The organism is Micromonospora sp. C81 (assembly GCF_018070425.1).
In the GTDB taxonomy this organism is placed as follows: domain Bacteria; phylum Actinomycetota; class Actinomycetes; order Mycobacteriales; family Micromonosporaceae; genus Micromonospora; species Micromonospora zamorensis.
Map to the genome: position 1 here is coordinate 1 of NZ_JAGPXS010000030.1, position 57,671 is coordinate 57,671.

Annotated in this window: 36 protein-coding genes, 1 tRNA gene, 1 rRNA gene and 1 pseudogene (1 of these 39 running past the window's edge); 32 read left to right on the forward strand and 7 right to left on the reverse strand. The window is 69.4% G+C overall.

All coding sequences use genetic code 11. The annotated features are described in order from the left end of the window. The first annotated feature begins 4 nt into the window (after positions 1 to 4). A 5S ribosomal RNA gene (rrf, locus tag KBX46_RS30840) occupies positions 5 to 121 on the forward strand. A 90-nt stretch (positions 122 to 211) separates the two neighbouring features. Here the strand turns inward: rrf and KBX46_RS30845 are convergent. Next, positions 212 to 2,218, reverse strand: coding sequence for a hypothetical protein (locus tag KBX46_RS30845; protein ID WP_210795543.1), 2,007 nt, complete (start codon positions 2,216 to 2,218; stop codon positions 212 to 214). Between KBX46_RS30845 and KBX46_RS30850 the strand changes: the two genes are divergently transcribed. Both KBX46_RS30850 and KBX46_RS30855 read left to right on the forward strand, forming a co-directional pair. Next, complete coding sequence (locus tag KBX46_RS30850; protein WP_308159748.1) at positions 2,153 to 3,151, forward strand: hypothetical protein; 999 nt, start codon at positions 2,153 to 2,155, stop codon at positions 3,149 to 3,151. The genes KBX46_RS30845 and KBX46_RS30850 overlap by 66 nt on opposite strands. Further along, positions 3,148 to 4,179 (forward strand): HAD-IIA family hydrolase, encoded by a 1,032-nt coding sequence (locus KBX46_RS30855; RefSeq protein ID WP_210795493.1) that lies wholly within the window; start codon positions 3,148 to 3,150, stop codon positions 4,177 to 4,179. The genes KBX46_RS30850 and KBX46_RS30855 overlap by 4 nt, the downstream gene beginning before the upstream one ends. Positions 4,180 to 4,202: 23 nt before the next feature. Here KBX46_RS30855 and KBX46_RS30860 read toward each other — a convergent pair whose 3' ends face one another. After that, positions 4,203 to 4,541, reverse strand: a complete 339-nt coding sequence (locus KBX46_RS30860) for an SCP2 sterol-binding domain-containing protein (protein WP_088947517.1) — start codon at positions 4,539 to 4,541, stop codon at positions 4,203 to 4,205. 111 nt (positions 4,542 to 4,652) lie between these two features. Here KBX46_RS30860 and KBX46_RS30865 point away from each other — a divergent pair, with 111 nt between their 5' ends. The 5 genes from KBX46_RS30865 to KBX46_RS30885 all read left to right on the forward strand — a co-directional run bounded on the left by KBX46_RS30865 (position 4,653) and on the right by KBX46_RS30885 (position 11,307). Then, entirely contained in the window at positions 4,653 to 5,267 is a 615-nt protein-coding gene (locus KBX46_RS30865; protein WP_210795495.1) for a phasin family protein, read from the forward strand. Then, complete coding sequence (locus tag KBX46_RS30870; RefSeq protein ID WP_210795545.1) at positions 5,264 to 5,563, forward strand: hypothetical protein; 300 nt, start codon at positions 5,264 to 5,266, stop codon at positions 5,561 to 5,563. Before KBX46_RS30865 ends, KBX46_RS30870 begins: the two co-directional genes overlap by 4 nt. 38 nt (positions 5,564 to 5,601) lie before the next feature. Beyond that, a complete protein-coding gene (locus KBX46_RS30875) occupies positions 5,602 to 6,468 on the forward strand; it encodes a TlyA family RNA methyltransferase (RefSeq protein WP_099852318.1) in 867 nt (288 codons plus the stop codon). A 76-nt stretch (positions 6,469 to 6,544) separates the two neighbouring features. Continuing rightward, entirely contained in the window at positions 6,545 to 7,429 is an 885-nt protein-coding gene (locus KBX46_RS30880; protein ID WP_088947520.1) for an NAD kinase, read from the forward strand. 158 nt (positions 7,430 to 7,587) lie between these two features. Next, complete coding sequence (locus tag KBX46_RS30885; protein ID WP_210795497.1) at positions 7,588 to 11,307, forward strand: S8 family serine peptidase; 3,720 nt, start codon at positions 7,588 to 7,590, stop codon at positions 11,305 to 11,307. 80 nt (positions 11,308 to 11,387) lie between these two features. Here the strand turns inward: KBX46_RS30885 and KBX46_RS30890 are convergent, their stop codons facing one another. Beyond that, the gene (locus tag KBX46_RS30890; RefSeq protein ID WP_210795499.1) at positions 11,388 to 12,407 is read right to left on the reverse strand and encodes a helix-turn-helix domain-containing protein; all 1,020 of its coding nucleotides are present in this window, start codon (positions 12,405 to 12,407) and stop codon (positions 11,388 to 11,390) included. An 89-nt stretch (positions 12,408 to 12,496) separates the two neighbouring features. On the opposite strand from KBX46_RS30890, the gene recN reads away from it, so the two are divergent. The 19 genes and pseudogenes from recN to KBX46_RS30985 form a co-directional block, all read left to right on the forward strand. Then, entirely contained in the window at positions 12,497 to 14,254 is a 1,758-nt protein-coding gene (gene recN / locus KBX46_RS30895) for a DNA repair protein RecN (protein WP_141912566.1), read from the forward strand. Positions 14,255 to 14,373: 119 nt separating this feature from the next. Continuing rightward, complete coding sequence (steA, locus tag KBX46_RS30900) at positions 14,374 to 15,552, forward strand: putative cytokinetic ring protein SteA (RefSeq protein ID WP_088951640.1); 1,179 nt, start codon at positions 14,374 to 14,376, stop codon at positions 15,550 to 15,552. Positions 15,553 to 15,579: 27 nt separating this feature from the next. Beyond that, entirely contained in the window at positions 15,580 to 16,521 is a 942-nt protein-coding gene (locus tag KBX46_RS30905; RefSeq protein WP_088947524.1) for a copper transporter, read from the forward strand. 61 nt (positions 16,522 to 16,582) lie between these two features. After that, complete coding sequence (locus KBX46_RS30910) at positions 16,583 to 17,449, forward strand: hypothetical protein (protein WP_210795501.1); 867 nt, start codon at positions 16,583 to 16,585, stop codon at positions 17,447 to 17,449. Position 17,450: 1 nt separating this feature from the next. Continuing rightward, positions 17,451 to 19,142 carry a murein biosynthesis integral membrane protein MurJ gene (gene murJ / locus KBX46_RS30915; RefSeq protein ID WP_210795503.1) on the forward strand — a complete coding sequence of 564 codons (1,692 nt, stop codon included), beginning with the start codon at positions 17,451 to 17,453 and terminating at the stop codon, positions 19,140 to 19,142. Continuing rightward, positions 19,139 to 20,308: a glycosyltransferase family 4 protein gene (locus KBX46_RS30920; RefSeq protein WP_088947527.1), complete on the forward strand. Its 1,170-nt coding sequence runs from the start codon at positions 19,139 to 19,141 to the stop codon at positions 20,306 to 20,308. Before murJ ends, KBX46_RS30920 begins: the two co-directional genes overlap by 4 nt. Further along, positions 20,308 to 22,809: a hypothetical protein gene (locus KBX46_RS30925; RefSeq protein ID WP_247668477.1), complete on the forward strand. Its 2,502-nt coding sequence runs from the start codon at positions 20,308 to 20,310 to the stop codon at positions 22,807 to 22,809. Before KBX46_RS30920 ends, KBX46_RS30925 begins: the two co-directional genes overlap by 1 nt. Before the next feature lie 164 nt (positions 22,810 to 22,973). After that, positions 22,974 to 24,725, forward strand: a complete 1,752-nt coding sequence (locus tag KBX46_RS30930) for a CTP synthase (RefSeq protein WP_088947528.1) — start codon at positions 22,974 to 22,976, stop codon at positions 24,723 to 24,725. Further along, entirely contained in the window at positions 24,722 to 25,327 is a 606-nt protein-coding gene (locus KBX46_RS30935) for an NUDIX hydrolase (RefSeq protein ID WP_210795505.1), read from the forward strand. Before KBX46_RS30930 ends, KBX46_RS30935 begins: the two co-directional genes overlap by 4 nt. Positions 25,328 to 25,666: 339 nt before the next feature. Continuing rightward, positions 25,667 to 26,782, forward strand: coding sequence for an alanine dehydrogenase (ald, locus tag KBX46_RS30940; RefSeq protein ID WP_088947530.1), 1,116 nt, complete (start codon positions 25,667 to 25,669; stop codon positions 26,780 to 26,782). A gap of 67 nt (positions 26,783 to 26,849) precedes the next feature. After that, the gene (locus KBX46_RS30945) at positions 26,850 to 27,815 is read left to right on the forward strand and encodes a site-specific tyrosine recombinase XerD (RefSeq protein ID WP_210795507.1); all 966 of its coding nucleotides are present in this window, start codon (positions 26,850 to 26,852) and stop codon (positions 27,813 to 27,815) included. 180 nt (positions 27,816 to 27,995) lie between these two features. Beyond that, on the forward strand, positions 27,996 to 28,919 hold the full coding sequence (locus tag KBX46_RS30950) for a ParA family protein (RefSeq protein WP_030487987.1): 924 nt from the start codon (positions 27,996 to 27,998) through the stop codon (positions 28,917 to 28,919). A 41-nt stretch (positions 28,920 to 28,960) separates the two neighbouring features. After that, complete coding sequence (locus tag KBX46_RS30955) at positions 28,961 to 29,953, forward strand: ScpA family protein (RefSeq protein WP_374225042.1); 993 nt, start codon at positions 28,961 to 28,963, stop codon at positions 29,951 to 29,953. Then, a complete protein-coding gene (gene scpB, locus KBX46_RS30960; RefSeq protein ID WP_210795511.1) occupies positions 29,946 to 30,881 on the forward strand; it encodes an SMC-Scp complex subunit ScpB in 936 nt (311 codons plus the stop codon). Before KBX46_RS30955 ends, scpB begins: the two co-directional genes overlap by 8 nt. After that, positions 30,868 to 31,638: a pseudouridine synthase gene (locus KBX46_RS30965; protein ID WP_179778442.1), complete on the forward strand. Its 771-nt coding sequence runs from the start codon at positions 30,868 to 30,870 to the stop codon at positions 31,636 to 31,638. The genes scpB and KBX46_RS30965 overlap by 14 nt, the downstream gene beginning before the upstream one ends. A gap of 196 nt (positions 31,639 to 31,834) precedes the next feature. Then, entirely contained in the window at positions 31,835 to 32,515 is a 681-nt protein-coding gene (gene cmk / locus KBX46_RS30970) for a (d)CMP kinase (RefSeq protein WP_210795513.1), read from the forward strand. Then, positions 32,512 to 33,918, forward strand: coding sequence for a ribosome biogenesis GTPase Der (gene der, locus KBX46_RS30975; RefSeq protein ID WP_247668478.1), 1,407 nt, complete (start codon positions 32,512 to 32,514; stop codon positions 33,916 to 33,918). The genes cmk and der overlap by 4 nt, the downstream gene beginning before the upstream one ends. Positions 33,919 to 34,113: 195 nt before the next feature. Beyond that, positions 34,114 to 34,187, forward strand: a tRNA-Pro gene (locus KBX46_RS30980). A gap of 87 nt (positions 34,188 to 34,274) precedes the next feature. After that, positions 34,275 to 34,903: pseudogene (locus tag KBX46_RS30985) on the forward strand (IS5 family transposase); the annotation flags it as partial. A gap of 285 nt (positions 34,904 to 35,188) precedes the next feature. Here the strand turns inward: KBX46_RS30985 and KBX46_RS30990 are convergent. Together KBX46_RS30990 and KBX46_RS30995 are read right to left on the reverse strand one after the other, a co-directional pair. After that, the gene (locus tag KBX46_RS30990) at positions 35,189 to 38,056 is read right to left on the reverse strand and encodes a hypothetical protein (RefSeq protein ID WP_210795515.1); all 2,868 of its coding nucleotides are present in this window, start codon (positions 38,054 to 38,056) and stop codon (positions 35,189 to 35,191) included. Next, entirely contained in the window at positions 38,053 to 38,244 is a 192-nt protein-coding gene (locus KBX46_RS30995) for a hypothetical protein (RefSeq protein ID WP_210795517.1), read from the reverse strand. The genes KBX46_RS30990 and KBX46_RS30995 overlap by 4 nt, the downstream gene beginning before the upstream one ends. 530 nt (positions 38,245 to 38,774) lie before the next feature. On the opposite strand from KBX46_RS30995, the gene KBX46_RS31000 reads away from it, so the two are divergent. The 5 genes from KBX46_RS31000 to KBX46_RS31020 all read left to right on the forward strand — a co-directional run bounded on the left by KBX46_RS31000 (position 38,775) and on the right by KBX46_RS31020 (position 55,058). Beyond that, positions 38,775 to 39,668 carry a hypothetical protein gene (locus KBX46_RS31000; protein ID WP_210795519.1) on the forward strand — a complete coding sequence of 298 codons (894 nt, stop codon included), beginning with the start codon at positions 38,775 to 38,777 and terminating at the stop codon, positions 39,666 to 39,668. Positions 39,669 to 41,142: 1,474 nt separating this feature from the next. Further along, entirely contained in the window at positions 41,143 to 44,298 is a 3,156-nt protein-coding gene (locus tag KBX46_RS31005; RefSeq protein ID WP_210795521.1) for an integrin alpha, read from the forward strand. Next, positions 44,298 to 47,960: a LamG domain-containing protein gene (locus KBX46_RS31010; RefSeq protein WP_210795522.1), complete on the forward strand. Its 3,663-nt coding sequence runs from the start codon at positions 44,298 to 44,300 to the stop codon at positions 47,958 to 47,960. The genes KBX46_RS31005 and KBX46_RS31010 overlap by 1 nt, the downstream gene beginning before the upstream one ends. Before the next feature lie 239 nt (positions 47,961 to 48,199). Then, on the forward strand, positions 48,200 to 54,451 hold the full coding sequence (locus KBX46_RS31015; protein ID WP_210795524.1) for an RHS repeat-associated core domain-containing protein: 6,252 nt from the start codon (positions 48,200 to 48,202) through the stop codon (positions 54,449 to 54,451). Between the two features lie 67 nt (positions 54,452 to 54,518). Then, on the forward strand, positions 54,519 to 55,058 hold the full coding sequence (locus KBX46_RS31020) for a DUF1877 family protein (protein WP_308159750.1): 540 nt from the start codon (positions 54,519 to 54,521) through the stop codon (positions 55,056 to 55,058). A 745-nt stretch (positions 55,059 to 55,803) separates the two neighbouring features. Here KBX46_RS31020 and KBX46_RS31025 read toward each other — a convergent pair. Together KBX46_RS31025 and KBX46_RS31030 are read right to left on the reverse strand one after the other, a co-directional pair. Further along, positions 55,804 to 56,874: an ISAs1 family transposase gene (locus KBX46_RS31025; RefSeq protein WP_308159749.1), complete on the reverse strand. Its 1,071-nt coding sequence runs from the start codon at positions 56,872 to 56,874 to the stop codon at positions 55,804 to 55,806. A 613-nt stretch (positions 56,875 to 57,487) separates the two neighbouring features. After that, positions 57,488 to 57,671: the 3' portion of a hypothetical protein gene (locus KBX46_RS31030; RefSeq protein WP_210795529.1), read on the reverse strand. It continues 416 nt past the right edge of the window; 184 of the gene's 600 nt are visible here — the last part of the coding sequence; its start codon lies beyond the right edge, outside the window; the stop codon is at positions 57,488 to 57,490.

Consider the following 57,671-nt stretch of genomic DNA (forward strand, 5'->3'; position numbering starts at 1 on the left):
GAGTTACGGCGGTCATGGCGGAGGGGAAACGCCCGGTTACATTCCGAACCCGGAAGCTAAGCCCTCCAGCGCCGATGGTACTGCACTCGTGAGGGTGTGGGAGAGTAGGACGCCGCCGGACAATCTTCCAGTCGAGGGCCGCCCCATCCGGGTCGGCCCTCGACTGCGTAGCGCCATTGGTGGCGCAATCAGGAAGGATGTACCTGTGAGTTCAGGACCGCAGGGCGGAGACCGTCCCCGTCGCTACGAAGACCGTACTGACGGCGCGGGCGGACGCGACCGCGGCCCGCGCCGCGATGACCGAGACCGTCCCCCGTACCGGGGAGACCGTGACAACGCTGGTGGCGCCCGCGGCGGCTACGCCGGCGGCCGCGACTCTGGTTCCCGTGGCGGCGACCGGGACAGCTCGCGCTCCAGCGCCCCCCGTGAGGGTGGTTACCGTGGCGGCGACCGCGACGGTTCGCGTTCCAGCGCCCCCCGTGAGGGTGGTTACCGTGGCGGCGACCGCGACGGTTCGCGTTCCAGCGCCCCCCGTGAGGGTGGCTTCCGTGGCGGTGACCGCGACGCTTCGCGCTCGGGCGCTCCCCGTGAGGGTGGTTACCGTGGCGGCGACCGCGACGCTTCGCGTTCCAGCGCCCCCCGTGAGGGTGGCTACCGTGGCGGCGACCGCGACGCTTCGCGTTCCAGCGCCCCCCGTGAGGGTGGCTACCGTGGCGGCGACCGCGACGGTTCGCGTTCCAGCGCCCCCCGTGAGGGTGGTTACCGTGGCGGTGACCGCGACGGTTCGCGCTCGGGCGCTCCCCGTGAGGGTGGCTTCCGTGGCGGCGATCGTCGCGAGGGTGGTTTCCGCGGTGGTGACCGTGATGCTTCGCGTTCCGGCGGCCCGCGTGAGGGCGGTTTCCGCGGTGGTGATCGGGATGGTTCGCGTTCCGGTGCTCCGCGTGAGGGCGGCTTCCGTGGTGGCGACCGCGATGGTTCGCGCTCCGGTGCCCCCCGTGAGGGTGGCTTCCGTGGCGGCGACCGTCGCGAGGGTGGTTTCCGCGGTGGTGACCGTGATGCTTCGCGTTCCAGCGGCCCGCGCGACGGCGGTTTCCGCGGTGGTGACCGTGAGGGTGGCTTCCGTGGCGGCGACCGCCGCGAGGGCGGCTATCAGGGTGGCGACCGCACCCGCTCCGGCCCGTCCCGCGAGGGCGGCTTCCGTGGCGGTGACCGCGAGGGTGGTTTCCGCGGTGGCGATCGCCGTGAGGGTGGTTTCCGTGGCGGTGACCGGCCGAGTGGACCGCGTGACGGCGGCGCGCCCCGTGAGGGTGGCTTCCGTGGCGGTGACCGCGAGGGTGGTTTCCGCGGTGGCGACCGCCGTGAGGGTGGTTTCCGTGGCGGTGACCGGCCGAGTGGACCGCGTGACGGCGGCGCGCCTCGTGAGGGTGGCTTCCGTGGCGGCGACCGCGACGGTGGCTTCCGTGGTGGCGATCGCCGTGAAGGTGGTTTCCGTGGTGGCGACCGGGACGGCTCGCGTTCCAGCGCTCCGCGTGAGGGTGGCTTCCGTGGCGGCGACCGCGACGGTGGTTTCCGCGGTGGCGACCGCCGTGAGGGCGGTTTCCGTGGCGGTGACCGGCCGAGTGGACCGCGCGATGGCGGCGCGCCCCGTGAGGGTGGTTTCCGCGGTGGCGACCGGGACGGCTCGCGTTCCAGCGCGCCTCGTGAGGGTGGCTTCCGTGGCGGCGACCGCGACGGTGGCTTCCGTGGCGGCGATCGCCGTGAGGGCGGTTTCCGTGGCGGCGACCGGCCGAGTGGACCGCGTGACGGCGGCGCGCCCCGTGAGGGTGGTTTCCGTGGCGCTCCCCGTGAGGGCGGTTTCCGTGGTGGCGACCGTGACAGCTCTCGGCCGAGTGGTCCGCGTGAGGGCGGTGGCTACCGTGGCGGCGACCGCGAGGGTGGCTACCGTGGTGGCGACCGGACGGGTGCTCCCCGGGCCGACGACCGGCCGCGTCGTGAGGGCGAGTTCCGCCGCGACGACCGCGCTGGCGGCTCCGAGTCGTACGAGGGTGGGCGTAGCTCTGGCCCGGCACTGCCGGACGACATCGTCGCGACCGACCTCGACAAGGACGTTCGCGCTGAGCTGCTCTCGCTGAACAAGCCGGTCGCCGAGACGGTGGCCCGGCACCTGGTCGCGACCGGTCAGCTGATCGACGAGGACCCGGCCGAGGCGTTGGCGCACGCGCTGGCTGCCCGGCGGCTCGCGTCGCGCATCTCCGCGGTCCGTGAGGCGGTCGGCCTTGCCGCGTACCACGCGGGGGAGTGGCAGTCGGCAATCGCCGAGCTGCGTACGTACCACCGGATGAGTGGTCTGCAGAGCCACCTGGCCGTGCTCGCGGACTGTGAGCGGGCTCTTGGCCGCCCGGAGCGGGCCATCGACCTGTTCCGTGGCGCTGACCGGGAGAAGTTGGACCAGGCCGTCGCGATCGAGCTGCTCATCGTCGCCGCTGGCGCCCGGGGTGACCTCGGGCAGAAGGACGCCGCGGTCGCGATGCTCCAGGTCCCGGACCTCACCAGTGAGGCCACGGTGCCGTGGACGGCTCGGCTGCGGTACGCGTATGCCGATGCGCTGCTCGCCGTGGGCCGGCGCGAGGAAGCCCGCGAATGGTTCTCCCGTGCCGCCGACGTGGACACCGAGGGCGAGACCGACGCCGCCGAGCGGCTGCTGGAACTCGACGGCGTGCTCATCGAGGGCGACGACGAGGACGAGGCCGCCGAGGAGATCGCCGCAGGCCCGGGCACTCCGGGCGCGGTTCCGGCCCAGCCGGACGCCGACCTGACCGGCGACGACCGCGACGACGACGAAGACGACGAAGACGACGACGAAGACGACGAAGACGACGACGAGGACGACGACCGCGAGGACGACGCCGACCGCGACGACGAAGACGACGAAGACGACGACGACGAGGACTTCGACGACGACGAGCAGGACGGTGCTGTCGGCCGCCCTGACGACGACGAGGACTCCGTCGACGAGGACGAGGACCGTCACCCGGACGAGGCTGGCAAGGCCGACACCGCTGCCGACGGCAGCGTGACGTCCGGCGACGCGGTGAACACCGACGACACCGCCCCCACCCGGGGTGACGAGTCGGAGCCGACGCAGCGGTGAGCGCGGGCGTGGGGGAGCGGCTGGTCGACGGGTACACCCTGGTCGTCTTCGACCTGGACGGCGTGATTTACCTGATCGACCGGCCGATCCCCGGCGCCGTCGAGGCGGTGGCCCGGCTGCACGACGAGGGGCGGGCGGTGGCGTACGCCACCAACAACGCCTCCCGGCGCTCCAGCGAGGTCGCCGACCTGCTCACCGGGATGGGCGTGCCGGCTCGACCGGAGGAGGTGCTCACCTCCGCCGCGGCCTCGGCCGAACTGTTGCGGGACCGGCTGGCCGCCGGCGCGCCGGTGCTGGTGGTCGGCGCGGAGGCCCTGCGCGCCGAACTGCGTGCGGTCGGCCTGACCCCGGTCACCAAGGCCGACGAGAACCCTGCCGCGGTGGTGCAGGGGTACGGGCCGCAGGTCGGCTGGGCCGAACTGGCCGAGGCCTCGGTCGCGGTGCGGGCCGGGGCGCTCTGGATCGCCACGAACACCGACCGGACCCTGCCCAGTGGACGGGGACCGCTGCCCGGTAACGGGTCGCTGGTGGCCGTGCTGCGTACGGCGTTGGAGCGGGACCCCGACGTGGTGGTCGGCAAGCCGGAGTCGGCGCTGTTCGAGACCGCCGCCCGGCGCGCGAGCGGTGGCCGGAGCCTGGTGGTGGGTGACCGACTGGACACCGACATCGAGGGCGCCCGCCGTGCCGGCCTGGACAGCCTGCTCGTGCTCACCGGCGTCAGCGGCGTACCGGATCTGCTGGCTGCCGAACCGCAGCGGCGTCCCACGTACGTCGCGAGGGACCTGGCGGGGCTCTTCGACCCGGCTGCCGCCGTGCGGGTCCCGGGCCCGGCGGACGCCGGCGGCTGGTCCGTGACCGACCGCGACGGGGTGCTGGAACTGGCCGGGTCGGGTCGTCCGCTGGATGCGCTGGCCGCCCTCTGCGCGGTGGCCTGGTCGGCGCCGGAGCCGGCGCTGCCGAAGATCCGCCCGATCGGCCCGGACGCGGCCCACGCGCTGGAGAGCTTCGGTCTGACCGCCGCTGCCTGACCGAGGTCGGGCCAACGGGTCCGTCAGAGCAGTTTGCGCAGCTTCAGCAGGTCGAACGGGTTGGCCTTGATCGACACCCGGCGGGAGGTCACCGCGCTGGTGACGTCGAGATCGCCGCGGACCAGGGCGAGCAGGTCGTCGCTGGACGTGCTCAGCGCGATCTTGGCTTTGGGGTCGTCGCCGTCGGTCAGCTCGACCAGCCGACCGCCGGTGATCCGGCCGTGGAACGCGGTGTCCAGGTCGGTGATCCGGCAGGCCAACGTCCGGTCCAGATCGATCCGTTCGCGCACCGTCTCCGCGTTGCGGTCCAGCCGGGCGGCCAGCTCCTGCAATGCCTGCCGGCACTCGTCCACGCTGGCCACATCTCCCCCTCGCTGATCGCCACGCCGTCCTCGGCACCGTACCGCACGGCACGGCACGGGGTGCCCGGTAGCGTGACACCTGCACACCCCGCCCCGTGGAAGGACTCAGGCATGCAGGACGCGTGGCGCGCCTACTTTGAACTGGCCATGGGCCTCGCGGAGGCGCCCCGGAAGAAGGCCCAGGACGTGGCACGTCGCCTCGTCGGTTCCGGCGGTGCGACCGCCGCCCAACTCCAGGCGCTCGGCGAGGAACTGGTCACCACCGGCGCCGCCAACCGGGAGGCGCTGACCAAGCTGGTCCGCTTCGAGGTCGACAGGGCTCTCGGCGCGGTCGGGCTGGCCACCGCCGACGAGGTGGCAGAGCTGACCCGGCGGGTGCACGACCTGGAGCGGCAACTCCGCGAGGCGCGTGCCGCCGAGCCGACGCACGCGCCGACCGCTGGCCCCCGGGAGCAACCCGATCCGACCCTCGCCGCGCCGCCCGGCGACCGTCTCGTGCCGTCCGACGGCCCGGCCGGTGCCCCGGTCTCCGCGCCGACGGCCGAGAAGGCCGTGGCGAAGAAGGCTGTGGCAAAGAAGGCCGTGGCGAAGAAGGCGATCGCCAAGAAGGCCGTGGCGAAGAAGCCGCCGGCGACGATCAGCCGGACCGACGACGACACCCCGACCCCGGCGGTCATGCCGGCCAAGAAGGCGGCCCGTCCGCAGCCGCCGGACGCCGCCGAATGAGCCAGCCCCATCCGCCGACGGGCGGGTCGTTCCCGGCCCGCCCCGGCCCGCCCACTGGCGGGTCGTTCGCCGCCCGCCCCGGCCCTCCCGCAGGCGCCCGCCCCGGCCCTCCCACGGGGGTCCGCCCCGGGCCGCTGCTGGACGTCGGGGACGACGAGGCGCGGCACCCGGCGGTGGACGCCGCCGTGCAGGCCATGACCAACGCGGCGACGCTCGCCCCGGCCGACCAGATCGCGCAGTACGAAGCGGCCTACGAGACGCTGCGGGAAACCCTCGCCACCATCGACCAGACCTGAGCCGGACGACCAGGGCTGAGGAGACCGGAGAACCACCCATGGCACGTCGTAACCGGCTGGACGCCGAACTCGTCCGCCGCGGTCTGGCCCGCTCCCGCGAGCAGGCCGCCGCGTTGGTGGAGGCCGGCCGGGTCCAGCTGCGCGGGGTGGTCGCGCGCAAGGCCGCCGCGATGGTCGACCCCGCCGATCCCCTCCTGGTCACCGGCGCGGACCCGGCCGAGGAGTACGTCTCCCGGGGCGGGCACAAGCTGGCCGGCGCGCTGGCCGCGTTCGGCGCCGGTGGGCTGCGCGTCGCCGGGCGGCGCTGCCTGGACGCCGGCGCCTCCACCGGTGGCTTCACCGACGTGCTGCTGCGCGCCGACGCCGCCGAGGTGGTGGCCGTGGACGTCGGCTACGGGCAGCTCGCCTGGCCGCTGCGCACGAACGAGCGGGTCCGCGTCCTGGAACGCACCAACGTTCGTACCCTCGACGCCGAGACGATCGGCGGGCCTGTCGACCTCACGGTGGCCGACCTGTCGTTCATCTCGCTGCGGCTGGTGCTGCCGGCGCTGGCCGGCTGCACCCGCGACGACGGTGACCTGGCGTTGATGGTGAAGCCGCAGTTCGAGGTCGGCAAGGACCGGGTCGGCGCCGGTGGCGTGGTGCGCGATCCGGAGCTGCGTGCCGAAGCGGTGCTGGACGTGGCCGCGGCGGCCGAGCGGCTCGGTCTCGGGTTGGCGGACGTGGCGGCCAGCCCGCTGCCCGGGCCGAGCGGCAACGTGGAGTTCTTCGTATGGTTGCGCCGGGGCGCACCGCCGGCCGACCCGCAACGGGTGCGGGCCGTGGTGGCGGCTGGGCCGGACGGCCCGACGACGGCCGGCGACGTGCCGGACGTGGCGGCGGCGGCGGAGGAGGTCGCAGGGTGAATGCGCGCAGCGAGGGCACTGGCACGACACACTGTTGCGCTGGTGCGACGGTGGCGCACCTCGGGCGGGTGGCCCGATGAGCCGGACCGCACTGCTGGTGACGCACACCGGCCGTCGGCGTAGCACCGAGCACGCCCGGTCGGTCGCGGCCGATCTGATCGCCGCGGGTTTCGAGGTACGGGTGGTCGCCGACGAGGCCGACGACCTGGACCTGCCCGGCGTGGTGCCGGTCGCCGGGCAGCAGGCCGCCGAGGGCGCCGAGATCGTCTTCGCGCTCGGGGGTGACGGCACCTTCCTGCGTGCTGCCGAGCTGGCCCGCCCGGCGAAGGTGCCGCTGCTCGGCATCAACCTCGGCAAGGTCGGTTTCCTGGCCGAGGCGGAGATCGACGACTTGGACGTCGCGGTGCGGGACGTGGTCAGTCGCAACTACACGGTCGACGAGCGGCTCACCCTGGACGTCACCGCCGAGTTCGACGGCGGGCCGACCATCGAGTCCTGGGCGCTCAACGAGATCAGCATCGAGAAGGGCGAGCGGGCGCAGATGCTCGAACTGCTCGTCGACGTGGACGGGCGCCCGCTGTCCCGCTACGGCTGCGACGGTGTTGTCTGCGCCACGCCCACCGGCTCCACCGCGTACGCGTTCTCCGGTGGTGGCCCGGTGGTCTGGCCGGAGGTGGAGGCGTTGCTGCTGGTGCCGATCAGCGCGCACGCGTTGTTCAGCCGCCCGCTGGTCACGGCGCCGACGTCCACCTTCGTGATCACCGTCGACCCGTTCACCACCCTCGCGGTGCTCTCCTGCGACGGGCGTCGGGTCTACGACCTGCCGCCCGGTGCCCGGGTGACGGTGCGTCGGGGCGCCCTGCCGGTGCGCATCGTGCGGTTGCGGCCCCGCCCGTTCACCGACCGGCTGGTCGCCAAGTTCGCCCTTCCCGTGCATGGTTGGCGCGGCAGCCGCCGGTGACCGTGGCGCACACGGTCGGTGGACGTCGGTTGTCCACCTGACGACATGTCGCCGCTGCGGCGGCCGATGACTAGTGACCTGGTGACAGGCTCCGACGCACACTCCGATCGGCCCTCATCTACGGATGGCGGGCCTGGAGGAGTAGAGGAGCACATCGCATGCACTGGTCCCCACGCTGGCTCGCCGTCGGCGCGGTCGGCGCGTTGGTGGTCGGCCTCGCCGCACCGGCGTCCGCCGACCCGCCCGCCCGGCCCACCGGCCCGACGGCGGGCACACCCGTCCCGGGTGCCGCGCCCGTACGTCTCACGCTGATCACCGGCGACCAGGTCGACCTGGTGCAGGCCGCACCGGGTCGGGTCGCCGCCACCGTCCGCCCGGGCCCCGGGCGCGAGCGGATCGTGTTCCAGACGATGGAGGTCGACGGCGCGCTGCGGGTGCTTCCCAGCGACGCCCTGCCCTACGTCTCCAGCGGGGTTCTCGACGCCAACCTGTTCGACGTGCAGAAGTTGGCCGCTGACGGCTACGGCGACGCCGCGCAGGGCAACCTGCCGCTGATCGTGCGCTATCAGGAGTCGGCCGCCGGCCGGGTCCGGCCGCTCACCGTCGCCGCGGACGCCCGCCCCCTGGAGAGCATCAACGGCGCGGCTCTGCGGGTCGGCAAGGGTGACCTCGGTGGCCTGTGGAGCACGCTCGCCGGCACGCCGACCACCCGGACCACGGCCGCCGCGCCCCGGTTGGGCGGTGGCATCGCCCGGATCTGGCTGGACGGGAAGGTCCGCCCGACGCTGGAGCACAGCGTGCCGCAGATCGGCGCCCCGCAGGCCTGGGCGGCCGGCCGGGACGGCAGTGGCGTGACGGTGGCCGTCCTGGACACCGGCGTCGATGCCACCCACCCCGACCTGGCCGGACGGATCGCCGAGGCGCGGGACTTCTCCGACAGCGGCAGCGCCCGTGACGGTCATGGCCACGGCACGCACGTCGCGGCGACCATCGCCGGCACCGGCAACGCGTCTGCCGGGCTGCGCAAGGGTGTCGCGCCCGGCGCGCGGTTGCTGGTCGGCAAGGTGCTCGACGACGGTGGCTCCGGCTATGACTCGTCCATCATCGCCGGCATGGAGTGGGCCGCCCACTCCGGCGCGAAGGTTGTCAGCATGAGCCTCGGCGGCGACCCGACCGACGGCACCGACCCGATGAGCCAGGCCGTCAACGACCTGACCGCCGAGACCGGCGCGCTCTTCGTGGTCGCCGCCGGCAACGCGGGCGAGGCGCGTACCGTCGGTTCGCCGGGCGCGGCCGCCGCGGCGCTCACCGTCGGCGCGGTCGACCGCGACGACAACCTGGCGGAGTTCTCCAGCCGTGGTCCGCGACTCGGCGACAACGGCCTGAAGCCGGAGATCACCGCCCCGGGCGTCGGCATCGTCGCCGCGCGGGCCGCCGGCACCACCATGGGTACGCCGGTGGGCGACGCCTACACGACCGCGTCCGGGACCTCGATGGCCACACCGCACGTGGCCGGCGCTGCGGCGATCCTCGCCCAGGAACACCCGGACTGGGCCGCCGGGACGCTCAAGGACGCGCTGGTGAGCACCACGAAGGCCAACCCGGCGCTGACCGTCTTCGAGCAGGGCGGCGGCCGGGTCGACGTGGCTCGGGCGCTCAAGCAGCAGGTGTACGCCTCGGCCACCGCTGACTTCGGACGGATCCAGACCGGCGCCGCACCGGTCGAGCGGACCGTGACGTACACCAACGGCACGAAGGTCGCGCAGACCCTGCGGCCGGCCCTGGAGCTGCGCAACCTGGACAGCGGCGCGGCCGAGACCGACGGGGTCTCAGTGGCCTCCGACGCGGTGACAGTGCCGGCGGGCGGAAGTGTCGCCGTGCCGCTGCGTGCCGACCCGGCGAAGCTGGCCCGGGGCCCGCACGGTGGCTGGCTGGTGGCGACCGGTACGGACGGCGTCGCCGTGCGCACGCCGGTCGGGCTCACCGTCAACGGTCCGTTGCACCAGGTCACCATCAAGGTGTTGGACCGGCAGGGCCAGCTGACCCTCTCGCCGGGGTTCACCCTCTTCGGTGAGCAGCCCGAGTCCGACTACTGGGGCGAGTGGCCGGGCGAGGGCACCCTCCAGGTCGAGGAGGGCACGTACATGCTGACCGCGATGGTCCAGCACGGCGTTCCACTGGACGAGCAGTTGACCCAGACCGTCGAACCGGAGCTGGTCGTCGACCGGGACCTGACAGTGGTCCTCGACGCGCGCAAGGGCACACCGGTGCGGATCGAGACGCCGAAGCCCAGCGAGCAGCGGGCCACGCTCAGCTACTACGTGCACCGGGTGTTGGCCAACGGCCGGCAGATCGACCACGGCGTGATGGCCTACAGCACCGTCCAGCAGGTCAACGTCACGCCGACCCGCCAGGTGCGCCAGGGTGAGTTCGAGTTCGCCTCGCGCTGGCAGCTCGTCGCACCGATGGTGGACGCGAAGATCAGCGGGGTGTCCGGTCCACTGGACATCAACCTGCTGGGTACGTCACCGGCACCGATCGGCCGGCGCAAGCTGCCGCTGGTCTGGGCCGGCACCGGGACGCCCGCCGACCTGACCCGGGTGCGGGGCGCCGCGGCGCTGCTCGCCACCGACCCGGACCGATCCGAGGAGGAGCAGGTTGCCGCCGCCGCGACCGCTGGCGCCGCCATGGTGCTGATCGTTCGGCCGGCGGACTTCTCGGCGTGGACGGTGTGGCGCCCGATCGGGGATCGACTGCCGATCCCGTCGATGGTGGTCGCGTACGACGACGGGCAGCGGTTGATCGCAGCGGTGCGCAAGGGCCGGGCGACGCTCGACCTGACGCTGACCGTGGACAGCCCGTACCTGTATGACGTGTGGCAGGTGTCGAAGGGCCGGGTGCCGGAGCGCATCGTGCACACCGTGACCGCGAAGAACACGGCCGAGGTGACCGCGAGCTACGGCGACACGGGTGCCGGCTGGGCCAGCGAGGAGCGGTTCGGCTGGCGTCCGTGGCAGGAGTACTCCTGGAACGACGACCAGCGCATGGTCCGCACGGGCACCACCCGCAAGGAGTTCGTCAGTGCCGGGGACAACTGGTGGCAGCACCGGGTCCAGCACAAGCTCATGTACCTGCAGTGGGGGCAGTTGACCGGCGGCCTGACCGAGGAGCCCCGGCGCTACGACGCCGACGACCGGGAGACCGAGACCTGGCACGCCCCGGTGATCCGGCCGGCCGTGCCGGCCGGCGGCGGCGCACCGGTGCCCACGCGTACCGGTGACAGCCTCGACCTGCGGGTGCCGGAGTTCGTCGACGCGGACGGCCACTACAGCGTCGCCGGAAACAGTGAGGAGTCGGACACCGTCGAGGCCCGGGTCAGCCGGGACGGAAAGCAGATCGCCGACCTGTCCGGCGGGTGGGCCCCGGTGCCCACCACGGCGCAGCGGGCCCGCTACCGGCTGGACCTGACCACGAAGCGGTCCTCGGCCGAGTGGCGCTACGGCACCCGGACCGACACGGCCTGGGAGTTCACCTCGGCCCGGCCGACGGGCGACGCCACGCCGTTGTCGCTGTTGCAGGTGGACTACCGGGTGCCGGCCGACCTGCTCGGCACGGTACGCGGCAACCGCCCCCACCAGCTGGGGGTGACGCTGCGGCAGCCGGCCGGGGTGGCCGCGCCGACCGGCACCAGCGTTCGGGTGCAGGTCTCCTTCGACGGGGGCGTCACCTGGCGGAACGCCCCGACCAGAGGGTCGGGCACCCGGTACGCCGCGACCGTGCCCGCTGGGCGGGGAACGGTGTCGTTGCGGGTGCACGCCGCCGACCGGGCCGGGAACACCGTCGATCAGACGGTGCTCCAGGCGTACGGGCTGCGCTGATCCGGGAGGGCGGGGCGGTCACGCCGTCCCGCCCACCCGTCGAGGGGTCCACCGTTTTCCGACGGTGGGCCCCTTCGGCGTCAGAGCCAGCCGCGTCGGGCGACCTGGAACGCCAGCCCGGGCCGGGTGTCCACGCCGGCGGCGGCCATCAGGTCGGCGATCCGCCGCTGCACGGTCCGCCGGCTCACCCCGAGCTGGGAGGCGATGGACTTGTCCGGTACGCCGGCCACGAACAGCGACAACAGCCGTGCCTCGTCGGCATCCGGCTGGTAACCGTCGCTCGAATGGTCCTCGGGGACCGGCCGCCGGTTCTCAGCCGCCGCGACGTTGAGGGGGTCGTCGAGCCGCAGTCGGGTGGCCACCCGCCAGTGGCTCTCGAAGAGGGCGAGCAGGGCGTCGAGCAGTTGACTGCGACCGATCACGGCGGCGCTCGGCTCCCCACCGTCGCGGTCGGGCACCAACGGGCAGACGGCGGTGCTGGCGTCCACGATGGCCAGACGGACCGGCAGCCGGTCCAGCACGCGGGCCTGCTCACCGGCGGCGACGCCCTTGGCCAGGTCGGCCAGCGCGCCCGGTTCCAGCAGCAGGTCACGCTCGTAGATGGCCCGGTAGGTCACCCCGCGGGCCAGCGCGTCGAACTCCTCGACGTTCTCCGGGCCGGCCATCGCCAGGGGGTTGGCCCGGCAGAACCAGAGCACCTCGGTACGCGCCGAATTCTGCAGATCGCGCAAACGGTCCCGCAGGACCCGCGCGCCGGTGATCACCTCGACGAGGTGGTCGACGTGGTGCCGGCGTAGCCCGGAACGGTACTCCTCGGCCAGTTGGGTGACCCGGCGGCGGGCCGCCTCCAGGTCCTCCTGACGACGCAGCAGCGCCCCGCCCAGGGCGACGTCCGGGGCGGTCGGGCGCAGTGGCGCGTCGGGGTCGGTGTCGGTGGGCTGCACCAGACCCTTGGCGCGCAGGGCCTCGACCTGGGCGACGACCTGCTCGCGGGGGCGTTGCAGACGAGCGACCAGGTCGTCGACGCGCGCCACCGTGAGCTGGAGCAGGCAGCGGTAGAGCTCCTCTTCAGCCGAGGTCAGGCCGATCACGTCCAACACGGGGCAGAACTGTACGTCGGCCGGGTGCCGGCCCCTCCCGGGCCCGTCGGCTGGTCAACTGTCGTGCCTCGCGTCTACTGTCGGTGGCTGTGCTGGAAGAGCTGCGCATCACCGGACTGGGCGTCATCGACGACACCACGCTGCCGTTGACCGGCGGGATGAACGTCATCACCGGCGAGACCGGTGCGGGCAAGACGATGGTCGTCACCGGCCTCGGCCTGCTCTTCGGCGGTCGGGCCGACGCCGGGCGGGTTCGCGCCCAACCCGGCCGGGCGGTGGTCGAGGGGCGGTTGCGCCTGACCGGGCGGGTCGCGGACGCCGTGCACGCGCGGATCACCGAGGCCGGTGGGGAGCCCGATGAGGACGGCTCGGTGCTGCTGAGCCGCACGGTGACGGTGGAGGGGCGCTCACGCGCCCATGTCGGCGGCCGCAGCATGCCGGTGTCGATGCTCGGTGAGGTCGGCGAGCAGGCGGTGGCCGTGCACGGGCAGTCCGACCAGCTGCGGCTGCTGCGCCCGGCCGAGCAGCGGGCCGCACTGGACCGCTTCGCCGGCCCGGCGCACGAGAAGCTGCTCGACGCGCTGCGCGAGGCGTATACGGGGTGGCGGCGGGTGGTCGACGACCTGGCCGACCGGCGGCGCAACGCCCGCGAGCGCAGCCAGGAGGCCGATCTGCTGCGGCTGGGCCTGGACGAGATCACCCGGGTCGATCCGCAGCCCGGTGAGGACGACGAGCTGAAGACCGAGGCGCAGCGGCTGGAGCACGCCGAGGGGTTGCGCACGGCAGCGCAGATCGCCCAGCAGTGTGTGGCCGGTGGCGCCGAGGCCGCCGAGGAGACGCCCGACGCGGCGGTGTTGCTCGGGACCGCCCGACGGACCCTGGAGGCGCAGGCCGGCACCGACCCGGCGCTGGGTGAGTTGGCGTCGCGCCTGGAGGAGGCGGCCACGCTGGTCACCGACGTGTCGGCGGAGCTGTCGGCGTACCTGGCGACGCTCGACGCGGACCCGGCCCGGTTGCAGCACGTCTACGAGCGGCGGGCGGCGCTGCGCGCCCTGACCCGCAAGTACGCCGACGACGTCGACGGGGTGATCGCCTGGGCCGATCGGGCGCGGACCCGACTGTCCGATCTGGACAGCTCCGACGATCTGCTCGACGAGTTGGAGCGGGAGGGTCAGCGGCTCGCCGTCGAGGTGGCCGACCTGGCCGGGCGGGTGTCGGCCTCCCGGCAGGAGGCGGCGGTCCGGTTCGCCGACCAGGTAACGGTGGAGCTGGCCGGGCTGGCCATGCCACACGCGCGCATCGAGGTGGCGGTGCTGCCTCGCCCGGCCGGGCGCGCCGAGCCGACGCTGTCGGTCAACGGTGTCGAGGTGGGTGTCACCCCCGATGGCGGCGACGAGGTGGAGCTGCGGTTGCTGGCCCACCCGGGCGCGCCGTCGTTGCCGTTGCAGCGCGGCGCCTCCGGCGGTGAGCTGTCCCGGGTGATGCTCGCCATCGAGGTGGTCTTCGCGGGCTCGGGTGGCCCGCCCACGCTGGTCTTCGACGAGGTCGATGCGGGTGTCGGCGGTCAGGCGGCGGTGGAGATCGGCCGGCGGCTGGCCCGGCTGGCCCGCAGCCACCAGGTGCTGGTCGTCACGCACCTGCCGCAGGTGGCCGCGTTCGCCGACCGGCACCTCGTGGTGGCGAAGGACACCGGGGGCGCGGTGACGACCAGCGGGGTGCGGGTCGTGGAGGACACCGAGCGGGCCCGGGAACTGGCCCGCATGCTGGCAGGTTTGCCCGACTCCGATCTGGGTATCGCCCACGCCGAGGAGCTTCTGGCCGTGGCCGCCAAGGAAAGGCGGTTGTGACGCCGCGTATTGTGAGCGCAAGCACACCGGCTTGTGCCGACGTGTGCTTCCCTGGGTAGGCGGCCCTGCTCAGGCATGTCGCGACAGAAAAGCCTGCCTCACATGCCAGGATGGTCACGATGCGTCTACCCACGTTGCGCCGAAACAGAAGCTCCGAACCGGGCAGAGTCCTCGGCACCGCGCGCCTTGATCGCCGGACGAAACGCCTGGTCGGTCGGCTGCGCCCTGGTGACATCGCGATCATCGACCACGTCGACCTGGACCGGGTGGCGGCGGACTCGTTGGTAGCTGTAGGTGTCGCGGCGGTGCTCAACGCCAAGCCGTCGGTTTCCGGCCGCTACCCGAACCTCGGCCCAGAGGTCCTGGTCGCCGCCGGCATCCCGCTCCTCGACGACCTCGGCGAGGGCGTCTTCGAACGGATCCGCGAAGGCGACCAGGTGCGCATCGAGGGCAACACGGTCTTCGCCGGTGACGAGCCGGTGGCTCACGGCAGCCTGCAGGACGCCGAGACGGTCGCCAAGGCCATGGCCGACGCCCGGGAGGGTCTGTCGGTCCAGTTGGAGGCGTTCGCCGCCAACACCATGGACTACCTGCGCCAGGAGCGCGACCTGCTCCTCGACGGCGTGGGCGTGCCGGACATCGACACCCAGATCCAGGGTCGGCACTGCCTGATCGTGGTGCGCGGCTACGACTACAAGGCCGACCTGGACGTGCTGCGCCCGTACATCCGGGAGTTCAAGCCGGTGCTGATCGGCGTCGACGGCGGCGCGGACGCCCTGGTCGAGGCGGGCTACACCCCCGACATGATCATCGGGGACATGGATTCCGTCACCGACGACGTGCTGCGGTGCGGCGCCGAGGTGATCGTGCACGCGTACCCGGACGGGCGCGCCCCCGGCCTGCCGCGGGTCAACGGCCTCGGCGTCCCGGCGGTGACCTTCCCGGCCGCGGCGACCAGCGAGGATCTGGCCATGCTGCTCGCCGACGAGAAGGGCGCGTCGCTGCTGGTCGCGGTGGGCACCCACGCCACCCTGGTCGAGTTTCTCGACAAGGGGCGCGGCGGGATGGCCTCGACCTTCCTGACCCGACTCAAGGTCGGTGGCAAGCTGGTCGACGCCAAGGGTGTGAGCCGGCTCTACCGGCAGAGCATCTCCGGCTCGTCGCTGCTCCTGCTGGTGCTGTCGGCGATCGCGGCGATGGCATCCGCGGTGGCCGTTTCGACCGTAGGAAAGGCGTACCTGGGCGTCGTCGCCGAATGGTGGGACAATTTCGTGTTCCAGCTGTACCGGCTTTTCTAGTTCCCGACCGATCAAGAGGCTGCAAGCGTGATCAACTTCCGCTACCACGTGGTGTCCCTCACCGCGGTCTTCCTGGCTCTGGCGATCGGCCTGGTGGTCGGCACAGCCGCCCTCAACGGCCCCGTCGCCGACTCCCTCGAGGGGCAGGTCACCGGTCTGCGCAAGGACAACCAGAACTGGCGCCAGACGGTCAGCAACATGGAGAAGCAACTCGGCATGGAGGAGAAGTTCGCCGAGGAGATGTCGCAGGTCGTCCTGCCCGGCACCCTCACCGGCCGCCGGGTGGTGGTGCTCAGCCTGCCCAACGGGCGCGACCACACCGAGGGTGTGCTCAAGAAGCTCCAGCTCGGCGGGGCCACCATCACCGGTCGCGTCGACCTCCAGGACAAGTTCATCAACCCGGACAACAACTCCAACCTGCTGGAGTTGGCCGTCACCGCCGCCCGCCCGACCGCGCAGACCACCGGCCTGCCGGGCAACGGGCACGGTGTGGAGACCTCCAGCGCGCTGCTGGCCAGCGTCCTGCTGGACCGGACCCAGGGCACCGCGCCGGTCAGCGACGCCGACCGGCGGGCGGTGCTCGCCGCGTACAACAACGCCGGCTACCTGACCACCGACAGCAACAAGGTCACCGGGTCGGCGGAGGCGGTCGTCGTGGTCAGCGGCCAGCCGTACGTCGACAAGGACTCCGAGAAGCGGGACGAGTCGGTCGTCAAGATCGCCGAGCAGTTCGACCGCACCGGGTCGATCGTGGTCGCCGGCAACGGCTCCGTCGGCGGCAATCTGGTGTCGGTGGTCCGCGGTGACCCGGTGCTCGCCCAGACCATCTCGACTGTCGACAACGCCAACACCGGGCAGGGTCAGCTGGTCACCAGCCTCGCCCTGGTGCAGCAACTCACCGAGAAGAAGGCCGGACAGTACGGCGTCGGCGACAACGCCGCATCCCTGCTGCCTAGACTGCCCCAGTGAGCGAACGACGTACCCCCGTGTCCGTAATCGACGAGGCGGCGCGAGCGCACCGGAGGGTGGCGTGAAGGCGCTGGGACGGCTGTTGATCGCCGGCGCTGGCGCCGCGGCGGCCCGGTACGCGCTGCGTGAGGTGCGAACCTCACCGGCCGGGCCGACGTTGGACCGCACCAACTTCCGTGGTCGCACGGTGAGCCTGGCCGCCGGGCCGGCGCTCGCCGCGGGTGCTGCCGCCGCAGGCGCGTTCGGTGCCACCAGCGGCGCCTCCGGTGGGGCGGCCCTGGTCGCCGGCCTCGGTGCCGGTGGCGTCGGGCTCTACGACGACGTGGTCGGCGCGCGGCCGGAGCAGAAGGCGGCCAAGGGTTTCGCCGGTCACCTCGCCGCGCTGCGCGAAGGGCGGGTCACCGCGGGCCTCGTGAAGGTCGTCGGGGTGGGCGCCGCCGGGCTGGGCGCGGCCGCGCTGCTGGCCGCCGACCCCCGGGTCGCCGCGCACCCGCGCCGGCAGCGCCACGGCGCGTTCGGGCGGGGCGTCGACGTGCTGCTCGGCGCCGGAGTGATCGCCGGCACCGCCAACCTGCTCAACCTGCTCGACCTGCGACCGGGCCGGGCGATCAAGTCCGGGCTGCTGCTCGCCGCGCCCCTGACCGGTGGTCCGCACGGCGGGATCGCCGCGGGTGCGGCCGGAGCCGCCGCCGGCCTGCTCCGCGACGACCTGGGCGAGGACGTGATGCTCGGCGACAGCGGGGCGAACGCGCTCGGGGCGCTGCTCGGCGTCGCGCTCGCCGCCCGCAGCGGCCCGCTCGGCCGGGCCGGGCTGCTCGCCGTGCTCGCCGGCCTGACCGCCGCGAGCGAGAAGGTCAGCTTCACGTCGGTGATCCAGCGGACGCCGGGGCTGCGCGAGCTCGACGCACTGGGCCGGCGCGCCGACTGACGTGACCCGACCGGCCCCCCTCGCCGGCGCCGGCCGGCTGGCCGGGGCAGCCGCGCTCATCGCCGTCCTCACCGTGGCCAGCCGCCTTGCCGGCTTCGGTCGCACCGCCGTGTTCACCTGGGTGGTCCAGCAGAGCGACCTCGGCGGCATGTACGTCATCGCCAACACAGTGCCCAACATCGTCTTCGAGATCGTCGCGGGCGGGGCGCTGGCCAGCCTGGTTGTGCCCCTGCTGGCCGGGGCCGTGGCGGCGGACGACCGGCGGGCGGTGGCGGCCACCACAGGCGCCCTGCTGACCTGGACGGTGAGCCTGCTGGTTCCCCTCGCCGTGCTCGTCATGCTGTTCGCCGACCCGATCATCTCGCTGATCAGCGAGGGACGCTCGGAGGCGGAGCTCGCCGCCGGGGCCCGGATGCTGCGCGTGTTCGCCCCGCAGCTGCCGCTCTACGGGATCGGCATCGTGCTCACCGGCGTGCTCCAGGCGCACCGGCGCTTCGCCTGGCCCGTCATCGCGCCGCTGCTGTCCAGCCTCACCGTGGTCGTCGTCTACGTGGCGTTCGGCGCGGCGCAGGGACGGGGTGTGTCCGTGGCCCAGGTCGGCCGCAGCGGCGAGTTGCTCCTCTCAGGCGGCACCACCCTGGGTGTGGTCGTGCTGTCTCTGTCGCTGGTGATCCCGTTGCGCCGACTGCGGCTGAGGCCCCGGTTCGGGTACGCCTTCACCGCTGACGTGCGGGCGCGTGTCGGCGGGCTCGCCACGGCCGGCGCGGTGACGGTGGCGGCACAGCAGGTCGCGCTCCTGGTGATCCTGAACCGTGTCTCCGGCGGCCCCACCGGCTCCCCGCAGGTGTTCAACCTGGCCCAGGCCATCTTCCTGCTGCCGTGGGCGGTCCTGGCCGTACCGCTGGCGGTGGCGTCCTATCCCACGCTCGCCGCTGCCAGCGCCGCCGGCGACGAGGATGGTTACCGGCGGACCCTCTCCGGCACGGTGCGGGGCGTGCTGCTCTTCAGCTGCCTGGGCGTCGCGGCGCTGATCGGCACCGCGCAGCCGATCGCTGCCCTCTTCTACCCGGACAATCCGGCGTCGACCGCTGCGGCGATCACCGGGTTCGCACCGGGTCTGCTCGGCTACGGGCTGTTCGCGATTCTGTCCCGCGCGCTGTACGCGCGGGGCGACACCCGGCCGGCGACCGTGGCGATCACCCTTGGCTGGCTGGTCGTTCCGGCCGTGGCGTTGCCGTTGACGGTGCTGCTTCCCACCGCCGATCGGGTGCTCGCGGTGGCGTCCGCCAACTCGGTGGGGATGCTGGTGCTCGGGGCGCTGCTGCTCGCGGCGGTGCTGCGCAGCGCCGGCCGTCCCGCCCTCGCCGGCGCGGCACGGGCCGGGGCGGCCGGTGGCCTCGCCGGTGTGCTCGCGGCGCTCGCCGGGCTGGGCCTGACCCGATGGCTCGACACGCCCGGGGGCGGCACCCCGACGATGGCGGCGGCGTTCGGTCAGGGCATGCTGTCCGGGGTTCTGGTCGGGGTGGTGTTCTTCGCCGTGGTCTGGTTCGTCGACCGGCAGGACGTGCAGCCAATGCTCAGCCGGGTGTTGCGCCGTCTGCCTCGGTGGGGGCCACGGGGCCGGGGCGGCGGGCCGACGTCGGGCGCTGTCTCCCCGGAACGGGGCGACGGGAAGGAGACGGCCGCGCGATGAGTGAGCAAGCTCTGCCTGCCGGCTTTTCGGGCAGCGTCGCGTTGGTGCTCGCGTCCAGCACCGGTGGCGTCGGCCAGCACGTCCGTTCGGTGGCGCGTGGCCTCGTCGCCGGCGGTGCCACCGTCGTGGTCTGCGGGCCGGCCGCGACCCAGGAACAGTTCGACTTCACCGGTGTCGGTGCGCGGTTCGCGCCGGTGGAGATCCCGGCCAGCCCGACGCCGGCCGACGCGCGGGCCGTGCTGGCCCTGCGTCGGGCGCTCGCCGGCTCCCGGGTCGACGTGGTGCACGCGCACGGCCTGCGGGCCGGGTTGGTCGCGGTGCTGGCCCGTCCCGCCGCGCCGCTGATCGTCACCTGGCACAACGCGGTACTCGCCGGTGGACTGCGGGGTGGCATGTCCCGACTGGCGGAGCGCGTGGTGGTCCGTGGTGCCCGGGTGGCCCTGGGCGCCTCCACGGACCTGGTGCGACGCGTCACCGCGCTGGGCGCCACCGACGCCCGACTCGCCCCGGTCGCCGCACCCACGCTGCCCGCGCCCCGTCGACGCCCGGCCGCCGTACGCGCCGAGTTCGGGGTTCGCCCGGACCAGCCGCTGATCCTGTCGGTGGGTCGGTTGCACCCGCAGAAGCGCTACGACGTGCTGATCGACGCCGCCGCCCGCTGGCGTACGCGTACCCCACCGCCGGTCGTGGTGATCGCGGGAAGCGGGCCCGCGTACCTGCCGTTGGCGGCCCGGACGTCCGCGGCCCGCGCCCCGGTCACCCTGCTGGGGCACCGCACCGACGTGGCGGACCTGCTCGCCGGCGCCGACCTGGCGGTGGTGACCAGCGACTGGGAGGCCCGGCAACTCTTCGCCCAGGAGGCGCTGCGCGCCGGCGTACCGCTGGTCGCCACCGCTGTCGGCGGCTTGCCGGAGCTGGTCGGCGACGCCGCCACCCTGATCCCCGCCGGGGACGTCGACGCGGTCGACGCGGCGGTACGCGCGCTGCTGGACGACCCGGCGGCCCGGGCCGAGCTGGGCCGGCGGGGCGCCGAACAGGCGGCGACGTGGCCGACCGAGACGGACACCGTCGCCACGCTGGCCGCCCTCTACGCCGAGCTGGCCGCCGACCACACCGGCCCGGCAGCCACCCCGGGCTCCGACGCCCCCAGAACGGGACACCGGTGATGTTGCGCCGAATCGCCCCCGCCCTGCTGACCGTGCTCGTGGTGGCGCTGGGTGTCACCGCCCTCGCCGCGCGCCCGACGCAGGACAGCCCGCGACGCACCGCCGACTTCGTGGTGCTCGCCGGGGTCGCGGGGCTGCGCTGGGAGGACGTGGATCCGCAGAGCACCCCGACGCTGTGGCGGATGGCCCAGGAGGGGTCGATCGGCTCGCTTTCGGTGCGTTCGGCACACCAACCCACCTGCCCGGTGGACGGCTGGCTGACGCTCGGCGCGGGCAGCTTCGCCGGGTGGAACGGCAGCCGGTTGCCCGGCGGTTGCCCGGCGGCCGGGGTGGCTGTCGAACAACCCGACGGCATCGGCGCGAACCTGCCGGACCAGGAGAGCGTGGTCCAGTACAACCAGCAGCGCCTGCCGTGGAACGCGACGCCCGGATCACTGTCGGAGTCGGTGCGCTGCTCCGTCGCCGTAGGCCCCGGTGCGGCAGTGGCCGCCGCGCGACCGTTCGGCCGCGTCGACCGGTACGCCTCGGCGTTGCCCACTGATCCGCGGACTCTGCTGGGCTCCTGCGTGCTGAGCATCGTCGACCTCGGCACTGTGGAGGGGACCGACCCGGCGACCCGCGCCGAGGAGGCCCGGGAGGCGGACGCCCAACTGGCCCGGGTGCTGGCCGCCCGCCCACCGCGGTCGTTGGTGCTGGTAGCGGGGATCTCCGACACCGCACAACCGTCGCGGCTGCACGTGGCGGTCGCCGACGGTCCGGGCTGGGAGCGGGGGTGGCTCACCTCGGCGAGCACCGGCCGGGACGGCTACCTGCAACTCGTCGACCTCGCGCCGACCGCGCTCGCCGCGCTGGGCCGGCCGATGCCGGAGCGGCTCTTCCTCGGTCGTCCGGCGGTCAGCACCGGCGGCCGTCCGGCCGACCTGGCCGACGCGATCAACGCCCCGGCGGACGCCGATCGGGAGGCGGCCGCCCAGCGCGACGTCTCCGCCGTGTTCTTCACGCTGCTGGCCGGTGTGCAGGTGCTGCTGGCCATCGGCATCCTGCCGCTACTGCGCCGGGCCCGCCCGCACGCCGGGCCGAGTGGCCCGACGCCCGTCTCGGGGCGGGTCGTGGCGGTGGTGGAGCTGCTGCTCGTCGCCGCCGCGTTGACGGTGCCGGCGGCGTTGCTGGCCGACGCGGTGCCGTGGTGGCAGGGCGAGCACCCCGGGTGGATCTTCGCGGGGGTCACCGCGTTCCTGGTGGCCGCGGGCACCGCCGCGGTGCGGTTCACCCCCGGGTACGCGGGCACCCTCGGCCCGGTCGGCGCGGTGGCCGGCCTCACCACCCTCGTCGTCGGCTTGGACGTCCTCACCGGCGCCCGCCTTCAGCTCAACGGCGTGGTCGGCTACTCCGCACTGCAGGGTGGCCGATACTCCGGGCTGAGCACTGTGGGGCTGGGAGTGTTCCTCGCCGGCGCGTTGCTCGCCGGCGGCTGGCTGGCCCAACGGGTGCACCGCGGCTGGAGGCCGGCGGTGATGGTGGCCGTGGGTGGCCTCGCCGTGGTGGTGGTCGGCAGCCCCTTCCTGGGTGCCGACCCGGTCGGCGCGATCGCGCTCACCGCCGGGGTGAGCGTCGCCGCCGTGATCAGCGCCGGCGGATGGTTGACGATCAGCCGGTTGGCCTGGGCCACCATGGCCGCTCTGGCGGTCGGCATCGGCTTCGCCGTGGTGGACCTGCGTCGCCCGTCGGCGGAGCGGGGCAGCCTGGGCCGGTTCCTGTCCGCGCTCGGCGACGGCACCGGCGGGTTCGCCGTGCACCGCTCCAGCACGGAGAACTTCGAGACGTTGGTCAACAGCCCGCTGACCGTGCTGGCGCTGACCGGCGGTTTGCTGGTGTGGTTCGCCCTGTTGCAGCCGTGGGGTGGGCTGATGCGGCTGTTCGGCATCTACCCGGCGGTCCGGGCCGCGTTGGCCGGCACCGTCGTCGCCGCGGTGCTCGGTGGTGTGCTCGACGGCGCGGCTCTGGACGTGATGGGCGCCGCCGCCGCGATGGTGGTGCCGATGGCCGCGTTGGCGTCGCTGCGGGTGCTCGGGCACGCCGCCGACCGGACCCGCCCGGTCCTGGCCCGCTCCTTCGCCGACGGCGCCGACGACGACTCGGGCTCCGGCGGGGTCGGCCCGACCGGTGGTGGTGACGGCCCGACCGGTGGCGGCGGGCCGCTCGGCGCGGTCCACCCCCGTCCGATCAGCGGCCCACCCGCGAGCGCACCACCGCCGGTGACCCCGACCCCGGACGCCCTCACAGCGGACACCCCGGCCCCGGACGCCCCGGCCGAGCCCAGCGCCGGCGTCGACGCCCCGGCGGAGCCGACCGACGCCCCGGCCGAGCCCAGCGACGCCCCGGCCGAGCCCAGCGACGCCCCGGCCGAGCCCAGCGACGCCCCGGCCGAGCCGACCGGTGGTGGGGCCGCCGTGCCGCCCCGGCAGGTCACCCGGTCATCGACCGAGGTTGCCGCTTCCTGAGCGCCGGACCGCCTCCGGATGGACCCGCAGGTGTCGCAGCCGGGGTGCGGCCTGCGGGTACCCGCCCGGGAGGTGTTACCGTCGAATCCCGTGGATCGCGTGATCACTTTGCTGATCAAGCACGGCGGTCTGCATGACCGCGACAGACGACACGGGAGCAGGCCTTGGCCCCATCAGCACGGACGACCAGGCACATTTTCGTCACCGGGGGCGTCGCCTCCTCGCTGGGTAAGGGCCTCACCGCCTCCAGCCTCGGCAACCTGCTGACCGCGCGCGGGTTGCGGGTGGTGATGCAGAAGCTCGACCCCTACCTGAACGTCGACCCGGGGACGATGAACCCGTTCCAGCACGGTGAGGTCTTCGTCACCGAGGACGGCGCCGAGACCGACCTCGACGTCGGGCACTACGAGCGCTTCCTCGACCGGGCGCTGTCCGGCAAGGCGAACGTCACCACCGGCCAGATCTACTCCGACGTGATCGCCAAGGAGCGGCGCGGGGAATACCTGGGCGACACCGTCCAGGTCATCCCGCACATCACCAACGAGATCAAGTCCCGGATCCTGGCGATGGCCGACCCGGACGAGGACGGCCACCTCCCCGACGTGGTGATCACCGAGGTCGGCGGCACCGTCGGCGACATCGAGTCGCTGCCGTTTCTGGAGGCGATCCGCCAGGTCCGCCACGACCTGGGCCGGGACAACTGCTTCTATCTGCACGTCTCCCTCGTGCCGTACCTGGCGCCGTCGGGTGAGCTGAAGACCAAGCCGACCCAGCACTCGGTGGCGCAGCTGCGCAACATCGGCATCCAGCCGGACGCGATCGTGCTGCGCTGCGACCGGGAGATCCCGGTGAAGCTCAAGGAGAAGCTGTCGCTCTACTGCGACGTGGACACCGAGGCGGTCGTCGCCGCCCCGGACGCCCCGAGCATCTACGACATCCCGAAGGTGCTGCACCGGGAAGGCCTCGACGCGTACGTGGTGCGCCGGCTCGGCCTCTCCTTCCGGGACGTGGACTGGACCAGCTGGGACGACCTGCTGGAGCGGGTGCACCGGCCCCGGCACACGGTCACCGTCGCGGTGGTCGGCAAGTACGTCGACCTGCCCGACGCGTACCTGTCGGTCAGCGAGGCGATCCGGGCGGCCGGGTTCGGCCACCGGGCCCGGGTGCAGCTGCGGTGGGTGCCCAGCGACGAGTGCGTCACCCCGGCCGGTGCCGCGGCGGCGTTGGCCGGCGTGGACGGCATCCTCATTCCCGGCGGCTTCGGCGTGCGCGGCATCGAGGGCAAGATCGGCACCGCCCGGTACGCCCGCGAGAACGGCATCCCGCTGCTCGGCCTCTGCCTCGGTCTGCAGTGCATGACGATCGAGGTGGCCCGGCACCTGGCCAGCCTGGACGGCGCCAACTCGTTGGAGTTCGACGAGCAGGCCGCGCACCCGGTCATCGCCACCATGGCCGACCAGGAAGACATCGTCGCCGGCAAGGGCGACCTGGGCGGCACCATGCGGCTCGGGGCGTACCCGGCGACGCTGACCGAGGGCTCGATCGTCGCCGAGGCGTACGGCAGCACCGAGATCAGCGAGCGGCACCGGCACCGTTACGAGGTGAACAACGCCTACCGGGACGCGCTGACCAAGGCGGGTCTGCACATCTCCGGCACCTCGCCGGACGGCCGGCTGGTCGAGTTCGTCGAGCTGGACCGCAGCCTGCACCCGTTCTTCGTGGCCACGCAGGCGCACCCGGAGCTGAAGAGCCGCCCCACCCGACCGCACCCGCTGTTCGCGTCGTTCGTCAAGGCCGCTGTGGCGTACTCGCAGGCCGACCAGCTGCCGGTCGACCTGGATGCGGCGTCGGAGGCCCCGACGACGCGCAAGGCCGCCCGCAACGGCGCCGCGACCAAGGCCGCGTCCTCCTCGTGAGCAACCTGGAGCACCGCTACGAGGTGCGTTCCCGCGAGGAGCGGTACCGGGGGCGGATCTTCGACGTGGTCACCGAGGAGGTGACCATGCCGGGCGGCGGCACCGGGGTGCGTGACCTGGTCCGGCACGTCGGGGCGGTGGCCGTGGTGGCGCTCGACGACGCCGGCCAGGTGGTGCTGATCCGGCAGTACCGGCACCCGGTCGGGCGGCACCTGTGGGAACTGCCCGCCGGGCTGATGGACGTCTCCGGCGAGGAGTTGCCGGCTGCCGCGCTGCGGGAACTGGCCGAGGAGGCCGACCTGACCGCTGGGCAGGTCGATGTGCTTGTCGACCTGCACAGCTCTCCCGGGTTCACCAACGAGCTGGTGCGGGTCTTCCTCGCCCGGGATCTCGCCGAGGTGCCGGCCGACGAGCGTCACGAGCGCCGCGACGAGGAGGCCGACCTCCAGGTCGTCCGGATCGACCTGGACGAGGCGGTCGCCATGGTCCTGGCCGGTGAGATCACCAACGCGTCCGCGGTGGCCGGGCTGCTCGCCGCCGCCCGCGCCCGGGACACCGGTTGGTCGACGCTGCGCCGGTCGGACGCGCCGCTGCCACGCTGAGCGTCGTCGCCGGTCACCCCCACGAGGGGGGTACGCGTGACAAGGGCCCCGCGGTCAGCCGCGGGGCCCTTGCCGGCTGTCCTCAGCGGCATCCGGCAGATCAGGCGATAATGGTCGAACACTGTCCCGACGGCGGGGGCGATGGCGCACCGGTGAGTCCGGGCAGCGCCCTGACACTCCGTCAGGCCATCCGGGCACCGGATGCCACTGTGCTGGCTCGCGGCGGCACCGGGCGCGCCTAGACTGCCGCCGGCGGGACCGGTGGACCGCGGTGGCAATGGGGCCGTCGCGGCACCGAGCAGTCGGGGGAGAGCAGCCCCGAAGAGAGGTGTCTGCATCGTGAAGGTCGGAATCCCACGCGAGGTCAAGAACCACGAGTACCGCGTGGCGATCACGCCAGCGGGCGTCAACGAGTTCACCCGCAGCGGTCACCAGGTCTTCGTCGAGTCCGGCGCCGGCGTCGGCTCCAGCATCACCGACGAGGAGTTCGCCGCCGCGGGCGCGAAGATCCTCGGCACCGCCGACGAGGTGTGGGAGACCGCCGAGCTGGTGCTCAAGGTCAAGGAGCCGATCGCCGAGGAGTACCACCGGATGCGCGAGGGGCAGGTGCTCTTCACCTACCTGCACCTGGCCGCCTCCAAGGAGTGCACCGACGCGCTGGTCGACCGCAAGGTCACCGGCATCGCGTACGAGACGGTCGAGCTGCCCGACCGGTCGCTGCCGCTGCTCGCCCCGATGTCCGAGGTGGCCGGCCGGCTCGCCCCGCAGATGGGCGCCTTCTACATGATGCGCACCGGTGGGGGTCGCGGTGTGCTGCCCGGCGGTGTCTCCGGGGTGTACGCGGCCAAGACCGTGGTCATCGGCGCCGGCGTCTCCGGCATGAACGCCGCCGCGATCGCGCTGGGTCTGCAGTCCGAGGTGCTGCTGCTGGACAAGAACGTCGCCCGGCTGCGCTCGGCCGACGCCATCTACCGGGGCCACCTGCAGACCGTCGCGTCCAACGCCTACGAGGTCGAGCGGGCCGTGCTCGACGCCGACCTGGTCATCGGCGCGGTGCTGGTGCCCGGCACGAAGGCGCCGACGCTGATCTCCAACGAGCTGGTCTCCCGGATGAAGCCGGGCAGTGTGCTCGTCGACATCGCCATCGACCAGGGCGGCTGCTTCGAGGACTCGCGCCCCACCACGCACGCCGACCCGGTCTACAAGGTGCACGAGTCGATCTTCTACTGCGTGGCGAACATGCCCGGGGCGGTGCCGAACACCAGCACCTACGCGCTGACCAACGTCACCCTGCCGTACGCCTTGGAGCTGGCCAACCAGGGCTGGCGCGAGGCGCTGCGCAACGACCCGGCGCTGGCGCTGGGCCTGAACACCCACGACGGGCAGGTCACCTACGGCCCGGTCGCCGAGGCGCACGGCATGGACGTGCTCCCGCTGGCCGACGCACTGGCCTGAGCGGTGGCGGCCGAGCGGTAGCGAGCCGAGGGGCAGGGCACTGACCGACGGTGTAGCCGGCGCCGGCGTGGGCGAACAGCCCGCGCCGGCCCTGCGCCGTGCCGTGCGCGGCTACCTCGACCACCTGACCGTCGAACGTGGCCTGTCGGCGAACACGCTCACCTCGTACCGTCGGGATCTGGACCGCTATCTCGACACCCTGGTCGGCGCCGGCGTCACCGACCTCGCGTCGGTCGGCGCCGGCCTGGTCGAGGCGCACCTGGCGCGACTGCGCGCGGGCGACGACGGCCACCCGCCGTTGGCGGTCTCCTCCGCCGCCCGGGCGGCCAGCGCGGTTCGCGGCCTGCACCGCTTCGCGCTGCGTGAGGGGCTGGCCGGCGTCGACCCCAGCCGCGACGTCCGCCCGCCCACCCCGCCGCGTCGGCTGCCCCGGGCCCTGCCGGTCGACGACGTGGTCCGGCTGTTGGACATCGCCGGCCCGATCACCGCCACCGGCGAGGACGCGCCCCTCGCGCTGCGCGACCGGGCGCTGCTGGAGTTCCTGTACGGCACCGGGGCGCGGATCTCCGAGGCGGTCGGTGCCGCCGTGGACGACCTCGACACCGACGAGGGCACCGTTCTGCTGCGTGGCAAGGGCGGCCGGGTCCGGCTGGTGCCGATCGGCGGGTACGCCGTCGACGCCGTCCGCGCGTACCTGGTCCGGGCCCGCCCTTCGCTGGCCGCCTCCGGCCGGGGAACACCGGCGGTGTTCCTCAACGCCCGCGGTGGCGCGCTGTCCCGCCAGGGCGCCTGGGGAATCCTGCGCCGCGCCGCCGAGCGGGCCGGGCTGCCCGTCGACGGGCCCGCCGCCGTCTCCCCGCACACCCTGCGCCACTCGTACGCCACGCATCTGCTCGACGGCGGCGCCGACGTCCGGGTGGTCCAGGAGCTGCTCGGGCACGCATCGGTGACCACCACCCAGGTCTACACGTTGGTCACCGTGGAGCGGCTGCGCGAGGTGTACGCCACCGCGCATCCGCGCGCCCGGGGCTGAACAGGTCGCGGTCGGCTCCGACACGCCGGGCCGGTGCCGAACCCCCTGCTGGTCGGTGGCGTACAGTCGGCATCGGCGCGGACCTCCTGGGGCGACACGACCGGGGTGCGCAGCGGCGCCGCGAAGGACGTCGGACGGCTCCGACGCCGGGTGGGGTCGTCGGGAGGGGGCAACGAGCACATGGCTGGCAACGGTGACCGTGCCGAGACCTGGACGTCGGAGCTCCGCGAGCAGCAGGCCACGCTCGGCGCGGACCTCGGTCCTGCGGACCCGGCTGCCTACACGATGCGCAAGCCCATTCCGGAGCCGATGCCCACCGATCGGCACGGCCCCGCGCGCATCATCGCGATGGCCAACCAGAAGGGTGGCGTCGGTAAGACCACGACCACCATCAACCTGGGCGCGGCGCTCGCGGAATATGGCCGCAAGGTGCTGCTGGTCGACTTCGACCCGCAGGGCGCGCTCTCGGTGGGGTTGGGCGTCAACCCGCACAACCTCGACCTGTCCATCTACAACCTGCTCATGCAGGACGACATCATCGCCGAGGACGTCGTCATCAAGACCGACGTCGCGGGGCTGCACCTGCTGCCGGCCAACATCGACCTCTCCGCCGCCGAGATCCAGCTCGTCAACGAGGTGGCCCGGGAGATGGCCCTGGCGCGGGTGCTGCGCACGGTCCGCAAGGAATACGACTACATCCTGATCGACTGCCAGCCGTCGCTCGGCCTGCTGGCGATCAACGCGCTGACCGTCGCGCACGGCGTGCTCATCCCGCTGGAGTGCGAGTTCTTCAGCCTGCGCGGTGTGGCGCTGCTGCTGGACACCATCGACAAGGTGCGCGAGCGACTCAACTTCGACCTGGAGCTGGAAGGCATCCTCGCCACCATGTACGACAGCCGCACCACGCACTGCCGTCAGGTGTTGCAGCGGGTCGTGGAGGCGTTCGGCGACAAGGTCTACCAGACGGTCATCACCAAGACGGTGAAGTTCCCCGAGTCCACCGTGGCCGGTGCGCCGATCACGACGATGGACCCGGCGTCCTCCGGGGCACGTAACTACCGTCAGCTGGCCCGCGAGGTGATCGCCGCCCAGTCGGAGCGGTAGCCGGAACGCCCGGTGCCCGCCTCGTGGACTACGGTCGTGCGGTGACCGCGCCACCCCTTGACCCGCCCGAGGCCGCTGCCACGGCGGTGGTCGATGGTGTGCCGCCCGCCGACGTGGCTGCCGACCTGCCCGCCGAGCCGGCTTCCACCGGTTTCACGGTGCGGCTGGCCAACTTCACCGGCCCGTTCGATCTGCTGCTGCAACTGATCGGCAAGCACAAGCTCGACGTGACCGAGGTGGCCCTGCACACGGTCACCGACGAGTTCATCGCCTACATCCGGGCCATGGGCGACAACTGGGACCTGGACGAGGCGAGCGAGTTCCTGCTGATCGCCGCGACGCTGCTCGACCTGAAGGCGGCCCGGCTGCTGCCCTCCGCCGAGGTGGAGGACGAGGCCGACCTGGCCCTGCTGGAGGCCCGGGACCTGCTCTTCGCCCGGCTGCTGCAGTACAAGGCGTACAAGGAAGCGGCGGCGTACATCGCCGAGTTGGAGGCCGTCGGCGGCCGGCGGTACCCGCGGGCGGTCAGCCTGGAGGCCCGCTACGCCGACGCGCTGCCCGACCTGGTTCTCGGCATCGGTCCGCAGCGGCTGCTGAAGCTGGCCGTGAAGGCGATGACCCCGAAGCCGGTGCCGGAGGTCTCCATCGCCCACGTGCACATGGTCCGGGTCAGTGTCCGGGAACACGCGGCGATCCTCGCTACCCGGCTGCGCCGGGCCGGCACGGCCACGTTCTCGCTGCTCTGCGCGGACTGTGAGGCGACCCTGGAGGTGGTGGCGCGGTTCCTAGCGCTGCTGGAGCTCTACCGGGAGGGCCTGGTGTCCTTCGTGCAGGAGCAGGCCCTGGAGGAGCTGACCGTTCGCTGGACCGGCCCGGCCGACGGTGACACCGAGGTGCACGTCGACGAGTACGCGGGCAGCCCGGCCGACCCGGAGCCGGTGGCGCAGACCGGGGGACCGGAGGCACCGGAGTTGCCGGGGGAGCGCTCTGGGGTGGACGGGACGGAAACGACGGAGGATGAGCGCGATGAGTGACGAGGATCGCCGGGACTCCCTGGCCGACCAGGCGGCCGCCTGGGTCCCCCCGTGGGAACGCCCCCGTCCGCCCGCCGCGGAACCGGACACCGCAGACGCCGCGTCGGACATCACCGCACCTTCGCCGGCCACGGACGATCTCGCGGCGCAGCCGCCCGTCCAGGAGCCGGTATCCGCAGCGCTCCCGGCCGATCTGGACCGCGCCGAGCCGGACCGCGCCGAATCAGACAGCGCCGAATCAGACAGCGCCGAATCAGACCGCAGCGAGCCGGAGCCCGGCGAGCCGTTCGTGGGGGAGTCGTCCGAGGCTGCGGGCGTACCCCGGCGGCAGGCTGCGGGGCGGCGGCGGGTGACGGCCGCGCCGGAGCCCGCGCCGGAGCTGTCCGACACCGAGTTGCGCGGCGCCCTGGAGGCGATCCTGCTGGTGGTCGACGAGCCGGTCAGCGAGCTGGTCCTGGCCCAGGTGCTGGAGCAGCGGGCGGAACGGGTCGGGCCGGTGCTGGACGAGATCGCCGCCGGCTACACCGCCGCCGGGCACGGGTTCGAGCTGCGCCGGGCGGCCGGCGGGTGGCGGCTGTACACCCGGCCGGAATACGCTACGTACGTTGAGCGGTTCGTGTTGGACGGGCAGTCCGTACGGCTGACCCAGGCGGCGTTGGAGACGCTCGCCGTGGTCGCCTACAAGCAGCCGGTGACCCGTTCGCGAATCTCAGCCATCCGGGGTGTGAACTGCGACGGGGTCATCCGTACGCTGGTCACCCGCGGCCTCGTCGAGGAGTGCGGCACCGAAACGGACAGCGGGGCGTTCCTGTACAAGACCACCACGCTGTTCCTGGAGAAGCTCGGGCTGAACACCGTTGACGAGCTGCCGCCCCTCGCACCCTTCCTGCCCGACGACGTAGAAGAGCTTGCTGATGCGACCCGATAACCGTTCCCCCAAACCCGACGCCCCTGTCTTCGAGGGGGCTGAGCGCCTGCAGAAGGTGCTCGCCGCCGCCGGCGTGGGTTCCCGGCGTGCCTGCGAGGACCTGATCTTCCGCCGCCGGGTCACCGTGGACGGGCGGGTCGCCAAGCTCGGCGACAAGGTCGACCCGGCCACCGCCGTGATCCACGTGGACGGCGAGCGCCTCCAGGTCGACGTCCGCCTGGTCTACGTGGCGATGAACAAGCCGCGCGGGGTGGTCACCACCATGGCAGACGAAAAGGGACGCAACGAGCTGTCCGACTTCATCGGCGCCCGGCTGGAGCAGCGGGTCTACCACGTCGGGCGGCTCGACGCGGACAGCGAGGGCCTGCTGCTGCTCACCAACGACGGCACCCTCGCGCACAAGCTCATGCACCCCTCGTACCAGGTGCTGAAGACCTACCTCGCCGAGGTGGTCGGGCCGATCCCGCGCAACCTGAGCAAGCGGCTGTTGGCCGGGGTCGAGCTGGAGGACGGGCCGGTGAAGGTCGACTCGTTCAAGGTGGTGGACACTCTGGGCAAATCCGCCCAGGTGGAGCTGAGCCTGCACGAGGGGCGCAAGCACATCGTCCGGCGGTTGATGGAGGAGGTCGGCCACCCGGTCACCCGGCTGGTGCGTACCTCGATCGGTCCGATCCGGCTGGGTGACCTGCGCACCGGGCGGATCCGGCGGTTGACGAACGCCGAGGTCGCCGCCCTGTTCAACGCGGTCGGTGACTGACCCCCGAGTTCGGGGTACGGCTGCCGGTAGGCTTCGCAACGGCCGAGACGGCGGCCGCCGGGGTGGCGTGGGTCGCCTCCGGCGGCGTCGCGCGCAGGTCCGCCACGGACCGCGGGCATGATTGATGACGATTGACAAACCGCTTGCGGCGCCAGATCACCGGGCGATCCGTGAGGTACGGGCTGAGGAGGACACGGTGGAGGAAAACGTACGGGCCAGACGATGTGTGGTCGCTGTGGACGGGCCGTCCGGTTCGGGTAAGTCCACCGTGTCGCGGCGGCTCGCCGTCGCGATCGGTGCGCGCTACCTGGACACCGGAGCGATGTACCGGGCGATCACGTTTGCCGTGCTGCGCTCCGGCGTGGATCTCACCGACGCCGCGTCGGTGGCCAAGGTCGCCGGCGAGGTCAAGCTGCACATCGGCACCCACCCGCAGGGGTACGCCGTGACCGTCGACGGCGTGGGTGTGGACGCGGACATCCGCGGGCCGGAGGTAACCGGCGCGGTTTCCGCCGTCGCCGCCGTGCCGGCTGTTCGTGAGCTGCTCGTTACCCGGCAGCGCGAGATGATCGCCAACGTCGGCCGGATCGTCGTCGAGGGTCGGGACATCGGCTCGGTCGTCGCGCCGGACGCGGACCTGAAGGTCTTCCTGACCGCCTCCGAGGAGGCCCGTGCCGCCCGGCGTAGCGCGGAGGACGCCGCTGACGTGGCGGCCACCGCCGCCGACCTGGCGCGACGGGACCGGCTCGACTCGACCCGCAAGGTCAACCCACTGGCGCAGGCGCCCGACGCGGTGGTGCTGGACACCACCGAGCTGGGCATCGATGAGGTCGTGGCGCGGTTGCGCGAGCTGCTCACCGAGCGGGGTGTGGCATGAGTAGCGATGGTGGTGGCTGGGTCGAGCTGCGGGAGCCCGAGGTTGCCGTCGAGGAACCGAGCGGCCCGCAGCCTGTGGTGGCCGTGGTCGGTCGCCCCAACGTGGGTAAGTCCACTCTGGTCAACCGGATCATCGGCCGTCGCCAGGCGGTCGTCGAGGACGTGCCCGGTGTGACCCGGGACCGGGTGCCGTACGACGCGCAGTGGAACGGCCGGGCGTTCACCGTGGTGGACACCGGCGGTTGGGAGCCGGACGCGAAGGACCGCGCCGCGGCCATCGCGGCGCAGGCCGAGACGGCGGTCGTCACCGCCGACGTGGTCCTCTTCGTGGTCGACGCGATGGTGGGCTCCACCGACGTGGACGAGGCCGCGGTGAAGATGCTGCGGCGCAGCGCCAAGCCGGTGATCCTGGTGGCCAACAAGGCTGACAACACCTCCATCGAGATGGAGGCCGTGTCGCTCTGGTCGCTCGGCCTCGGCGAGCCGTTCCCGGTTTCCGCGCTGCACGGGCGAGGCTCCGGCGACCTGCTGGACGCCATCCTCGCCGCGCTGCCGGAAGCCCCGGCGATCATGGAGAACCGACCGCGCGGACCCCGCCGGGTGGCGCTGGTCGGGCGGCCGAACGTGGGCAAGTCCAGCCTGCTCAACCGGTTCTCCGGTGAGGAGCGGGCGGTCGTCGACTCGGTGGCGGGCACCACCGTGGACCCGGTCGACAGCCTCGTCGAGATCGGCGGCCAGACCTGGCAGCTGGTCGACACCGCCGGGTTGCGCAAGCGGGTCGGCAAGGCCAGCGGCACCGAGTACTACGCCAGCCTGCGCACCGCCGGCGCCATCGAGGCCGCCGAGGTGGCCGTGGTGCTGCTGGATTCCAGCGAGCCGATCAGCGAGCAGGACCAGCGGATCCTGTCGATGGTGACCGAGTCGGGCCGGGCGCTGGTCATCGCGTTCAACAAGTGGGACCTGGTCGACGCCGACCGTCGGTACTACCTGGACAAGGAAATCGACCGGGAGCTGCGCCGCATCCCCTGGGCGATCCGCCTGAACCTGTCCGCGATGACCGGCCGTGCGGTGGACAAACTGGCCCCGGCCCTGAACAAGGCGCTCGCCAGCTGGGAAACGCGGGTGCCGACCGCGTACCTCAACCAGTGGCTGACCGCGCTGGTGCAGGCCACCCCGCACCCGGTGCGGGGCGGTCGCGCGCCGCGGATCCTGTTCGCCACGCAGGCCGGCGTGGCGCCGCCGCGGTTCGTGCTCTTCACCACCGGTCCGTTGGACGCCGGATACCAGCGCTTCGTCGAGCGCAAGCTCCGCGAGGAATTCGGGTACGAAGGCAGCCCAATCGAAATCTCGGTTCGCCCCCGCAAGAAGCTCGGCCCCGGCGGCCGGGGCAAGGCGCACGGCTGACCTGCCCCTGTTCTCTCGAAATGCCGGATGGGCGGTCCTCGCCCGTCCGGCATTTCTTCAACCCCACCCTCCTAGGACGCTTTAGGGGGTGTGCGGTGGTTCGGTTAGCTCGCGGCGCGGGTGGGGCCTGTGCGAACGAGCCGGGGCTGCTGCGCTAAGCTGTACCGGCTGTCGCGTTGGGAAACCACGCGAGGGCGGGACGTGGCGCAGCTTGGTAGCGCACTTGACTGGGGGTCAAGGGGTCGTCGGTTCGAATCCGGCCGTCCCGACAAACAAAAAGCCCTGGCCAGCGGAAACGCTGGTCGGGGCTTTAAGTTTGTCTATGGGGTTTTGAACCGCCCCCCGAAAACCCCCCGTTCGAGCGGATGCTGGCCGGGGTCCAGGCCGACGCGGACGCTGCCGGGGACATTGACTGGCTGGTGTCGGTGGACTTCACGATCGTGCGTGCCCACCAGCACGCTGCGGGCGCTAAAGGGGGGCCTGCGAATCGGACGAACCACAAGATCACGCCCTCGGTCGAAGTCGAGGTGGACTGACCACCAAGATTCACCTCGCCTGCGACGGCCTGGGTCGGACCCTGGCGTTCGTGCTTACCGGCGGCAACGTCAACGACTGCAGCCGCTTCACGCACGTCATGGCAGCGATCCGGGTCGAGCGGGCCGGACCCGGCCGACCTCGGGTCCGGCCCGACCATGTCATCGCCGACAAGGGCTACAGCTCCAAGGCCATCCGGGCTGACCTGCGCCGGCGCGGCGTCGGACACACGATCCCTGAGCGCGCCGACCAGCAGGCCAACCGCTACCGACGCGGCAGCCGTGGCGGCCGACCACCGGCGTTCGACAAGCAGCTCTACAAACGGCGCAACGTCGTCGAACGGTGCTTCAACCGGCTCAAGCAGTGCCGCAGCGTGGCGACCCGCTACGACAAGACCGCGACCTCGTTCCAGGCCACAGTCACTATCGCCGCGCTACTCCAATGGTTGTGAGCCTTTGAAGACACGCCCTAGCGCCCACTGCGCGTCGGTTAGGTCCGAGGGGTGCTGCCGCGGCCGAGACACTCGGCCACACTCGCCGCATCGAAGCTGATAGTCATGAAGGCGAGCCGACGACAAACTGAAAACTTCTCAAACACACGCTTACGCCAATCACGTGGACGTGACCTCAGCGGCCAGGCGTATGCCGTCAGCAAGGCGGACTCTGCCTCCCACTGGGCCTTGATCCTGCGGTGTCCGGTCGCCGTGCAACCGCCCGGGAGGCGCAGCGTGGAACAGTCAAGCCCTGCTTTGGTACGGGATTAGAGCACGAATCACCTCGGCCCGTTCGTCAGTGGGCGCCGCCATGGCGAGCCAGTCGCGGCCGTGGCGTTCGCAGGCTGCGACGGCTGACGAGGGCAGGTCAGGCCGGCAAAGAAGCTCGCGGAGAAGGAAATACCGGCGCATCGACGAAAGATGCACCTTCTCTTCCAGCCAGCGCAGAGCACGAGCGACGGTCCCGTCGAGTTCGGTGGGCGTCAGGTCGTCTCGCTCGAGGAGGGAGGTGAGGAGTCCGCCTGCCTTCAGTCCGTTATCGGCCTCTAGGAGGTTCAGCGCGACAGCGATGACTTCACGGCTGTCTTTGGCGGTCAGGTCACGACGGCGGAGCAGGGCGTTGACGAGGAAGCGCTTTTGCTTTAGCCCTACGTGAGCACGGCAGTGGGCGAGCGCCAGCGCAATGATGCGGCGGCTCTGCTCGCCGTTCATGAAGGAACCCCTGTTCAGCATTACCGTGAGGAACTTGGGGTGTAGAGCCTCGTCGACGAGGGTCATGGCCTCGTCGGCCAGTCGGTCCAAATGAACAGGGCTAAGGTCTTCCCGGCCCATGATCGATGTGAGAACCAAACGCCTGAGGTTGCGATCTTGTGCACCGTCCAGCCACCGGAAGGCTTTCTCAGTAATCAGCCGAGCTCGTTCGCCGCGGATGGAGTGGTTCTCAAGGAGCCGGTGAATGATCATGGGATCGGCGTCTGACTCAGGCAAGCTGCTCACATGGGACCACAGGGCGTCTAATGACTCCTCGATGTCCTCACCAGCGAGTAGAGCTTCAATCAAAGGGATTCGGTTTGGCTCGGACGGATTCTGGTCGAGCCACTGGATTCCTGCCTGGCGGGCGGCCTTCCGCTGCTGCTCCGTGAGGGTATGACTCTGTAGAAGTGTGGTGAGGAATGGTGCGCTATTCTCGTAATTGGCTCTGACCCAGTCGAAGGCCCTGTCAATGGCCTTTTCGTAGATCAATTGAGGCAAGCTCGTGCACGCCAGCAGCCGACGCAGCACCTTGTTTGCTTCGGAGCTTCGGCGCGGTGTGAGCCAGGCCAGTGCGCAACGTGCCACCTCCAGCCGTTCGGACGGGGTGGCATCACGCATGAGGAGACCGCTGAGAATCTCGGGTGCGGCCGGCCAGCCTGGATGGTCGCGGACCCACGTCGTCGCGTGGTCTAGGAGGAGTTGTTTCTGCGGATCTGTCAGGTCAGTTCGGGTGAGTAGAGCCCGGATCACGTGATCGGCGTCGGTCTGGCCGGAGCGCCGCGATAGCCAAGACAACGCTTCGGTGACGATGACGTGCGGTGCTCCATCCGAGCGGAGAGCGGCGGCTAGGAACGGCGTGGCCTGCAGACCCGACTCCGCCCGCAAGAGCCACGGGTTGCCGATCTGCGCCCACGACTGCCGAAGTGCCGTGCGCCAAGGATGATCGAGAACCATGGTCAGCAGTGCGCGTTCACCGTTCTTCTCCGAGGTGGAAAGCATCTGACCCAGCCGGTCTCGGTGCCGAAAGATCCACGCTCGGCAGAAGCGTTCCAGGGCCTCGGCCTCGCGATGTCGACCCGGAACTGACAGGTCCGCCATGATCCGTCGAAGGTGGTCGGTGAACAGCGCGAAGGAGCCGCTCTGTCCGCTGACCGCCGCGAAGAGCATCTCTGCCGATGGCTCGTGAATGCTGCGTCCCGGGGGAGGAAGAACTGATTGCAGGAGAAGCTCGTCGGTTACGGTGTCGTGCACTGGCACAAGGTGCCCCTCGACATCGTCCAGCCAGCCCAGCGACAAGAGTGCCTCGACAGCGTGCCGACCGGTATACGGCGACGGATCGCCCGTTGTCAGGAACGCCTCGACCGCAGTCTCGACAGCCTCACGTGGCTGAGGACAGGCGGATATCGCGACCGCGCATGCCAGCTCCTGCACTGTGGGCGCCCGCATGTCCAGTGGTCCTCGCCCGGCAGTGCCTGCGCCGGCGAGCAGGTCGCGCCGGAGCGCATCCTGCAGCCACGGACGCAGCTCAGGCGCGCGTGGCGTGAGAGTGTCGTGTGGTGGGCGTCCGCCAGCGAGACGTTGCTCAATCGCCCGCGCGATGAGCAGGGCGATGATCGGACGCTGTCCACAGGTTGAGGCCATGGCGGACTCACCCCAGTGCAGGACCGCTTTCGGCGCGATCGCGTGGACGATGTGATCGGCGACGACCGAACGGTACATTTGATCATCGCGGAGGACGACTTGGTCGAAGAGCCAGCTGACTCCGCGCTGGTTCAGTCCTTGCAGGGAACCGGGACGTGCGGAGGCAAGGCACGCCACGTGAGTCCCGGACCGCTTGGCCTTCGAGAGGAACTCGTCGGCTAATGCGCGCAGGTCGAGCTGCGGACATGCGTCTAGGTAGTCAAGGACCAGCAGGACTCGGCGATCGCTGGAACCGAGAGCGTCCTCAGCAAGATCCTCCACAATCACCACTGGGCTGGCCATGACATGCAGTACCTGCCAACCCGCGGCGGCGGCCCTCGCTGCGACCTCGAAACAGGTGCGGGTCTTCCCCGCACCTGCGGCACCAGTGACGAGCACTCCGCGAGGTTCCGGGCCAGACAGGCGGGCAAGCAGCCTCACTGGGTCCGCCTCGTGGTCGGGGCCGGGCCCGACGAACGGCAACTCCTCATCAAGCAAGTAGGTGCGCCTGCCGTGTAGGCCGCGAATCATCTGCTCGTGAGGGAGGACTCGGGTCGGCCGTCGCGGCGCATCGACCTTGACGACCATGGCGTTATCGCCGGTGTTGACGATTCCACTGACGTCACCGCCGACAGTCGTTATGCCGTCTACCCCCTGCCGGGGACGCCGCCAGCTCACCGGTTCTGGACGATGGAGACTCCATCGCCGGTGTTGACGATTCCACTCACATCGCCGGTGATGGAGATCGAGTTCGGCTCAGCGGGCCTAGAGCCGGCAACAGTCAGGTACACCTGGGCGATCACGCTGCCAACCAGAATTACGCCGAGCGCCGCCCACCAGGCCGTGGCCCAATGCTGCGTCAGCATGCCTGTAGCGATGTTGACCGCTGCAGCAGCTACGACAGTCATACCGGCGGCTATACCTCGCTTCACGGCAGGGCTCAAGACGCACCCCCAGATGTATGTGGCCCAAACAGCAGTCTTTCAGTTCGATGCCAGGCGTAGGAGCCCGCTAGCCGCCACAATCTGCACCGTCGGCGCCAGCCACCGTCACACCGCTCTCGACCAACGGCCTGCCCGTCCCTGATAGTGAGCTGCGTGGGTCAGCCCTACACCGATGGGGCTGTGGATCTAACAGCCCTGTCTCCGTGTCCGGCGATCTTGGTCGGCTGGGGCACGACTACTGGCCCTTTGCCCGACAGGTTGACGTGTAAGGAGTGAGGGGGCTACAGGGTGTAGCTGCGTGGCTTAGGGTTGCTGCTGCGCGGGGTCGTCGCCCCGGCCTCGGACCTGGGGAGGATGTCGTGCGGCGGGTCGCGGTGGTGTGTGCTGTTGCGGTGCTGTTGAGCGGGTGCGGTGGAGGCTCGTCTGTGCAGCCCTCGAGCGGTAGTGCTCCGGTGGGTGACGACGGTGTGATCGAGCCGACGGGTCAGGTCGGTCTGCCGTCGGGGATCGTGATCTCGAAGGACAACTTCTCCGCTCGCACCAAGGGCTTGCTGGTGTATGACGTCACCACGGGCAGTCTGCTCGCTACTGCGGCGGCACCGGGGGAAGCCGGCGTCAACCGCCGGGAGGCGTTCGACGCGACGATGCATCGCCTGACCTATACCAACGATTGCGAGCTGTATGTGGCGACGCTGACCGGTGGTACCTATGTCCCGTCGGGACGGTGGAAGCCGCCGCAGGCGTTCGGTGAGGCTAAGCAGTGCTTCGATTCCCCGACTTTCGGCGAGGATGGCTGGATCCGAGCCACGGTCGGCGCCACGGTGACTGAGCCTGGCCGGGTGGTGTCCGTCGATCCGGCCCAGCCGGATACGGCTCCGAGGGATGAGGGCGCGGGAAGCGTTCGACAGGAGAAGAAGTTCCGTATCGCCGGCTTGAGCAAGTCTGATGTGCGGGTTTACGTCCGCGGCGGCACGGTCACCGATCTCGTGGTTACCGGGGTCATGCCGGGCGGTGATGTACTCGGGGGCGACTTCTGGTACGACTGCAAGACGCAGGCCGACAAGGCTGCGTTCTTGTGCACTTCTTCCCGCGACGTTTCGCGCCAGTACTACGGCAGCGTCGCTCTGGCTACGGTCGACGTGCCTGCGGGCACGGTGACGGTCAAGCAGGTGGCCCCGGCGAGTAAGGCTTCCCGACCGACGGTCCTGCCCGCGCCCGACAGAAAACGGGTGGCGATCAACGACTCCACTGGCTGGTACACCACGAGCCTCGATGGTGCTTCAAGCCCAGCCCGCCAGCCCTTCAGTGATCAGCAGAATCTCGGCGACATCCTCTTCTGGGCCTGAAGCACTCCTCGGAGATCGTGACCCGGCTGGCCCGCGACGTCAACCAGCCGGGGCCTGTTGTCTCGGCCTGTTCGATGGTGTCGCCCCGATCGGCCGTGCAGTTGCGCGGGAAGGGTATCGGCAGTTGGGGCGTGCCACACGGTAGTCCCGGGCACCAGGTCAACTACCGCTGGAGCAGTCTGTCCGCGTGTCCCTTGTGTGAGGCCGCCTCCTCGTGCACTTCGATCATGATTGTTGCCACCAGCCCCGGGGAGGAGCCGTGGGACATGGACTGGTCGTGGCCGGTCGCCGTTGACGGTTGTACTGGCTGAGGAAGGGCTGCCAGAGGTTCGTCAGTACGCATGCCATGAGGCGGGCCGCGGCGCGGTGGCAGGGCTAGCGGGGGCGGTCAGACCTGGCGGGATTCTGTGAGGGACCCCCGTTTACCCCCCGAAAACCCCGCCCAACCGTTGACGAAGAGTGACAAGGAGCGACGAGCGAATGGCGGTGTCTCAGCAGCTCAGCGACCACTTTCGGCAGGCAATGACAAGCTTGGTTCGACTACTGTCGGTAACAAGGGGTTTTGACAAGCAATGACAAGCCTTGAACGAGGCTCGACAAGACGCTGTCGTGGGTTCGAATTTCCTCGCTCCCGGCAGCGCCTGGCCCTGAACCGGGACTGTGCTGGTTGTGCGGCCTACTGGTGAGCGAATCTATGCGCTGAACTGCACCGGTTTGTTCCGGTGTGGAAGCTTCGGGGCGTTCGGAGCTGGTGCGATGACCGGCCGGTGCGTCCAATGCCTGAGGGCTGCTGCACTCGACCGGGGAGGGCTTGGGTATCGGCGCCGAGGCAAGCGGGGCGACGTCGGCGACTGTGGCGCGGTGTCCACTGTGGCGCAGTTGGACGGGGCTTCGTGCCGCACGCCGGGCGGGCGGCCTGGGTAGGCAAGCATCGGCCCCTCGAGGTCCTACAGCGGCTCGCCGCCGCCGATGGGGCGATCGTCACTTGAGGAGGCGACTGTAGCAAGGGCGCATCCGCACTGCACCACCCCGGGTCGGGACGTCACCCTGCAGCCGATCGGTCGACCGTCTGTGGAATCGCCGACGTGGCACGTCCCCAGGTCGGACACGATTGTCCTGGTTAGCGGGCGTAAGGGGTCTGTTACCCAAAACGAGACTCTCTTGTGACATGCGCCACATCTACTACTCTTGGTCATGCAGAAAGCTCAGATCGTGGTCGTAACGGCGAGTGATCTCTGCACTTCGTGCGGCGTGGGCTGGTGGTCGGAGGCTCTAGGCGGATCTCTCGCCTTCAGCGGCCTCGGGGCGGCGTACACCGCGCATCTTCCGCAGCTCCTCACGTTGGCTTACCGTCTGCCAGGTCAATACGGATCTTGGGATGACGGGGGACATCAGAGTGTCCGATGGTGATTGCCTCTATGGCAGTGATCCGAGCGGCGGCCAGAAGCCACAGCGTCGAGCTATTAGCAGGTTCATGCTGCTCACGACCATGGTGGTGGCGGGCTGCGTCGCTATTTTCGGTTCGCCGTCAACATTGGACTCGATGATGCCGGTGGCTGAACTTGACGACGGCCGCGCGGTGTTGGGACGAGAACAGGCTTCCGACCTCGCGCGTAGCTCCGCCACAAGAGTCCGCGTCGATGAGCTGACTTCGGAGACCACCGAGGTTTGGGCGCTGCCAGAGGGCGGATTCGAGGCCGTGCTGAGTGCGGGGCCCGTCCGAGTGCGGCGTGACGGCGGGTGGGTGCCGGTGGACCTAACGCTCGTTAAAGACCCGTCCGACGATTCTGTCCGGACTGTGGCTGACGCCAACGAGATCTGGCTGTCCGGCGCGAAGCCAACCGGATCGCACGAGTTGGTGAGCGTGGGAACTGGGGGGAACCGGGTCTCGCTCGGTTGGACCGGCGCGCTCCCGGAACCGGTGCTCGACGGTAGCCGCGCTACCTACCGCGAGGCCATTCCTGGGGTCGATCTCGAGGTCGACGTCACTCGTGGCGGCGTGGAGACCTTCCTCGTGGTCAAGAGCCCGGCAGCAGCAGAGCGAGTAGGCGAAGTGAGCTTCGCGGTTGGTGGGCCGAATGCGTCAGCCCTCAGCCGGGATGCCTTTGGCAACACACAGATTCTCGATAAGGCAGGCCGAATCGTAGCCCGCTCCCCGGCACCAGAGATGTGGGACGCCGCGCGGGACCCGGGTACCCACGAGCCGACCAGGAAGACGGTGGTGGAGACACCTGAGCTGCGTTCTCTAACCAGAACTGATAGCGAAGAGTCGCTTCAACTGCGTCTTACCCCTGACCTGGACTGGATGCGAGACCCGGCGACAGAGTGGCCAGTGACCATCGACCCGCAAATCAACCCGGTCAGCACCACCTTCGATACCTACGTCATGGAGGGTGACCTCACCGAAAACGGCGGTGCGAAAGACTACGAACTCGGTCTTCTCTCCGGCGAAATCACCCGGACGCTGGCCCGATGGGACACGACCGCACTGGTCGGCACACAGGTAACCTCGGCGACAGTGAATTTCTGGAGCTGGTGGTCGAACACCTGCGCCGCCAAAAGTTGGGAGCTGTGGACTACCGGCCCCATCGCCGACGGCATCCTCTGGTCAAACCAGCCGGCCTGGAACAACCGCGAGGCCACCAGTACGACAACCAAGGGATTCGACTCCACCTGCGCTGACGCGTGGGTGTCCATCTCTGGGACAAGCTTCTTCCAGCGTGCTGCCGCCGTCGGCGATACCCGTGCGGACATGGGGCTGCGCGCCACTGACGAGACTGATGGCAACGCCTTCAAGCAGTTCCGTTCCCGCAACGCCACCGACGCGGGGCAGGTGCCATACGCGGTGGTGAACTACAACTCTTACCCGACAGTCGGTAGCCGGTCGACGGTTCCGGCCACGAGCTGCGTCACTGGCGCCAGCCGCCCGACGATGAACGTCGTCACGCCCCAGCTTTCCTCGGTGATCGGTGATCCCGACGGTGGAACGGTCAAGGCAGAGTTCGAGTGGTGGGCCGTAGGCGGCACCACGAAGATCGGCTCAGCCGTCACGGCACTTGCCTCCACCGGTTCGACGTTCACGACGACGGTACCTACGGGCACATTCGCCGAAGGCAGCAGCTACCAATGGCGTGTCCGAGGTAACGACGGACTGCTGAACGGCGCCTGGTCGTCGTTCTGCGAGTTCACAGTGATCATAATGGCGCCGCCGGTAGCAGGCTGCAGCAAGAGCGTTGACGGCGACGTCAATGGTGACGGCGCAAAGGACGTTGTTGTCGGTGACCCGCAGGCGACGGTCAATGGCCAGGCCTCTGCTGGGGCGCTTTACGTTCTCGACGGTGTGAGCGGCACCGCCACCACCGTCACGCAGGATGCGGCTGAGGTTCCCGGCACCTCGGAGGCCGGTGACCAATTTGGACATACGTTGTCGGTATACGACGCCAATCTCGATGGCTGCGCCGACATAGCGGTCGGGTCCCCATACGAGGACAACGGGACAGCCATCGACGCGGGCGAGGTGCAACTTTTATTTGGCTCGCCGGCCGGCCTGGGCAAGAGCCCCACCGCTACGGCGATCATGTGGACCCAGGGGGTGAACGGTGTACCGGGCACCTCCATGAAGGAGGATCTGTTCGGCTTCTCCCTCGCCAGCGGCCGGACCGCGGCAGGTGAGCCCTTCCTCGTCGTCGGCGCGCCTGGGGACGACGTCAGCGGCAAGCTCGACGCTGGCACCGTGACCTACCTGCGTGGCAGCATCAAGATCGCATTCGACCAGAGCTCGATCGGCAACATCGGCGGAGGAGCGGAGCAGGACGATCGCGGCGGCTGGGCACTCGCGGCCACCCCGTACCACTTCGCGGTGGCGTACCCCGGCCAGAGGGGCAGCGCTGGAACGGCCGGCGTGTTCTCCGGACGGGTCTGCGTCTTTACCCACATCCTGACCTCTAACTTGCCAGGGGTCGTGGGTTGCGTGGACCAGGACAGCAGCGGCGTCAGCGACGCCATGGAATCCGGCGACACCTTCGGGAAGTCTGTCGCGATGGCCTCCTACTGGCCGACTGGGGACTCGATCTTGGCCGTCGGCGTGCCCGGCGAGGACGCCGTCGGTGGGTCCGATGTTGGCTTGGTGCACCAGTTCCGGGTATCAGGCACGACCATCTCGCAGCTGGCAGCAATCGATCAAAACACTGCCTTCATCGCTGACACCAACGAACCTGGGGACCTTTTCGGCGAAAAAACTAGCCTCGTCAATACGAATCCGCTAGTCGCACCAACTGCCCAGACACTCTTAATTGCCGTCGGCGCTCCGGGCGAGGACTACGGTGCGGTCATCGACGCCGGCAACGTTCACGTCTTCGCCGCTGGTACTGCCAGCCCCACTGCCGACACTCTGATCGAGCGGGCGGCCGGAAAGCTTCCTGGCAGCCCGGGTAAGCGCGAGCTGCTCGGCTTCGGCGGCGGCGGCTCCGCGAGCGCGTTGTACGTGTCCTCCCCATACGCCAACCGTGCTGTCTGGACGCTGCCCTGGTCAGCTCTGGCGGCAGGTAGCGCTGCTCCGGCGCGGACTTGGCAGCCGGGCATGAACGGAGCGCCGGCCGGCGCCGTCGCCTTCGGCGAGCAGGTCGGGTGATGGCCATGGAAGACCTTCGCAGGGAACCTTGGAAAGGCGATCGGGTGGGAACGGGTCAGGAAAATGCTGGGTTACGTCGCTCGCGGACACGACTCGGCGTGCTGGCGTTGGCGGTAGCGTTGGTTACCACGGCGATGTGGCTCGACGTCGACAGCCACGACACCCAGCTGCAGGCATTGGGGCCTTCGGGCGAGTCAAGCCCCGCAGCTCCGTGGACCGAGTCGCAGGCGCGCATCGAGGCCCAGAAAGCGGGCAAGCCGATCGAGGTGCGTTCGGCGGCAGCCGAGCGCGAGGTCACCTACGCCAATCCGGATGGCTCGTTCACGCACGATTCCCACGCTCAGCCCTTCCGAACACGGCAAGGCGGCAAGTGGGTGCCTATTGACGTCACGCTGGTCCGTCAGAACGACGGCAGTGTCGGACCGAAGGCCGCCGTGACGGCGATGCGCTTCTCCGGCGGAGGCAGGGGCGTTCCGCTGGCCACTATTTCCCGTGCAGGGCGGGTCATGAACCTGTCATGGCCAGGGGATTTGCCGCGCCCCACGCTGTCCGGTGCCTCCGCCATCTATCACGACGTGTTGCCCGACGTGGACCTAGTGGTCCACGTTTCCGCCACCAGCTTCAGTCACGTCCTCGTGGTGAAGACGCCTGGGGCGGCTGCCCTACCTCGGGTGAAGACCTTGTCGTACGGGCTGTCCGGAACGAACCTGCGTTTCAGCGCTAGCCAGGATGGACGCCTCACCGCGGCCGATATCGGCTCGGGTCAGCCGGTCTTCGAGGCGCCGACACCGACGATGTGGGACGCCGGCGATCCCGGTGAAGCAGCCGCTGACAGCGGCGACTTCGATGCCTCCCGGTCGGCGCCGGAGACTGCCCGCCGGGCCGAGCTAGGCGTGCAGGTCATCGGATCCGTTTTGCGGCTCAACCCAGACCCCGCGCTGCTGGCCGACCCGCAGGCACGGTTCCCGCTCTACATTGACCCGTACACCAGTCCCACCTCGAACACATCCTGGACGATGGTCGACTCCGGCTACCCGAACGAGGAGTACTGGAAATTCTCCGGTGACCAACGGCTCGGTCTATGTCCGACTGATGGAAGTATCTGTAATAGTTCGAAAGTGAAGCGGCTGTTCTTCACCCTGCCGACGCCGTACCAGGACGACCGGATCATCGTCTCCAGTGCCACCTTTAAGATCACGATGATTCATGCCTACGACAGCACCGCCCGTAACGTGTCGCTGTACCGCACCGGCGCGATATCTTCGGCGACCAACTGGAGCAATCAACCCGGCGGTTCCTCCTGGACAGGTGCTACCAAGCAAGACACTCGCAGCCCTACCGTGACACAGGGATCGTGCACGTCTACCAACCAAAACGTGACCTTCACCGCTACGCAGGCGGCGCAGGCTGCAGCTTCCGGTAACTGGCCAACTGCCACCTTCGGTCTGAAGGCGGACAGCGAGTCGGACTACCACTACGTCAAGCGCTTCTGCGGCAACGCCGTCCTGTCGGTAACGTACAACCGAGCACCCGCCGCGCCCACCAATCTGTCGACGAACCCCGGCGGTGCCTGCAAGACCGGCACGCCCTCCATCTCCTGGTACGTCTCCAGCGTGCCAAAGCTGTCGGCGTACCTGGCGGACCCCGACAGCGGTGACGCCGAGCCTCTTAACGCCAAGTTCACGGTCACCTGGACGCCGATCGGCGGCACTCTTCAGACGAAGTCGTGGACGTCCCTGGCGAAGGCAAACAAATCGACGTTCGATTACAACCTCGCGGACGCGACGACGGGAGTGCCGAACTTACCCGAGCAGGTCGTCGTCTCCTGGTACGTCGAGGCCTACGACGGCAGCTCTTGGAGCGGCAAGAGCCCCACCTGCGGCTTCAAACTGGACAAGTCGAAGCCCGCCGGCCCGGACATCGATTCAGTCGAGTTCCTGCCGTCCGAGGCGACGGACACCGGTCCGGGGTGCGTGGAGAGCGGCGAGTGGCTCGACGGCCTCGGCCGATATGGAGGGTTCACCTTCGACTCCGCGGCCACCGACGTGGTCTCGTACAAGTACGGCTTCGACATCGACCCGCTACCGACGAACACGCTGAACCCGACAACGCTCGGCGGCCCGGTCAGTCTGACTTGGATGCCCCTTACTGAGGCGCCGCACTTCGTGACGGTCATCGCGGTCGACGCTGCCGGCAAGGAGAGTGACACCTCCATCTGCCACTTCAACATCGCCAGCGGTCCTGCCGCCGGGCAGTGGAACCTCGCCGACGCGGCAGGCACCACCGAGGCCGCCGATGAGCGCGGGATCAACCCGGCCACCGCCGGCCGCGGCGTGACGTTCGCACAACCGGGCCCGGGTGGCGGTGCCCACCCCGCGGTCCAGCTTGACGGCAATGCCGAGGGATGGCTGGCGACGTCCACTACGGGGCTGCTGGACACATCAAAGGAGTTCGCAGTCTCTGCGTGGGTCAAGGCGGATGATCTCACCCGTCCGCAGGCGGCCGTCTCGCAGGACGGGACCGGCCAGCCAGGCTTTTACCTCGGCTACGAACCGAACGGAAGCCATTGGCGATTCGGAATTCCAACCACCGACGTGCAGGGCTTAGGCGTTTGGGAGGTGACCAGCACTCAGCAGGTCACCCCATCAACGGGGTGGACCCACCTGGTTGGGCTCTTCGACCCGGTAAAAGACACCGTCTCTCTGTACGTGAACGGGAACCTGTCAGCGACCGCGGCCGCGACGGGCCAATGGGCGTCGCACGGCAACGTCCAGTTGGGCCGACGGACTGAGCGAGCCGGCTTCACCTGGGCCTGGCGTGGTGGACTCGCCGATGTCGCTGTCTACGACCGGATGTTGGGCGGCGCCGAAATCAAGGCGTTGGCAGCCCCCCGTCTGCAGCGGCAGGTGTACTGGTCGCTGGACGGCGGCGACGTCCCAGACGACAACCCAAACGTGACCGTCAGCCCGGAGACAGTCAACGATAGCGCCGAGCCCGATTCGAACCGCAGCCTCACCCTCTACAACGGCGCATCACTGATGGTGCCCGACCCGGAGGACATCTTCGCCGAACCGGCGCTAGTGGGCGCGGGACACATGGTGCTCGACGGCGTATCCGCGTACGCGGCGTCGCCCACCGCGCTGGTGGGGCAAACCCGCAGCTTTTCCGTCGCCGTTCGAGCGAAGCTCGCCGCCTCGTGCGCCGGTGATCAGGTGGTGCTGTCCCAGCCGGGCGCGAAGGTGAGCCGCTTCCTATTGCGGTGCGTGACGGTCAACGGGCAGATGCGCTGGCAGTTGAACCTTCTTGACAACGACGCGGTTAACGGCTCCGGCACCGTGCTAGTTGACGACGTCCACCTGCCCGACCCGGATGACACGGATGGGCAGCACCTGGTGGTCACGTACAACGCCTTCACCGACGACGTGTTCCTCTACGTCGACGGCGAGCTCGCACTCAGCGCCCAAGGCACCAATGTCGGCACCTGGAACGGCCCGGACAACGGGGTGCAGGTTGGCCGGGCGCTCCTCGATGGCAGCCAACAAAGTCCAGTCTACGGCGGCTACTTCTCTGGCCTCATTGACGAGGTCCGCGTCTACAGCGGAGTCCTCGACCCAACCACCGTTATACGTCTGGCCAGCACGACCGCCCAATCCGACCTCTGACGCACCCATCCATCGGTCGGCGCCCTCACTTAGGGCGCCGACCGATCCCTAGCCAGACCTTCCATCCCTTCGTCTTCAGTGGTGGTAACGGCATCATGCTCTCTCGACAGAATCCCCATCCGCGGTCAGCGCACCCTCGCGCACGTCGACTACTTGCTATCGCGCTAGCCGCATTCCTGGGAGCGACGCTTACCCAAGTCCAATTTCCGGCGTCCGCCTCGGCGGACCCTGGCAAGCCCGTGTTGAGACCGGAATCGCCGGCCGCGACGGGCAGGGTGTTGAAGGCGGAGACACCCAAGTCAGACCCCACTGCCGACCGGATCATGACGCGGGCCGACACGGTGACCTGGCCAGTGCCGGCCGTAGCTGAGCTCGACGCAGGAGCGACGGCACCTGCCTCGCCCACCAAGGTCGGTGGCCTGCCAATCACCGTGGTCGACCGCGCGAGTGGTGGGCAACCGGCGCGGGCGGCACAGACGCCGCGGCGGATGCGGGTGCAGGTGTACGAGCGAACCACGTCCAAGCGGATGGGTATCGACGGGCCGCTCCTACGGATGATTGATATGAATCCGGGTGCACGAGCCGGGGGAACCGTGAGTGTCTCCGTCGGATACGGCAGCTTCGCGCACGCCGTCGGCGGCGACTGGGGCGCCCGACTGCGACTGTTGTCACTGCCGGCCTGCGCACTCACAAATCCAGAGCGAGCCGAATGCCGGCAGTCCACGCAGTTGGCGTCTGTCAACGACCCCACCGCTCGTTCGATCACGGCTAAGGTACCTGTGTCGGGCAGCGCAGTATTGGCAATCACCGCAGGCACGTCCTCCGTGCAGGGCGACTACACGGCCACCAAGCTGGCTCCCTCATCGTCATGGAAGACGGTTCTATCCACCGGCGGCTTTAGTTGGAACTACCCGGTTCGCCTGCCCGCGACCGCTAACGGGTTCAGCCCCGAGGTCGGGCTCAGCTATTCGTCACAGACGGTCGACGGTCGTACGTCGGCGACCAACAATCAAGGCTCCTGGATGGGCGAGGGGTTCGGGTACGAGCCAGGCTACATCGAGCGACGGTATAAGCCCTGCGCCGACGACGGCCACAAGACCTCAGGTGATCAATGCTGGGCGCTCTACAACGGCACCATCATGCTGTCGGGGCGCTCGGGCAACCTCGTCAAGATCGACGACAACACGTGGAAGCTGTCCAACGACGACGGCTCTAAGATCGAACGCCTAACTGGTACGACCAACTCGGATGATAACGGCGAGTATTGGAAGCTCACCACAACCGACGGTACCCAGCACTTCTTCGGATTGAACCGACTGCCTAACTGGAGCGCGAACAAAGAAGAGACCAATTCGGCATGGTCACTGCCCGTCTACGGCGATGATTCCGGCGAACCGTGCAACAAAGCCAGCAGCTTCGCCGACTCCTCCTGCGACCAAGCGTGGCGGTGGAACCTTGACTACGTCATCGATCCTCGCGGCAACGTCGTCTCCTACTTCTACAATCGTGAGTCCAACCTCTACGCCCGTGGCGGCCGCACCGACGTCAACGGCACCCCGTACGACCGCGGCGGCAACTTGGCCCGCATCGACTACGGTCAGCAAGACCAGCAGGTTTACAACACCAACGCCCCTGCCCGTGTGGTCTTCACCACCGCCGAACGCTGTCTCCCGGGCAACGGAGTGGACTGCGACCCCGCAGATCTGAACGAAGACACCGCGGCGTCGTGGCCGGACGTACCCCAGGACCGCATCTGCGCTCCGGGTACCCACTGCACCGACGCCCAGCGGTCACCAACCTTCTTCACTCGCAGGCGCCTGACCAGGATCCAAACGCAGATCCGCCAGGGCGCCACTTGGGCCCCCGTCGAATCGTGGGGCCTCGATCACGATTTCAAGCTCAACGACGACAACTCCCGCACCCTCTGGCTGAAGCGGCTCACCCACACTGGCCATCGAGGCGGCAGCGACGTCACCATGCCGGTGACCGAATTCGATGGCATGCAGATGGACAACCGCATCGTCCAGGCCAACGACAACCTCGGTCCCCTGATCCGCTATCGCCTTGCCACGGTGAAGACGGATAGTGGCGCGCAGATCACGATCAACTACAAGGCGTCGAACTGCAACAAAGACAACCTCCCTCGTCCGGGTGAGTCGACACGGCGATGCTTCCCGGTGATCTGGAACCCGTTGGGCGGTGGGGACGAAGCCGAGGCCACCGACTGGTTCCACAAATATGTGGTAGAAAGCGTCATCACCGACGACCTGGTCGGCGGAAACGACGACATGGCCGTTTCCTACGAATACCTCGGAGGCGCCACTTGGCGTAAGGCCGAACCGAACGGTATCAGCAAGACCGAGGACCTGACCTGGTCGGACTGGCGCGGCTACGAGCGGGTCATCGTCCGGACCGGGGACGGGCAGGCTATGCCCACCCGAACGGACCATTTCTTCATGCAGGGCATGAGTGGCGGGAAGCGCTCTGACGACACCACGCCCACCGTCCTTGTCACCGACTCCACCGGCAAATCCTTCACCGATCATAACGAATTGGCGGGCCACGAATATGAGTCAATAAGTTACAACGGCAGCGAAATCGTCTCAAAGGCCATCAGCGAACCTTGGCGGCTTATCACCCACACCCAGAGCGAAAGCTGGGGCGAGCAGAATGCCGCCATGGTGGGAGCGGCAACGGCGCGCAAGTTGACCGCCCTGGCCGACGATCCCCAAGGCGGCGACCGCTGGCTAGAGACAAAACTAGCTACCAAATGGGATAACCGCGGACGCATCATCGAGGTCGACGATCTTGGTGAAATCGGCACGGGCAAGAACTCCGATGACAAGTGCATTCGCACGTACTACGTCGATAATCCCAACAAGCACATGTACACATACGTGTCGCGCGTCCAAACGGTGTCGGTCAGCTGCGCCGAGCCCGCCCCGGACCTCGCCAGCCAACTCATTGCCGACACTCGCACAAGCTACGACAGCCAGGCATGGAACGTTGCGCCAACGAAAGGCACTCCCACCAAGACCGAAGACCTCGACCGGCTCGATGGCAGCAAGATCATCTACTTGAATACGTCCGAGACGACCGCCCTGGACGCCTACTCGCGTCCCCGCACGGCCAAAAACGCTCTCGGCTACGTCACCTCGACCGAATACATCGACACCGATGGCATCACGACGCAAATCAAGACCATCAACCCCCTGCTACACACCTCGACGGTGACCCTCGACCCAGCCTTCGCGGTCCCAACCCAGATGCTCGACGCGAATGACAAGCGGACCGAACTGACCTACGACGCTTTCGGCCGCATGACAGCAGCATGGCTGCCCGACCGCGACAAGAACCAAGGCGCCAGTCCAAACCTCAAATTTGGTTACCGAATCCGCAACGACAAGACCACCGTGGTCACTACCGAGCGGCTGGCCAACGACGGCGGCTACCGTGCCAGTCATGAACTGCTCGACGGACTACTGCGACTGCGCCAGACCCAAGCGCCCGGACCCGGCGGCGGGTGGCTGCTGACCGATACCTACTACAACGGCACCGGCCAAGCCTACAAGAACAACGATCCCTATCTCGCCGTTGGCGCAGCCGGCGACACGCCGATCATAACCGCCGAAGGCGCCGTCAACGGCCAAACGACCACGATCTACGACGGCGCTGACCGGCCCATCAAGGGCATCTTCTCCGTCGCCGGTGACGCCCGCTGGGAGACCACCACCGCCTACCAGGGTGACCGCACCCACATCGATCCGCCTGAGGGCGGCATCCCCACAACCGTAGTCGTGAACGGCCGCGGACGGACCAGCGAGCTGCACCAGTACCGAGGTGACAGCCCCACAGGTCCGGCCGACGTCACCCGGTACACCTATACCCCGGCCGGATCGCTGGAGACCGTCACTGACCCGGCCGGCAACGTGTGGCGCCACCACTACAACCAACGGAACCTGCAGTCGCTCGTCGAAGACCCCGACGCCGGGGACAGTACCTACGAATATGACGCGCTGGGCCAGCTCAAGGCCACGACTGACAGCCGCGGCAACAAGTTGTCCTACGTCTACGACGCCATCGGCCGCAAACTAGAGGTGTGGAACGGTGACGCCGCCACCGGGACCAAGCAGGCCGCCTGGTTCTACGACAGCACCGGCAACAAGGGACAGCTGTACTACAGCCAACGCATCGCCGGCGGCCAGAACTACTTCACCATCATCCAAAGCCGCGACCAATTGTATCGGCCTACCAAGACCCGCTACAGCTTCCCCTCCGGCGGCGTAGGTACCCAGCTCGGCAAGTCATACGACTTCTTGACCGCCTACAATACCGATGGCACCCTGCAGTCTACGGGAATGCCCGCGGTTGGATCCATCATGGCAGCGGAGGCTGTGGCTACGACCTACGACGACCTCCTCCGACCCACGACCTTGACAGGTTCCAGCAGCTATGTCACAGCAACGTCGTACGGCAACACGGGCCAGCTTCTGCAGGCGGAACTCTACACAGGCGGCACCGGTAAGAAAGCCTGGCTGACCTACGACTACGAGCGCGGAACCGGCCGGTTGAGCACCTCCAAGGTGGATCGGCAGGGCGTGTCCAGCGGTGACATGAACGCGAACTACCAATACGACCCGGCGGGTAACGTGAAGTCCATCTCGGACGCCCCCACTGGCGGCACCCGCGATGTCCAATGCTTCGCCTACGACCACTTGCAACGTCTCTCGGAGGCATGGTCGACCGACAGCACGACCAAAACCTGTGCCGAGGGCGCCTCACAGACCGGCGTCGGAGGCCCTGCGCCTTACCATCACTCCTGGACGTTCGACGCAGCTGGCAACCGCGACACCGAGACTCTTCACTCCGTTGCGGGGGCTGACGACATTAAGCGGGACTACACGTACCCAGCGCAAGGGGCAGGGCAGAATCAGCCCCACGCTCTCAGTGAGGTCGAGGAGACCGGCCCGACCGGAAGTCGTACTTATCGGTACGCATACGACGCCGCCGGCAACACCAAATGCCGACCCAACACCACAGCAGCGAACACCTGCACTGATGGTGGCCAATCAGCTCATCAGGTGTTGGCTTGGGACCCTGAGGGTCACCTTGCCGCTACTGCGCCGGCGGGCGAGCAGGCGACGACTTACATCTATGACGCGGACGGCAGCCGTATCGTCCGCAAGGGCCCGAGCGGCACCACCCTGTACCTGCCGGGCATGGAGGTTGCCCAAACCGGTGCAAGCTTGACCGCTATCCGCTACTACGACTTCGCCGGCCGGACGGTCGCTGTCCGCAATGGCAGCGGTGTCTTCTTCCAGGCGACGGATCACCACAACACTGCGACCTGTACTATCAACACCAGCACCGGAGCTATCGCGTGGCGACGAACCACGCCTTACGGCACTACAAGAGAAGCCGCACTTCCGACTTTCTGGCCGGACACGCGCGGGTTTCTCGGGGGAGTGCAGGACGCTACCGGCCTTACCCACCTCGGTGCCCGTGAGTACGACCCAGCGATCGGTAGGTTCGTCTCCGCCGATCCATTGATCGATCCGAACAATCCAAGCGATCTCGGTGGTTACGCTTACTCGCGAAACAGTCCAATCACGTCCTCTGATCCCAGCGGTCTTGTCCCTTGGGATGACTACCATGTCCCTGGAGCCAATAGTGGCACTGGATACAAGGCACTCACTCAGGTTAGCAGCACCAGCGCCATCTACGTCGACCAAAATGGCTATCCACACTTCCAGCGGCCGAAGGGAAAGACGGTTCATGAGTCGGAGACCAAGGCGGTAGAGTTTCTCAACAAAGATTTGCAGCGTTCGGGTGAATACTACGATCCGAAGACGGGAACCGGTTCCCGGTACATCCTCCAGGATGACAATGCGGAGGCGCAAAGGCTGAAGGGTGCCGTGACGCTACCCTCCGGTGAAGTAACTGTTGCGGGAACGACTGCTGACGCGATCAAAGTGTCGTGGATTGATGGCAAGATAGTCAGTGTTGATTCCTATGACTTCACCACTCAAGCAATCGGTGAAGAAGAGCTTGGTGCAAAGACGGTCGTCAACAAGATGCGTACCGACGACGGGTCGGGGGCGAAGCGGCAGACGCAATACGTTGTGTTCGTCGCAAAAGACGACAAGCAGGCGGCGGACATGCGGCAGAGATTGGCCGGAAATCCGAATGCCCGGGTTATCAATCCAACGACGGGGTTCGACACCGGCGAGATGCATAGCAAGACTCACGCGGCCGCAATTTCCGCTGCGCGGGCTCGCGCGGTGGCGCCCCGAGGGCCGGTCGGAGACACCCGAGTTCGCGGAGGCCGTGGTGGGGCCGGCCGGGGAATGGGAGCTCTCGGCGTGGTAGGAGAATTGTACGATATCTATAAAGCGGGCGAAGCCTTCAGTGACCCAGAAAAGGGGGATGAATATCTGTGTGAGTTCGGATACACCGGATATTGCCCCATGCCTCCGGGTCTGGACGGTTAGTGTGACGCAATAATGGCAAGCCAAAACCGATTGCGGCGATGATAGTGATTGAGGGTTTGCGGTGAGCGTGCTAGGGGATCTTGCGCGGCTTAGCATAGACGAGTTGGAAGAGATTCGTCGTTTGAGGGTCGCGGATGCGTACGACCGGCTTGCGGACTTCGATCCGGTGCGCCGCCTGGACCTGGATCGAGATTGGAGGAGGCTCGCCGCACTCATGGATGCTGCGGGCTTTCCCATCAATCCCATCACCGGTGGGTCGCTCTTTCCGGACGAGCGCAGGGCATGGGGAGACGAAATTCGCTCACGGCACTTAAACGTTGACGAAGTCGCGCAAGGGGCCGAGCACCTGAATCGAGTGTCTTTTGATCTCCTGGCGCCGCATATGCGGTCCGTGCTCGAGGCCGAGGGTGGCCAACACGTCGACCTTGACCCAAGCTCCCCCGACCACTTGAAAGCGATCGCTTTGTCGGAGCAGGGCCGCATCGCGATCCCTGACGAGGTAGTGCACGATGCTACGCAGGTCGTCGGCGAAAGGTACCACCGTTTGGTAGCCTTCTTTGATGCGGCCGCCCGCCATAACCAATGTACCGTTTTCTGGGCTGGCTGAAACCGGCGCGCGATCCAACACCAGTGTCGGATGCGCACTACTTATTCGAGGCAGATGCGGCATCAGGTCAGCAAATAGCCTGATGCCGCATCGGCACCACTCTATCGAGAGCGCGTTTGTAATGTGGGGCGGTCGACTGTGTCGCACAGTGGGCCCGGTCGCTGGCCGCAGCTCAGTCGGTAGACAGGCATGGATCAAGTGCGGCGTTACCCGTCTGACCTGACCCGACGCGGACTGGGAGAGCATCGAGCCGATGCTGCCTTCTCCGCAGTGCATGGGCAGACCGGAGAAGTATCCTTCGTCGTGCATCCCCGTCGCTGGGCCGTGGACGGAGCCTGACCCCGGCTCACCGCCCACCGCCGCCTTGCCCGCGACTACGGGACCTACCCCGAGCACGTCAGAGGCCATGATCCGATGGGCAGCCCCTCGGCGGCATGCTCCGCGGTCTTACCCGAGGCGCAGCCGCCATCCGCCGACGACGCCGCACCTTTAACAGATGCGATTGACAGGGATGTAAAGCGGGTGCTGTAGGTCTGCTTCCCACCATTCGCCTTGTTTGGGTGGCCGGACATTGGTGGGCGGTGAGCGAGAAGCCGATGGGATCCAGCATCGCCAACGGCGATATGTCCCGGCTGGAACGCCTGGCAATGACAGTGCGCATTCCGTGAGGCGTCTAGAGCGCCGTGGCAGATGCGGAGGGGCGGTCGGACCTTGCGGGTTGTGGGTCAGGGTCCCGGCAAAGTCGTTAGGTGATGCCGAGGAGGGCCAGTGTCCGGCTGCTGTCGCGGGCGTGATGTCGGTTGGCGGCGGCGATGTTGGTGACGCCGGCGAGGCGTAGGGCACCGATGGCGGCGTTGCGTAGGGCTGCCATGACCTGCGGTCCGGTGCCGGTACGGATCTGGCTGCGGTCTTCGTCGTAGGTGACGTCGCGGACCCAGTGGATCTTGTTCTCGATGGACCAGTGGCCGCGGATCCACGCGGCCAGTTGGTCGGGTTTCGCCTGGTGGACTTGCAGGTCGGTGATGGCGTAGACGGTCTCGGTGGTGAAGCGTTTCGGCTCATCGAGGCGTCGCCGTCGTCGGCGGACCTGGATGGCCTGGGCGGCGTGCGGGAGGTCGATGCCGGTGGAGATCGTCAGGATCTTGCACGTGCGGATTTCGCGGCGGCCGTGCCCGCGGTCATCGTGGCGGGTGGCGTCGGGAACGGCCCGCCAGGGCAGGCCGGCGAGTTGGGCGTGCAGATTGGGCTGGTTGGCTTTGACGGTCAGGATCCAGTGCGCGCCGCGTTCGGCGAGGTAGGCGACGTGGTCGCGCTGACAGTGCAGCGCGTCCGCGGTGATCACCGTGTCGCGCAGGTCGCTGATCTGGTCGAGCAACGGCCCGAAGCGGGTGATCTCGTTGGTCTTGCCGTCGACGTCGGTGCTGGCCAGGACCACACCGGTGCCCTGATCACAGGCGGCCAGCACGTGATCGGCGACGGTGACGGCGGTGCGGGACCCGCGGAGGGTCTTGCCGTCGATCGCGATCGCCCGCCGGCTGCCCGAGGCGCTGGTCGCGGCCTGGCCGACGAGCCAACCGCTGATCGCCGTGGTCAGCACATCCGGGTCCAGGGCCTGCAGCAACCGGCGGATCATCGCCTCCGACGGGCGCCGGTCAGCGGTGATACCCAGCGCCTCGGCCGTCTCGTCCGGGACGTCGGCCACCCACTCCGCGATCGCGGAGTACGAGCGGTAGCCGGCCACCACGGCACAGACCACCGCGGTCACCACCACGCACAACCGATGCCGCACACCACGGCGAGCCCGTGGATCAGGCACCCCGGCCAGTGCTGCGGGCAGCCGCCAGCGGTTTCGGACACGGTCAGAGCCGGTGCAACGGACAAAGACGAGATCAGCGATGATGGCAGCGCGGGCATGACTCACTTCGGATCGATCACCGTGGCGTAGGAACCTTGATGATCTTCTGAGCTGGTCATGCCCGTCTTGCTGCCACAAACGCTGGCGCTTCTACTTCATAAGCCTCAAGTCGGACAGCAGCACGACTTTGCCGGGGCCCTGGGTTGTGGGTCCCCCGTTTACCCCCCGAAAACCCCGGCCAATCGTTGACGAACGGTGACAAGGGGCGATGAGCGTCTGGCGGTGTCTCTGCAGCTCAGCGACCAATTTCGGCAAGCAATGACAAGCTTGGTTCGGTTACTGTCGGTAACAAGGGGTTTTGACAAGCAATGACAAGCCTTGAACGAGGCTCGACAAGAGGTTCTTCTGGGTTCAAATCTCCTTGTTCGCCACGACGGCTGCCTCGGCAACTACCGCGCCGTGACGCTAGCCGCCGCCGGTAGCGGCGTCGCCGTGAGCGTGACGCCATCCGCCAGAAGACGACAGCGCGAATCGTGGCAGATCAGCGCACCTGATCTTGACGTTCGGCGCTTGGCTAGGACGGGGGTTCTGAACTCCAGGCAGGATTGCGGCTCGGCAGCCAAGGCCCAAACAGCGACTCGTACTCCTCGCCATTTTCAACGGTGAGGAGGAAATTAGCTGTGGAAATGGCCACCGTGTCGTGCAAGCGGGCCAGCAGCAACGGGGCAGTCGCCAGGTGCAGCGACAGCGCTGTCGCG

What these genes read in the sequence shown, in the direction of transcription:
- KBX46_RS30865 (WP_210795495.1), top strand. Translation starts at nt 4,653, where the DNA reads ATGCAGGACGCGTGGCGCGCCTACTTTGAACTGGCCATGGGCCTCGCG.
- KBX46_RS30870 (WP_210795545.1), top strand. Translation starts at nt 5,264, where the DNA reads ATGAGCCAGCCCCATCCGCCGACGGGCGGGTCGTTCCCGGCCCGCCCC.
- KBX46_RS30875 (WP_099852318.1), top strand. Translation starts at nt 5,602, where the DNA reads ATGGCACGTCGTAACCGGCTGGACGCCGAACTCGTCCGCCGCGGTCTG.
- KBX46_RS30880 (WP_088947520.1), top strand. Translation starts at nt 6,545, where the DNA reads ATGAGCCGGACCGCACTGCTGGTGACGCACACCGGCCGTCGGCGTAGC.
- KBX46_RS30885 (WP_210795497.1), top strand. Translation starts at nt 7,588, where the DNA reads ATGCACTGGTCCCCACGCTGGCTCGCCGTCGGCGCGGTCGGCGCGTTG.
- steA (WP_088951640.1), top strand. Translation starts at nt 14,374, where the DNA reads ATGCGTCTACCCACGTTGCGCCGAAACAGAAGCTCCGAACCGGGCAGA.
- KBX46_RS30920 (WP_088947527.1), top strand. Translation starts at nt 19,139, where the DNA reads ATGAGTGAGCAAGCTCTGCCTGCCGGCTTTTCGGGCAGCGTCGCGTTG.
- KBX46_RS30925 (WP_247668477.1), top strand. Translation starts at nt 20,308, where the DNA reads ATGTTGCGCCGAATCGCCCCCGCCCTGCTGACCGTGCTCGTGGTGGCG.
- KBX46_RS30950 (WP_030487987.1), top strand. Translation starts at nt 27,996, where the DNA reads ATGGCTGGCAACGGTGACCGTGCCGAGACCTGGACGTCGGAGCTCCGC.
- scpB (WP_210795511.1), top strand. Translation starts at nt 29,946, where the DNA reads ATGAGTGACGAGGATCGCCGGGACTCCCTGGCCGACCAGGCGGCCGCC.
- KBX46_RS30965 (WP_179778442.1), top strand. Translation starts at nt 30,868, where the DNA reads ATGCGACCCGATAACCGTTCCCCCAAACCCGACGCCCCTGTCTTCGAG.
- der (WP_247668478.1), top strand. Translation starts at nt 32,512, where the DNA reads ATGAGTAGCGATGGTGGTGGCTGGGTCGAGCTGCGGGAGCCCGAGGTT.
- KBX46_RS30995 (WP_210795517.1), bottom strand. Translation starts at nt 38,244, where the DNA reads ATGCTGACGCAGCATTGGGCCACGGCCTGGTGGGCGGCGCTCGGCGTA.
- KBX46_RS31005 (WP_210795521.1), top strand. Translation starts at nt 41,143, where the DNA reads ATGCTGCTCACGACCATGGTGGTGGCGGGCTGCGTCGCTATTTTCGGT.
- KBX46_RS31010 (WP_210795522.1), top strand. Translation starts at nt 44,298, where the DNA reads ATGGCCATGGAAGACCTTCGCAGGGAACCTTGGAAAGGCGATCGGGTG.